The organism is Bartonella florencae (assembly GCF_000312525.1).
GTDB lineage: Bacteria > Pseudomonadota > Alphaproteobacteria > Rhizobiales > Rhizobiaceae > Bartonella > Bartonella florencae.
In genome coordinates this window covers 584,342-630,644 of sequence record NZ_HE997451.1, presented here as the reverse complement: position 1 = coordinate 630,644, position 46,303 = coordinate 584,342, and the positions used below count along the sequence as shown (strand labels likewise).

Genomic DNA, 46,303 nt, shown 5'->3' with positions numbered 1-46,303 from the left:
TTCATCAATGAGAGGTTCATAATCGAGAACGCTTCTTGGCAAATTACCACCGTAAATCCACGCTTTCACTTGCGCTTTAGTACTAAAATCCGCATTTTCTGGTATGGTGTAATATTGAGCACCATCAAACTTTTCACATTCTCTTGTACCGTTTTCATATTCGTAGAGGTTGTAAAAATACTCTGCTGCTCCATCTCCCCACGGCACATATCCAACAGCCGTTGCCACAAATTTTTTTTGCATGGGCTTTTTACTTTGTGTTAAGAAGAGATGTTGTAAAATTTGCATGTCTTCATCCTTAAATTTGCCAATAGGGTCTTTGACTCAAATTTGACTGTACAGTGCATTTTATGCCTACAATGTGGCTTGTATCAAAAAAGTTCTAAATCACTCTGTATGGTGCCTTTTTGTCGATTTAAACACATATCTAATCACAAAACCATCAGCAATTTTCACTACTTTGCTGTTTTTCACTCAATGCCCTTTAAAACTTCTTCAAGCTCTTTTGGACGCTTTTCAATGCGTTCTGATGTTATCGTCGCCTCTTGATTTTTGCCCTCGATTTCTGGCTTTTGAAGAACCTTCAAAACACGATTGGCTTGAAAACGAATATCACTTTCAAGCTTTTCGCAGTAACGATAAAAATCTGCTGTTGACGGCATAAAAGTTGCATTTAAACCCTCTGCTTTGCCTTTCAAAGCGTTCTTTATTGCTGTTTGCAATACCCAGCTGCTTATGCTTTCAAGAGTGTAAGCATACGCAAGCGCTGTCGCTTTCTCATCTGATCCAATGGGGTTTTTGAGACCATTTGAAAGGACAAGATACGCTGTTTGGATTTCCTCTTCTGTCGCTTTTCTTTCAAGCTGTTGCAACGCATCCGTAACCAATGCTGTAACTCTCTCCGCTTCTGCACTCAATGGCTTTTGCCCCGTTTTCCAAAGGAACGGTAGTTCTGTTGTCATCCTCGAATAAAAATTTGTACACACTATCTGAATTTTTGATATTGGACATGTGCTGTGCAACTCGATAACTCCAGCTACGCTGCTGTTCTGTTTGTTTAGTGCTTGTTTTTCCATAGTTTCCACCTTGTTGATTGATTTCGTATTTTTTTGAATTTCTTACCCAGTTACGCCATGTTGCTTGCCAATCGATTTTGGTTGCATTTGCACCAGCTTTTGAACGCCAGTAGTCCCGAAACTTTGCGATTTCGACTTTGATACGCTCTGGAGGCAAGCCCTCTGTGTGTGCAAAATCGTAATCGGGTTCAAAATCCACAGGCAATCGACAACCTCGATCAATGTTAACCTGCTTGGCTTTCTTAGGAACGTTTTCTTGCTCGTGAATGGGTGGTTGTTGGGTTTCTACCGTTTCGATTTGTTCTGATTGGCTCTGGAAGATATCAACTTCGATTGGCTCTTCAACCAAATCGTTTGTTTCTAAATTTTCAGAAACAATTTCTTTTTTTGCTAATACGATAGTATTAGTTTTTTTATATATATTCTTATTCTTATTCTTTATAGCTTGATTTTGCTTGTCGTTTGCTTCAGCAAAAAAAACGTTTTGCTTGTCATTTGCTTCAGCAAAATTATTAACATGTTGTTTTATCGTGTTTTTTGCTTGCGCACCTTTTTTACCAGCTTCACTACGAACTTGTGATATGTGATCTTTTTTATCCGAAAAATCTTTTAGCTCTTCTTCAACACGCGTATTCCACAATCCACCATCTGTCTCAATAAGTTTATCATTCCTGATTAAATATTCGACAATCGCTGCAAATTTTTTCTGCGAACAATGACAAACGCGTGCAAGTGTTTGAAAGTCTGTTTTAAGTGGTTCTTTTTTTTCATACATGCAAACGAGAAGGGTTATATAAACGCCCCGTTGTTCAGATGTCATTCCATTTGTACCACTTATCCAGTCATACAAATGGAATCTTATCCATGGCATACCATTAGACATGCATACCCCCTTCTTTTATTAAATATAAATTAGTGATCATAATCCCCCCTTAAAGCTGTTGTTTGTTTATGCGTGCGTCATAACAGAGCGTTTAGTCATAAGTTTTAAAAAATGAACTCTTTCAATTTAAAAATACATTGCATGCCTTATCTTGGTGCATTTATGGACTGATTATATTTCTGCAAACTATCTATGAAATGCTTTTTGAAACCGTGCGCATCACTATATGCCTTTATAGACAATGATGGTCCTAAAACACTTTGAACTCTTAAATTATCATTTTCATCAAGAGAAAAGTTCCAATCAGAATCATGAAAAATAATTGTGCTACCGTCTGGAAAATCCATTTCTTTTGTTGAATCTTCTAAAATGTGAAAAGTATAATATGGACTTTGCAAAACATTTGTAGAGCTTTGCATTTTTTTATAAGAGGTATAAAAACAAAGAAACACGATTATATTTGCAATAAAAAGCACAATAATCGTCGCAAAATTTTCCATCTTTATTCTCTCTCTTCATATTGAAGCTTCGTTATTTCATTTTGTTCGCACGGCTTTTCACTCAAACTGAAACCGTTGACAAAAGAAGGCGGTGGAGGTGATTGTTCATCCCATAACGCTTCGAGAAGATATGCAACGGCTCCCCTTGAAGGAACACCATATTTTTCCCAACGCCATACTGTTGATTTGTTGACGCCTAACCGTTCTGCCATTTCTTTCAGAGTTAAATTCAGATTTTTACGTAACTGTTTTACTGCTATTTTTCCCATAAAAAATAATATGCATTATGACTACTCAAAAGTCAAGTCGAAATGCATACCAGTTATATGCAATATGAATATATTAAGGAGATAAAAATGCTTAGTAACACGATAGACCAATCTGCTAGATTAATAAAAGCGCGTTTAGCGCGTGGTTTTAGGAGTGCAAAAGAAGCAGCTAGATATTTTGGCTGGAACTACTCTAGCTATATACAGCACGAACAAGGATTAAGAGGAATATCACGGGCATCTGCAAAATATGCAAAAGCATTTAGAATTAGTGAAGGGTGGTTATTAACCGGAGAGGGAGACGGCCCCTCCTTTCCAATCCCCGCGACAAAACAAACCGTTGATGAGCAAATTATTAATCTACTACAAAAAACAACTCAGCCAGATAAAGAAACAATTCTTCACCTTTTAAATCGCCTGCATGCAAAAGAAAAAAATAAAAGCTTTTTTTCTTTCATTACTAAATGTAGAAACCAGCTGCATAATTTTGTTATCTAATTCTATATCACTTTTTATTGTTTTCATAACCATTCACTTTCCCCTTTCATGAGAATCGTCATTTAGAAAAAATCTTCTTACAAGATTTTTATATCCTTAAAAATAAAATACACATAACGCATATTTTATTGTTGACAAGTATGCATTATGCGTATTATATATATTCCATAAACCACACACAAACAATTGCCAAGAGGCGTTAGGGAGGGGAAATTATGGAAAAGCCAATTCTTATTAATTCCAATGAAATTTTATTAGTTGTCTATGATGATCAAAACATTGCAGAGTCAGGACCACTTGATGCAAGCCAAGTTCAAGAAATTATTGATGAGGCAGATGATGCAATACAAATCCTTCGCGTAAATCCTTCTGAAAAGAGTTGTGAAGATATTTCTGAAGAGATCGCAGAAGCATATGTAGAAAAAAATATCGAACATCTCGATGAGGAGAGTGAAGTTCATTACTTTATACGCGAAAGTGATGCCTACAATAGACTTTTAGATGATTTAGCACAGCAAAAATATGAAGATGAAGTCTACGGTACTTATGAACAACAGCACCGTTTGCGTCTTAGTGATGTCATTTAAACTCTAAAAGCGCGTTTTAAAGCTCCCCCTTTAATCCATCAATTCCCTATCAATATGAGGTCCGTAATGGAAAAGCTTATTGCCATTCAGCACAACACGATTAAAAATGAAACTGTTCAAACAGTAAATGCACGTGATCTGCATGCTTTTTTAGAAGTGAAAGCCCGCTTTAATGATTGGATTGTTAACCGTATTAAAGAATGTAATTTTCGAGAAAATCAAGACTTTATAAGTTTTACTAAAAATTTAGTAAAACCCCAAGGTGGGCGCCCAAGCATAGAATATTACCTCACATTAGATATGGCTAAGCACCTTTCGATGATAGAGCGTAATGACAAAGGGCATGAAGCTAGAGAGTATTTTATAGAATGTGAACGGCGTGCAAAACAAGCAGTAACACCACAAATCGATTATTCAAGTCCAAAAGCTATGATTGGATTTTTGAATTATTTGCAAGGTCAAATAGATCAAAAAGACAGCATTATTGAAGATTTAACACCAAAAGCCATGGCACTTGAAAGTTTACAGCGCCATGATGGGCTCTTTGGTCTTACTGAAGCCGCTAAAATACTCGAGATGCAACCAAAACAATTCATTCAGTTTTTACAGCAAAAAGGTTGGGTTTATAGACGTGCAGCAGGTGGAAATTTACTCCCTTATCAAGACAAAATCCAAAAGCAACTGATGGATTGTCCAACGATCACACTTCAAACCGCTAGTGGAATAGAAAAAGTCATTCCTTGCGCAAAAATTACCACAAAAGGCATGGGGCTGCTGTCTCAAGAGCTTAAAAGACAAAGCATGCATTAAGAGGAGGTTATTATGATAAAAAAGAAATATAAACTCACTGATGAAACAATCGAAGTTTTTGGTAAAACACTTCACCGAATTAAAGCATTGAGAGACTTTGGAGATATTAAGACTGGTGATATAGGTGGTTTTATAGAAAATGAAATAAACTTATCACATGAAGGCGATTGCTGGGTATATAATGGTGCCAAGGTTTTTGATTGTGCCCAAGTTTATGAAAATGCCAAGGTTTCTGATAATGCCGAAGTTTTTGGCAAAGCCAAGATTTATGGCAATGCACGTGTTTCTGGTAACAACACCGTTTTAAGGTAGGGCGATAATCATGTATAGCTATGAAATTAAACCTACTTGGTGTGTACAGACAGTTGTGAGAAGTGATCAAAACCCCGGAGAACTTTGTATAACTATCTCTGGATATGAAGGTGACTCCTATGTAGATACCATAATTCCTAAAGACGTCATGCAGGACCTTTTAGGTGAAGATAATTTTAAGAAAATGATATCAAATCACACACCTAGATGTACATATGCATCATACGCAAGCAAAGTATTTAGATGTATTGGATTTGAAATAGAACGATTTTCTAATGCTAAAGAAAAAATCTTTATTGCACTTAAGTCTAATGACGGACGTAGATTTATATCAATATTAGAAACTGATCACATCATACCGCCTCTGAAATTCAATTTTTAACAACCAAACCAAACAATTTTTAACACATGCGTGATTCACGACACGGGGGAATTGCGCTTTAATGGAGGAAATCAAGATGAGTGAAATAAGTACTACACAAACGGCATTAGTGGAAAAAACAAACGCTTGTGAAACCAACTCTACAGCTATGGAGCTTATTTTAGAAAGAGCTTTACAAAGTGATGTCGATCTGGACCGTCTCAAGAGTCTTCTCGAATTGCGAGAAAAGGAGATAAAACGACAAGAGCGCCAAAATTTTGTCCATGATCTTTCCACTATGCAAATGGAATATAAAGAAATACAAAAAAACGCTACCAACCCCCATACAAATAGCCAATATGCTACGCTTGATAAATATCTTGATGCTATAAAGGATAGTCTTTCAAAATATCGCTTTTCCTTATTTTCTCGTATCAAAGAGCAGAATTCAAATGGCATAACCGTGGAAATGACTTTAAAGCATATATCTGGCAATGAAATATCAACACAAGGAACATTTCCCTTTGACGCTACCGGGAGCAAAAACAACATACAAGCGGTTGGCTCTACTATTACCTACGCACGCAGATATCTGTTAGGCATGCTTCTTAATGTCGCAAGCAAAGAAGACGATACAGATGGAAACCCGCCTATTAAAAAGGCATTTCCGCAGCAAATCAATGAAATCAGAAGACTCATAGTGCAAACCCAATCAGAAGAAGCAAAGGTACTTGATTATGTTAAAGTCAAAAATCTTACCGATATGTCTGAGGGACAAGCTCAAATCGTTTTGCATCTTTTGAAAGATAAACAAAACAAACAAAAGGCTCTAAAAGAACAATCTCTTCCACAACAAGAGCAAACAAACGCCTCTATACAAGATGCCGAATATATTCATATCCAAGATATTGAATATGCACCAACTCAACAAGAAAAACAGACAGCGGTGTGAAATGGAACAAAGAACAGCAGAGTGGTTTCAAGCCCGTTTAGGTAAAGTCACCGCTTCAAACGTTTATAACGTACTCAGTAAAACAGCCAAGGGAACGCCTACAAGTAAATATGAGGATTACAAATTAAAACTTATGACAGAGCGCTTAACAGAGGAAATAAGCCAATCTTATATAACGCCCGCTATGCAATGGGGCATTGACCATGAAGAGGACGCTCTAAAAGAATATGCATTCATTTATGATACAGAGGTTAGCAGGTGTGGTTTCATACAACATCCGACAATAGGAATGGCTGGTGCTAGCCCTGATGGCTTTGTTGGTGAGGATGGTTTAGTTGAGGTCAAATGCCCACAATCAGTTCATCATCTACGCTTCTTTATAGATGACAATATCAAGCCTGAATATATCGCACAAATGCAATTCCAAATGGCTTGTACGGGACGTAAATGGTGTCATTTCATGAGCTATAATCCACATTTTGTAGGCAGATCATATCACTTGCGCATGAAAATCAAACGTATCAATCGTGATGAGGAACACATTCAACAAATCAATCAAGCGGTGGAGATATTTTTGGAGGGAATAGAGCGAGATCTGAAACAGATCTTAACAAAAGCTGCTTGATGTTATGGGGGTGCTTTCCCCTTCCAGCACCCCCACCCACCCATTTACATAACATAAAAAATAGAAAGGTAATGAAATGATATTTGATGATGGTGATAGATATGTAACAACCCGTGAATGTGCAGAGCTTTTTAGCGTATCAACGACAACGATTCGCAATTGGGTACTTCAAGGGGTATTTCCAGAGCCATATAAGCTAGGTAGAGCAGTAAGGTGGAGAAAAAAAGAGATTCTAGCCTTCACTCCAAAGAAAAATACGGAGTAAATAACAACAAATTAGATAAAATTGTATAAACTACAATAGGTGGACTAAAAGGTGGTCTTAAAACAGAGGATTAAAGAGAAACTCTATATATTTCAATGCACTAAAAACAAAAAGTGGTGCCCAAAAGAGGACTCGAACCTCCACGCCTTGCGGCACAGGTACCTGAAACCTGCGCGTCTACCAATTCCGCCATCTGGGCTTAAAATCCATCTAAGCTTGTGAAGCTGCTCTGTCAATAAAATTATCTATAGTGCAATCAAACATTGTCTTTTGGTACGGATAGTAGAGCAGCCTCTCTCTATATCATGCATATTATAAAGCATAATGTTGTCGATGCCTGATTTTTGTTTTTTTATTCATCAAGTATGAAATAACAAAGTTGAACGAAATATTGAGAGCGGAATTGTTTGAAGAACTCGCCCATGAGTCATTACAAGAGAAAGTGATCTGATGACAAATGGTTGAAGTGCAGAAAAGTTGATTCTTCATGACGAGGAGGAGAAAAAACTGTTTATTTTTGAGTGGAATAGCGTTGAATTATATTCTCCCATTCCATTGCGCTTTATTTAAGGTGTGATGACAGTCTTTGAGGAAATTGTTGAATCGGAATTTAGTGTATAAATGATAGGAATAGCTGTTGCTAATTCTTGAGAAATAATTTCCTCACTGTTAAGCCCTTCAAGTGCCATCATAAGAGCACGAAGAGAGTTGCCGTGTGCTGCTACCAAAACTGTTTGAGAACGCAAAATATGGGGTTGGATATGATAGAGATAATAGGGCAAAACGCGTGCACAAGTATCGCGTAAGCTTTCTCCGTTTGGGGGGGCAATTGTATAGGAGCGGCGCCACATTTGCACTTGTTCTTCTCCCCATTGTTGGCGTACTTCATCTTTATTGAGACCTGAGAGATCACCATAATTACGTTCATTTAATGTAGGGGTTTTTATCAGTTCTAAATCTTCTTGTTCCATTTGTTCTAAGATGTGCTGCGCTGTTTTTTGCGCTCGCTGTAGGGCAGATGTATAGGCGACATCAAATTTTAAACCAGCCTCTTTAAGTTTTTTTCCTGCTGCTATTGCTTCTGTGCAACCTTTTTCTGTCAAATCTGGGTCTTTCCAACCGGTAAAAAGATTTTTGAGATTCCATTCACTCTGTCCATGACGGATGATTACAAGTGTGCGTCCCATTGTGCATTTCCTTGCGTTACATTGACTGTTTAAAATTCATCATTCAATCCCAAAACATCCAACATTGAATAAAGACCATTTTCCTGATTTTGGGCCCATAAAGCTGCTTTTAATGCTCCATTGACAAAAATAGAACGTTCTTGCGCTGCGTGTGAGAGAATAATACGCTCATTTTGGCCGGCAAAAATAACACTGTGCTCGCCAACAACTGTTCCACCCCGTGAACAGGCAAAGCCAATGGTTCCTTTTTCGCGTTTGCCTGTATGCCCACTGTGTTCACGGATGCTCATATTTTTAAGTACAATGTTGCGACCTTCAGCTGCTGCTTGCCCAAGAAGAAGTGATGTTCCAGAAGGAGCATCAACTTTGTTGGCATGATGCATCTCATAAATTTCAATATCAAAATCATCCGATTCTAATGCTTTAGCTGCTTTTTTGACAAGGTTTGCTAACAGATTTACTCCAAGACTCATATTTCCAGATTTGACAATAGTTGTATCTTTGGCAAAATTTGCAATTTGTGCTTCTTCTGTCTTGTTAAAGCCCGTTGTACCAATAATATGCACAAGGCCTTTTTGGGCGGCATAATTGGCATAAAGAATACTAGCTTGTGGTTGAGAAAAATCTAAAATACCTTCTGTATGAGAAAAGGCGCTTTCAGGATCATCCGTGATGCGAATACCAAGAGCATCTGATCCAATCAATGTACCGGCATCTTTATTGACAAAAGGGGACCCTTTACGGACAAGTACAGCACAAAGTTCTACATCTTTTCTTTGCTGGATTGCTGCAATAAGTGCACGTCCCATTCTTCCATTGGCACCAACAACTGTAAGGCGCATGTTTTTCTCCTTATGACACTTTACCTCTTATAGGCAAATTCTTGTCTTCTTTCCAACGGTTCTTTTCCTTTTGAGAAAGAAATTATGCTTCGTTAGCTCTACGAAAAGATTGTTCGTCGATAAAATCGCATGGTAAATTTTATTGTAGAGTAAATTATGTGAAAATTATGTAATAATTTTTTAAATTCATATATTGGGAAAATAACATGTGTCGCTATTATTGTCTATTTGCTCGCTTTTTGTTGCTGCTATAGTTCTCATATTAAAAAATAGGAGAACTTAAAATCTTTATCTTAAATGATTTTATCCACATGCTCGTCTCGTTAAAAATATGCAAGAAAATGTTGTTTGTTTCGTCATAAAGTAAAGCTAAAATGAAAGAGTATTTTGTATTTAGAGATCTCTTTTAAGATCTTGGAGACGAGATATTATTTTTATAAATCAATATGTTATTGAATGCTGTATAGGATTTTATGGGTGTAGAGCAACGTCTCTTTGAATAAAATATTGCTTTTACTTTTGTTTAACAGAGATACTTAGAAATCAAGATCCGTATAATGAGGACTTGCTACAATGCCTCGAATGCGATCTGTTAAAAGAGCACGGAAAGAAGGCCGCGATTTAATTCGCATATACCAGTCTTTGGCTGCCGGTGTTGGTTCCCAGTCAATTTCTCCTAGAAAATCAAGGACAGAAACAGCAGCTGCTGCTGCGAGATCCGCATAGGATAGTTCAGAGCCGACTAACCAGTCGCGAGATGCACAGAGCCAATTGAGGTAGTCCATATGGGGTGAAATATTGGCACGTGCACTGCGTAAAATTTGTGAATTGGGAGCTCCGCCGCCAATAGCTAGCGGCATTTCACGTTTATAGATTCGTTCTCGTACAATATGGCGCGTAGCCTCAGTTTCAAGTTTATTTAAAAACCAGTCATTGAGACGGCGTACTTCAGCACGACCTAAGGGATTTTCCGGAAAGAATTTATTCTCTTGTCGTAAACTCCCATGTGTTTCATCTAAATATTCATAGATAACAAGAGCTCCTGATAATGGAACTTCATGTTCATCAAGAAGAACAGGCACATGTCCAGCTGGATTGAGCGCGAGAAATTCATGTCTTCTAGCCCATTCATGTTCTTCAATAAGTTGTGGGACTATACCATATTCTCCAAGAATAAGGCGTATAAAACGAGAGGCAGAAGACAGAGGAGAGTGAAACAGTGTTAGCATAATCTTAAAATATTAAATAGAGTTGATCAGAATTCTTTCAAGTAATAGAAATTTTATAAAGGCGCTTTACTGCAAGTACAAGATTATTAGCAGAAGCTCGCAGTTATGTTTAATAAACTCTTAAAAAATAAAAATATGTTTTATACTGTGATTGCTTGTAAAATGGCGGTACGCAATTCCTCCAAACCAAATGCTTTTTCTGAAGAGGTTACAAGAAGTTCAGGGTAAGCTGCGGGACGTTTGAGAAGTTTTGTGTTTGTGGTTGTTATTAATTTTTCAAGGTCGTTTGATTTGATTTTATCACTTTTCGTGAAAACTATTTGATAAGAAACAGCCGCTCTATCAAGAAGATCGAGAACATCTGCATCATTTTTTTTGATTCCATGGCGTGAATCAATCAACACATAAACGCGTTTTAATGTTGTACGACCTCGTAAATAGCTAAAAATCAAATTTGTCCATGCATCGACCAGACTTTTAGGAGCTGCAGCAAAACCATATCCTGGCATATCTACTAGCGCTAGAGGGGGAAGATCACCTTGTTGTCCACTGAAACCATCGGGTACAAAGTAATTAAGTTCTTGCGTCCGTCCTGGTGTGTTTGAAGTCCGCGCCAAACCTTTTTGTTGGACGAGGGCGTTGATTAAAGATGATTTCCCAACATTAGAACGTCCTGCAAAAGCAATTTCTGGTGGCCCTTCAGGTGGAAGAAAGCTTATTTTCGGCACACCACGAATAAAAATCCAATTGCGAGAAAAAATTCCAGAAAGGGAAGAATCTCTTGTCATTCATTGCGCTTCTTTTTTTGGGGATTTTCCCCAAATAGCTTTAAGATTATCGAGAAGCTCAATTTTTATTCCTTGACGTTTCATCATGATCGCTTGTTGGATTATTGACAATATATTGTTCCATGCCCAATAGATGACAAGACCAACAGGAAAGGATGCAAGCATAAAAGTAAAGATAACGGGCATCCACGCAAAGATTATCGCTTGTGTTTGGTCTTGAGGGGATGGATTCATACGCATTTGTAAAAACATTGTTATCCCCATAATCAAAGGCCATGCACCAATCATAAAGAAGGTTGGTGTTGTATAAGGCAAAAAGCCAAACAGATTAAAAACAGAAGTTGGATCTGGGGCTGCTAGATCTTTGATCCAGCCAAAGAAAGGTGCATGCCGCATTTCAATAGTAATATAGAGAACTTTATAAAGAGCAAAGAAGATTGGAAATTGAACCAACATGGGCCAACAGCCGGCAAGAGGATTAATTTTTTCAGTTTTATACAATTCTATTATCGCTTGTTGTTGTTTGGTTCGGTCATCTTGGTATTTTTCTTTTATTTCCAGCAACATCGGTTGTATAATTTTCATGCGTGCCATAGATTTATAGGATTTATTCGCTAGTGGGAAAAGAAGCGTTTTCAAGAGCACTGTCACAAGAAGAATGGCGATACCGAAATTACCTGTTTGTTTGTAAAGAATATCAATGAGAGAAAACATTGGCTTGGTAATGAAATCAAACCAACCCCAATCGATCAAAAGAGCAAACTTTTTAATTTCTAGGTCATTTTGATAATGATTAATGATTTCAACTTGTTTTGCACCAGCAAAAAGACGATTTGTCACGCTCTTTGTTTCATTGGGAGCAATCGTTAAAAGTGATCCTAATAAGTCAGACTGATAATGTGTCTGCAAGCGATCAAAGTAAACAAAGCGGCTTGTATATTCTGTATCTTGGGGGGGAATAACCGCTACAGCCCAATATTTATCAGTAATACCAATCCATCCCCCAGTTACTTTGGAAAAAGCTATAGTTTTTTGGCCATTATGAGGATTTGGCTCAAGTTCAACTAAAGTTTTGTATTTTTCAGTCTTGAGTGTGTCACCGGCGATAGCTATCATGCCTTCATGAAGCAAATAGGTTGCATTTGTATGTTCTGGTGGAGCTGCACGTGCAACACGCGCATAGGATGAGAGGTATATAGGTTTATCTCCCTCATTGCTGATCGAATCCACAATGGTAAACATATAGCGCTCATCAACGGAAAGAACCCGGCGAAAGATTTGTCCCTGTCCGTTATTATAAATTAAGGTGACGGGGGTTGAAGGCGTTAGCGTTGTATTGTCTCCTTCTATTTGCCATTGTGTATCGGATTGTGGCAAGGCATCTGCTGGCAATGATGAACTGGCAAAACCAAATTCAGCAAGGTAGGTTGTTGTAAAACCTTTGGGATTGAGTAAAGCGATTTCCGGTGATTTCTTATCGACTGTTAAGCGATATTTTTTGAGAAGAAGATCATCAAACTGTGCGCCAACAAGGTTAATAGAACCTTCAAGTTCATTCGTTTTAATAGCAATACGATTTGTTTTTGCTAATACAGCATTACGGACTTCAGGAGTCATTTTATGTTCAATCATCGGTGTTGATTCGTGTACTGATGCTGTATGAGAAGAATGTGTAGCGGGGGTAGAAACTGCTGATTGCTGTTTCGACAATTGTTGTTGTGCAATGACTTGTTGTTTTTGTAATTCAGCTTGTTTGGGCGCAACGTGAAGAAATTGCCATGCAAAAAGCACGATAAAAGATAATCCAATGGCTATAAAGAAATTGCGGTTATATTCCATTCGTACACCCCTGTGGCCGTTGCTGATGTGTTATTTTTGGTTTTATTCGTCTATTTAATTCACTGATCAAAGATGTAAAAGGTACGTGAAGCACATCAGGACGCGCAACAATGACATAGTCTGTTCCTGCTTCCATGTTGTTTGTTAAACCAATCCTTACTGCTTCACGCAGACGCCTTTTAATACGATTGCGTTTGACAGCATTGCCATTCTTACGTGTAACTGTGAAGCCCACACGTGCAACAGGAGGAGATTTCATTTCTGCTGTTTGTTCACGAGATTTCACTTCAAGTAAAAACAGACGACCACGTCGCTTTTCCCCTGTGCGTGCAGCCAAAAAATCTGCTCTCTTGCGAATGCGGCATGGATGTTTTTTTTTCATAAAAAACGTTTCGCAATCTCACTCCATACCTGTTTATAGGTATTAGAAGTTCAAAACAAAAGCTTCACAACGGTAAAATGATGAGCAATACTCAACTGCTGTGAAAATTTAAACAGTTAAGCGGATAAACGCTTACGTCCACGAGCACGCCTTGCAGCGATCACTTTACGGCCACCAGCCGTTGCCATACGTGCACGAAATCCATGGCGGCGTTTGCGGACAAGTTTAGATGGTTGGTAAGTACGTTTCATTTATTTCAATACCGCGGAGTGCGGCCCTTCTTAAATTCTATGGCAATTATGCACTAGATGAACAGTCTTATCCTCTTATACAAATGCTAATCCATAAGGAAAAACATAAAAAAAGTCAATCGTAGATTATTTTCTTGCTCTGTAAAAATCTGCCGTGGGTGTGTATTATATTCGTAATGCTTTAAAGTTTGAAGAAAATAATCATTGGTTACAATGATTCAATTGGCCGTTATTTTTTAATATAGCAAAAGTGAATACTCAAGCTATTCAAAGCGGGGAAAAGAATCATAATTTGTTGTTGTATGATTATCGTAAAGTGTACTTGTTTTATAAGCATAAGAAGTTTTCTCAATTTTAGCTCTTTAGGAATTTGGTATAAAATTCGTGGTGTTATTGTAAGAAAAATCGGTTTTATGAAATTTTATAGAATTATAGAAGATTTTATGCGTGCCTTTTTTATTTGGGTTGGTTTCATGTGTTAAAAAAGATAAGCTATCAATATTTAGGCTTTAATAATATCGTTTTTTAAAAAGTATGAAATTTCAGGTGATCACGTGGATGTGTTTTGGGGCTTTATTGCTATATTTTCTGGCATTTATATAGAGAGGAAAGAGCGTGAATCCTATTACAAGTGAGGCTATTCGCCATGCGTTATATAAAGTTAAAGCGCCGGATTCTGAAAGCGATATTGTATCATTGGGGCTTCTTTCAGAGATATTAATTGCTCATGGAAAAGTTTTTTTTTCCATTACAGTTCCCGATGGGCGTGTACAAGATTGGGAATTCTTGCGCCGTACTGCTGAAGAAGTGGTATGCGCTATGGAGGGCGTTGAATCTGCTGTTGTCACGCTTACGGCAGAAAAAAAACCGAAACTCTCTTCTCAGACACATAGAAATACAGTTTTTTCTGCATCAAAACGTAGAAGTGGATTGCCTGTAAAAATGCCGATAGAAGGTGTAAGGCATGTGATTGCTGTTGCTTCTGGGAAGGGAGGGGTTGGTAAATCTACAATGGCGATCAATATCGCTTTAGCTTTGCAAGATTCTGGTTTTAAAACAGGTTTGATGGATGCAGATATCTATGGTCCATCTTTACCACGTTTAACAGGACTGGTTAATCAAAAACCACAACTCATTGATGGAAAAAAGCTTCAACCTCTTGAAAAATTTGGTCTTAAGTTAATGTCGATGGGATTTTTGGTTGAAGAAGAAAAGCCGGTGGTATGGCGTGGTCCTATGGTGATGGCAGCTGTGACACAATTGCTTAGAGATGTTTTATGGGGGCCTTTGGATGTTTTGGTGGTTGATATGCCGCCAGGTACAGGGGATGCACAATTGACACTTGCTCAGCAAGTGCAGTTGACGGGTGCATTGATTGTTTCTACTCCGCAGGATCTTGCCTTGGTTGATGCGCGTAAAGCGATAGAAATGTTCATGAAAGTCGATGTTGCTATTTTAGGGCTCATTGAGAATATGAGTTATTTTATTGCTCCTGATACGGGGAAACGCTACGATATTTTTGGTTATGGTGGTGCACGTGCAGAAGCAAAACGCCGAGGGGTTCCTTTTTTAGTAGAAATGCCGCTTGATGCGGCTTTACGGTGTTCTTCAGATGATGGCGTGCCAATTTTTGTTGCTCAGCCTGATGGGGAGTATGCTAAGCTTTATCGTGTGATTGTGGAGCAAATAAAAAACAAATTTTCTTAAAATTTGCTAAGAGATAATGATTTACAACATAAAACATTATTTTGTTGGTGATTTTCCTGTGTGAAGTTCTCATTCTTAGATCGAATCCGCTCAAGATTAAAGAAAAGCACAACCGATTAGGCAGTTGAATGATTTATTTAAGGGGCCCTAAACTATATAGATCCAGAGATAATGCACAGAGGTAGAGAAAAGGAGATATTAGTATTTTCGTCAAAGATAAAAGATGGCAAAACAGCAAACATTTAGGAAAAATTGTATAAATTGTAAAAGGTTTTCCAAAAGATGGTTTTAAAGAAACCGATGAAAGAAAATGTCACTGTATTTTAAGGTTGTGTATTCCATAACAAGGTAGTTCATTTGGGGGCAAAAAGTCCTTTTATCTATAGGATTAAGGATATTCATCATAGTATTGTAAATCTTGGGGAGAAATTTGCAAAATTTCAAAATTTTAAGAGTGCTTGTGTGCTTTTTAACGATAATGAAAGCCGTTATTAGTGGTACTAAGAGGGGTGATGTATATTTACTGGGGACTGTTTTTAAATAAGGTGGATCTTTGAAAAGTAGGTTATGGAAATGATTTGGGAAATTTTACTTTAAAAGGGTGGAAAAAAGGTGAAAAAGAGGGATGAGCAAACCGCGTTTTTTGGTTTTTGCTGGAGAGGTTTTGGGGGCATAGGGGTTGATATGGCGGATCGCACTGGTCATTTGTTGTGTGGGAAGCGGTAGTGATGATCAAAAAGGTGTTATAACGTTTGAAATAAAGCATGGAAGGTTTGAGTATTTCATCTTATTGTGGCTTGTGGCACGCGTGGTTATTAGGGCTTTTGATTTTTTCCTGTTGGCAAAGAGGCTTTGGCAAAAATGAGCGGTTTATGGATAAAAATTTTCGCTCGGATTTTGTAAAGAGGAAAGAGGGAGACTTTGAGTATGAAAGAAATTCATGGGTGAGAAAGTATATTTTATAGGTGGGCATGCTTATTCTGCACCCTTTATAGAACCAGCACTTTATCTTGTGGCAACGCCTATTGGAAATCTTGCTGATATCACTCTTCGTGCTTTGCAGGTGCTTGCGGGAGTTGATATTTTAGCTTGTGAGGATACACGGGTAACACGTGTTTTGTTGGAACGCTATGGTATTGAGAAAAAAACCTTTCTTTATCATGAACATAATGCAAAAAAGGCAGGACCAAAGTTATTAGCGGTTTTAGCAGAAAATAAAAGCGTGGCACTTGTATCCGATGCAGGGACACCGCTGATTTCTGATCCGGGATTTCGTTTGGTAGAAGAAGCACGTAAAGCCGGTTATAAAATTGTGCCAATTCCTGGTGCATCAGCTCTTTTGGCGGCTCTCATTGCAACTGGGCTTCCTACCGATAGTTTTTTCTTTGCTGGTTTTTTGAGTGCGCGCAAGATACAGCGCCAAAAGCGATTGGAACAATTAAAAGCTATTCCGGCAACGTTGGTTTTTTATGAATCACCCCATCGTCTGGTTGAGTCTTTACAGGATATGGTTTCTCTTTTTTCTGCTGATCGTCCTGCGGCAATCTGTCGTGAATTAACAAAAAAGTTTGAAACAGTGGATGTTTCCAATTTAGGAAATTTGTTGGAAAGTTATAGGAAACAGGAGCACATTCGTGGGGAAATTGTTGTGCTTGTTGGGCAAGCACTTTCCTCTGTGCAAGTGATGAGTGATCAAGAAGTGGATGATATGTTATTGGAATTGGCAGGGACGCATTCTGCTGCTCAGGCAGCAGCGTTGGTAGCAAAAAAGACCGGCTTAAAAAAACAAGAACTCTTTCAACGGTTAAATGTTTTAAAAAATGCGTGAACTTATGCAAAAAGAGCGCAGGCAAAAGTCTTTTTACCGAGGGATTCGTGCAGAAAAATGGGCTGCTTGGTGGTTGCGTTTCAAAGGGTTTCATATTGCTGAAATTCGTTTTAAAACAAAATGTGGTGAAATTGATTTAATTGCGCGGCGGGGAAATCTTGTGTTAATCGTTGAGGTAAAGGCACGACCAACATTGGTTGAAGCAATGGCTGCAGTTTCTCGGGTGAATGAGAGGCGCATTGAGGCTGCTGCCGATATTTGGTTGGCGCGACAAAAAGATCGCGCTCTTTTGTGTGTACGCTTTGATTTGATTGCAATTTTACCGTGGCGTTGGCCGCAGCATATTCCAGCATTTTTTACATCTGATAAATAAGAGTTTCTATACTGTTTCAACCATGGTAAATGAGTAATATTTCGTTTTTATGGAGCACATGAGATAAACAAACTGTGCAACAATTTAAGTGCTATGAGGAGCAAAATATGGATGATTACGAAAAATTTGCGACGGGTTTATTAATTGTTTTTGGAGCACTGATTATTGGTGGCTTAATGGCAATGCATATTGTGCTTATGAATAAACCAGGTTTTTTATTTGCATTAGCGGCAGCTATTGTTGGTTGGTTTTCTGCTTTTGCGGTTCTTTTTGATAAGCCTAAAGCTTATTTGCTCTTGATTATTCTTGCTATGCTCTGTGTTGCTTCCTCAATTGGTGTTTATGTTAGTTAAAATCTATGAACTGTTGGTTGAGCTCCCTTTAAAATTGTTAGAAATGAGGAATAGAAATGAAGATTGGCTTTTTGGGTACGGGTAAAATCAGTGCTTCAATGGTCGATGGTTTAATGAGAAGCAAATTTGATGTTTCTTCTGTTATTATTTCACCACGCAATGCACAAAGAGCAGAGCAGCTTTCACATCATTATGATAAGGTTGTAATTGCTGAAAACAATCAAGCATTGCTGGATATTAGTGATTGTGTTTTCCTTTGTTTGCCCAATCAAATTGCCGAAGAAGTTTTGTGTTCTCTTCGTTTTCGTCCAGAACAGCTTGTTGTTTCCGTGCTCGCCATGGCAAAAGTAACAGAAGTTGAAGAATGGATTAACCATAAGGTTTATCGTGCTGTGCCATTGCCGTTTGTAGCAGAATGCAAAAATTTAACGCCGATTTATCCTGATCACCCATTTTTGCGAAATTTATTTGATGCTTTGGGAGGTACATTGGTGTTAGAGGCAGAAGAGCAGTTTAATCTTTTCATGACGGCTGGTTCACTCATGGGGGTTTATTTTCATTTTATAGATACAGCGCATCAGTGGTTTATAGCGAAAGGCTTAAAGAAGCAGCAGTCGGCAGATTTTCTTGCTATGATGTTTGGAAATCTTACGGATGAAATGCGTAAAATTATAGCGGCAGAGAGTTCTGCAGCCCTTGATTTTGCAATGCTTGAGAAAGAATTTTCAACGAAGGGGGGAACGAATGAGCTTTTGTCAAATTGTTTTTCTCGCCAAGGGGGACGGGATGCTTTAATCACGGCTCTTGAGACCACTTTGCAAAAAATAAATGCTCCGAAAAAGACTTAGTCAATATTTCCTTATCTTAATCTTATAAGAGTGATATTGCGTGTTTTTTATGAGATGAACACAGATCTATGACATTGTTTGCTCTCTCTTATTTTTTAAGCGCAAGCAGATCGATAGTCAGTTTTTCTACGGTTGTCAGTTGATTTATAAAAGACAATTCATTGTTTTGGGGTTGAATAAACAGATTGAACACAGAAAGCTTCTTTCTTTTCGATCTCTCTTAAATCGTGAAGAAAAAACTATTTGTTTTTACTCTCATAAGATAGATCAATCTTTTAAGAAGTGCGTAATATGTTTCTTATAAATGCTTTCAAATACAGAGGGAGCCAATATTTCAGTTGGTAAATTGGTAAAAAAGAATGAGAGTGTTAACTTATCCTTTCATGCATGCAAAAGATCATTACGCTTGGTGGCTTTCGTCCTCGCTCTTTAAAGATATTGCGACGACTGTTTTTTCAGCTCTTAAAGCCTGAATGAAAAAAATAGTGAAGATGGGTGATGATTTGTCTTTATAGTAAAATGGCAAAAATGCCTTCGTGGTTACTTTGTTCTTGTACATAAAAGTTTTTCATAACAGCATATTATTTCGCTGATAAAAAAAGTGATGCATGGTGTGGAAACATTTTATTGTAAAATTTGCATAAAAGGTGTTTTTTTATGAAAGAACAGGTGCATTGAAGATATTGTATGGGATTTTGATTTGAGAGGAAGAGCTCTTATTGCCTCTGTTTTATAAGCTCTCATTCTATTAGAATGAATCATCATTACATATTGAGATAAAGTGGTCCCTCATTGCCTTGCGGACATGTCCAATTGATGTTTTGGTTAGGATCTTTGATGTCGCAGGTTTTACAATGTATACAGTTTGAAGCATTGATCACATAAGTTTCTTGATCATTATGCTCTAGCCATTCGTAAACAGCAGCAGGACAATAGCGCGTAGAAGGTCCGCTATAGACTGCATATTCGGAGTCTTTTTGCTTTTCTAATGAGGCTATTTTTAAATGACAAGGTTGGTTTTCTTCGTGATGTGTATTGGAAAGCGCGACACTGGAAAGGCGGTCAAAGGTTACAATACCATCTGGTTTTGGGTAGATGATGGGTTGAAATTTTGCTGCTGGTTCAAGACATGCATAATCTGCCTTTCCATGGGAGAGTGTTTTAAAGAAGGAAAATCCGAACAATTGTTGCCACCACATATCAAGCCCGGCAAGCTTCATTCCATATTTTGTGCCATATTTTACCCAAAGGGGTTTGGCATTGCGTACTTGATAAAGATCTTTGCCAATGGGACCTTGGCGCCAATGTTCTTCGATTTCTATGACTTCATCATGGGCGCGACCTTGCGCAAGAGCACTAGCGATTTTATCGGCGGCTAATATGCCAGATAAGATGGCATTGTGTGATCCTTTGATACGAGGGACATTAACAAAACCAGCAGAACAGCCGATTAATGCTCCCCCTGGAAAGGATAGTTTTGGTACAGATTGCCAACCGCCTTCGCTAATGACGCGTGCTCCATAGCAAAGGCGTTTTGCACCTTTGAAGATTTCATAGAGTTTGGGATGTGTTTTAAAACGTTGGAGCTCTTCGAAGGGAGAAAGATAAGGGTTTTTATAATCTAAGTGCACAACAAAACCGACAGAAATTAAATTGTTTTCTTGGTGATAAAGAAAACCGCCACCACCGGTATCATTGTCTAAGGGCCAACCGGCGAAATGTTGAACTAAACCACATTGGTGTTTTTGAGGATCAATTTCCCACAGCTCTTTGAGACCGAGACCAAATTTTTGTGGTTCACGGTTTTTGCTAAGATCGAATTTTTGTATCAGCTGTTTTGCTAGGGAGCCACGTGCTCCTTCGGCAATAAGAGTATATTTTGCCAATAAAGCCATACCAGGCATATAATTTTTTCCAGGCGCTCCATCTTTGTTAAGTCCCATATCAGATGTGAGAACACCAATGATAGCTCCGTGATCGTTCTCTAGGGTATCTGATACGGCAAAACCAGGATAGATCTCAACACCAAGCGCTTCGGCTTTTTTGCTAAGCCAACGGCAAACACTTCCAAGTGAAACGATATAGCATCCATCATTTGATAAGATTTTTGGGCGAAGAACATTGGGAAAGAGTGAGGCATTTTGTGGCTTTAGAAAAAAAAACTGATCCTTGGTGACAGGTGTTTTGAAGGGATGATCATGTTCGTTTCTCCATTCTGGTAAGAGTGTATCAATACCAATGGGATCAACAATTGCACCAGAGAGAATATGTGCACCAACTTCTGCGCTTTTTTCAACGATTGTGATAGAAAGGTCAGGGTTCACTTGTTTTAGGCGAATTGCAGCAGAAAGTCCTGCTGGTCCTGCTCCGACGATGACTATATCAAATTCCATGCTTTCACGCTGGTGATGCGAAGGTGCATTCATGGTTTATAAGGCTTTCTCCAACTCTGGAATAATTTGGTGAAGATCAGCAACAAGGGCATAATCAGCAATTTGCATGATGGGGGCTTCTGCATCTTTATTAATCGCAACAATAATTTGTGCGTCCATTACACCGGCTAAATGCTGGATTGCACCGGAAATGCCAACGGCGATATAGAGCTCAGGGGCAACGATTTTGCCCGTTTGTCCAATTTGCCAATCATTAGGAGCATAGCCTGCATCAACGGCTGCACGGCTGGCACCTAAAGCCGCTTTTAGTTTTTTTGCAAGGGGGAGAAGGAGTGCCATAAATTGTTCTTGTGAACCAAGACCACGTCCGCCTGAGATGATAACACGTGCTGAGGTAAGGTCAGGGCGATCAGTTTTGCTGGTTTCTGCTGTTATAAAAGTAGAGAGGTTCGGATTGGGGGCTGGTGTTATTGTTTTAAGGGGAGCTGTGTTATTTTGGAAAGGTGTTGGTGGGAAAGAGGCTGTGCGAACTGTGATCACCTTTTTATGATCATGGCTGCGTACAGTTTCAAGTGCATTGCCTGCATAAATTGGTCTTTTGAAGGTATCTGGTGCAAGGACTGCAATAATATCTGAAATTTGCATAACATCAAGAAGAGCAGCCACGCGCGGCATGACATTTTTGCCAGTGCTGGTAGAGGCAGCCATGATCACATCATAATCATTTGCTAAGTTGATAATTGTATTTGCTATAGGTTCGGCAAGTTGATGTGCTAAGTAATCTGCTTCAGCAATAAGGACTTGTCGCACACCCGCGAGTTTTGCTGTGTTTTCAGCAAATTTTTGCACCTTTGTTCCACAAATCAAAATATCGATATCATTGCTAATTTCAAGAGCAGCAGTGAGCGCTTTGGCGGTTTCCTCTGTATGAGGTTCGGCTAATAAAAGAATTGCCATAAGTTTTTGCCTTTTTACACAGTGTTGTTTTTAATCTAGATTATTGAATATTAAATGCGATTTGTTTGTTTTAGTGCATTGACCAGTTCTTCTACATTTGCCACTTTTATACCAGATTGACGCGGTTTGGGCTCTTCAACGCTCAGGATTGTTAAGCGTGCTTGTGTATCTATGCTAAGATCAGCAAGTGCCTTTTTTTCAATGTTTTTCTTTTTTGCTTTCATAATATTGGGCAGAGAAGTATAACGCGGTTCGTTTAAGCGAAGATCAGCAGTCATGATTATGGGAAGAGGGAGTGAAAGGGTTTGGGTACCATTATCGACTTCGCGGATAACAGTTGCGTGTCCATTTTCTATGTGTAAGTTTGAGGCAAAAGTTGCTTGCCCCCAACCAAGAAGAGCCGCTAACATTTGTCCAGTTTGATTGCTATCGTCATCAATAGCTTGTTTTCCCAAAAAGACCATATCTGGTTTTTCTTCATGAACAATGACTTTAAGAATTTTAGCAATTGCTAAGGGTTCAAGCGTTTGTTCTGTCGTTATAAGAAGGGCGCGATCCGCTCCCATGGCAAGTCCTGTTCGTAAAGTTTCTTGTGCGGCTTCTGGTCCAATTGAAACAAGAACAACTTCTGAAATGTTACCGGATTCTTTTTGGCGGATTGCTTCTTCCACAGCTATTTCGTCAAAAGGGTTCATAGACATTTTTACGTGGGATAGATCAACGCCTGTGCTATCGGATTTGACGCGTATCTTGATGTTATAATCAACAACACGTTTGACAGCGACAATTATCTTCATGATGATCCTCTTTGTTTGTATGATGATAAGTTTATAGTAATAATGATAAGAAACCAAATTGTTTAGAAAGCAATCCCACTTATAATTAGCTTTCTTATGATATAAGCTTTTTCAACTTTGCTTGTTTTTTATCATTGTTATTCATTTCTCTTATGTGCACTTTCATCATTGCTACCTTCTCTTGAATTAAAAGTAAAAACAAGGAACATTTATTTCAAGTGAATGTCTTGTGTTATAGTTTACAAAAACAGTTTTAAAAGAACCTAAAATAAAAGAAATACAGAATGGTAAATGATATCAGAATAAGCACAAAATATCTTTTTTCGTTCCATTGGTGAAGTTAATGAAGGCAATGGCTCTATAATGGCAAAAAGAGAAACAAAGCAAAATGGTAAAATGCTTTCTTCATTGAAATTTTGAGAATAGAAAAAATAAAGATCATTTATTGAAATGCTTTGAAAGTTCTTAAAGCTCTATTTACTAAAATAGAGCACACTTTCCTATTATTTATGCGATTCTTTGCAGAAAATTAAGAGAGCGTAACATTTATAAGCACAATGAGGGGTAGCGTTTTTGAATAGAAAGAGTCATACTGTAGAGAAGATTGAGCAAGATAAAACCCCTTTTTTTGTTGTTGAGCAAAAAGAAAAAGTGGGCACGTCTGCCGAAGTCACTATGTCAGACATTGCTAAAAAATTACGCTCTGTTTATGCACAAATGCAGATGAAACATTCACCTGGCCATGTGACTTCACAAAGTTTTGTCGAAGAGAATTTTAAATCTTATTTGGATGATATTAGTCGAGCAATTTTGGCTGAGTACTATATGCGTCGCCAAAAAGAAAAAAAGCTTTTTGAGCATTTAGAGCAAATTAAAATGCTTCTTCAGAGTTTGCATAGCGAAAAAAAGAGCTTAGAAAAAGCAATGGTAACACGGCGTATGGCTGGTTCAAAACCGCTTGATTCCGTTGTGCAGAAACTTGCTGATATGGGAAGGGAAGAGAAACAAGAATGCTCTTTGCTCCAAGAGGGATCAAACTTTTCAAAACAAAACGATATAACTTCAAGCCAAAGCAATTTGGCAAAGGTCGTGCAACAGGTGAATAAAAACTCTTTGCCAGAGGATGCTACAAAGTCTTTTTCAAAAGAGGCTGAGAAAATTGTAAAACCTTCTACAAGAGAAGAAAGTTGTTCTGATGTTCAAACATCTGGTTGTTGCGGTGAGAATGATTGCGTTTCTCCCTTAAATACAAAATCCCAGAGAAGGTTCTTTTTTTAGGTTCTCCTCTGAAAATTTTTTTCGGTGTTTTTTAATCATTGCATTTTTGGCAGTGATAACGTTATGCTTTTATAGCTTTTTAAGAGGAGCGCATTTTTTAAATTTTTGGGGTTGATTAAGTGACATGAGATATGTTGCAAATTTATAATTTTATAAAGCCTAATTTTATAAAGACCATGTCTGGCATTTAAAAATCTCTTTTCAAATATGCGCAAAAACTCTGGAGAAGGAGCTTATGAGAGAGGGCTCTCGAATTATCTTGAAGGTTTTATAAGTGAGTATTTATTTGCCAATTGCTGAAATGTCGCTCAATATGCTGATTTTGATTGGTATGGGAGTCGTTGCAGGATTTTTTTCAGGTCTTTTTGGTATTGGTGGTGGTTTTCTTATCACACCTTTATTGATTTTTTATAATATTCCTCCTGCTATTGCTGTTGGAACAGGAGCTAATCAGATGATTGCATCATCTGTGACGGGAGCAATTACACATTTTAGAAGACGCACCCTTGATATTAAACTTGGGATTTTTTTAGTGATTGGAGGGGGGATGGGCTCTTTAATCGGAATTCAGATTTTTTCTGTTCTAAAGAAATTGGGACAATTGGATCTCATGATTTCATTGCTTTATGTGATACTTCTTGGCAGCATTGGAAGCTTGATGATTATTGAAAGTTGGCGCGATATGATACGCCAGCGCAAGGCAGAAAAAGTCAATATTCGTTTTGCTGGTAGACATAATTGGATTCATCGTTTGCCTTTAAAAATGCGTTTTCGCACATCTATGATTTATGTTAGCATTGTTCCAGTTTTAGCGATTGGTCTCATTGTTGGATTGTTATCTTCTATTATGGGAATTGGTGGTGGTTTCTTTATGATACCGGCATTGATTTACCTACTGCGAGTCCCAACCAGTGTGGTAATTGGAACCTCCCTTTTTCAGATTACGTTTGTTTCTTCTTTTACCACAGTTTTGCAAAGTGTGACTCATCAGTCTGTTGATATTGTTTTGGCTTTTTTATTGATGATTGGGGGCAGTATTGGTGCGCAATATGGAACACGGGCTGGACGAAAGTTAAAGGCTGAACAATTGCGTATGGCTCTTGCGTTTTTAGTGTTGATTGTCTGTATGCGTCTTGCTTTTCAATTATTTATACGCCCTGATAATCTTTTCTCTCTGAATATTTTTATGAGATAAAAATGGGTAGATTATTTTCTTTATGCGTCATTGTAGGCTGCTTTTGTATCGTTTCTTTTTCTGCTTTAGCACATGTTGGCGCGAAAGCCGCATTCATTGATCCTGTTCATCATGAAACCATCCAAGTTATTGTAACAACAAATAGAATTACGGTTGATGCGCATTTCGATGGTCGTGATCTTTATATTGCTGGTGTTTTAGAAAATATTGATCCGTTATATTCTCGACAAAATCCCTATGATGTTGTTGTAAGCTTGGAGGGACAAGCGCGCCCAATGGTTATGCGGGAAAAAAAACGCAATGCTGGTGTTTGGGTGAATGCAGATTCCCTTATTTTTAAAAATGTTCCTCTTTTTTATTCTATGGTCACAACACGTGCGATTGATGAGATTGCACGTGTTGAAGAGTATAAACGCTTGGGTCTAGGATTATCCTATTTGTTCCTGCAGACGGATGAACAAGATCAGAAGAAGGTACAAATCTTTCGTAATGAATTGATAAAATTGCAAACCGCAAAAGATTTGTATCATGAGGAAGTAGGTGGCGTTCGTTTTGGCTCTGGGGCGCTTTTTACAGCATATTTTCGTTTGCCAGCAAATATCCCTGTTGGGCATTATCAGGTTCGTGCTTATCTTTTTCGCAATGGACAGTTTATTGATAGCACAACCACAACTCTTGAAATCGTTAAAGCACATATTGCTTATACAATTTTTCATGCAGCTCAAAAGCATAGTTTCTTATATGGTGTTTTTGCAGTGATTGTGGCTATGAGTACAGGCTTCTTATGCCGTTTGATTTTTCGAAAAGATTAGTGAGAAAGAAACGTTAAGACTTTTATTTTTTATGAAGGATGCGTAAAATAATAAAAATAGGTACAACAATGATAGCTCCCATCATGGTGAGATAGTAGAGGTCTGCAAGAGTTATAAATCCTGTTTCCCAGAGAGATTTAAAAAATTTTATTATTCTGTGCATAAGCCCTCTAGGTGTCCAACCAAAAAAGTTCATTATGATGCCAACGAGGAATGAGAGGGCAAGCAATTTTAGAGTAACATGCCTTGATGTTCCTCCAAGAAATCTATGAAGAGAAGTGGACAATTTTTTCTTTTGGTTCATTTTTTATACTTTGGAATATTTTGTGCTCTTGTTGCATAATATACATTAAAAAGAAAAAATAGCATTTTTTTTATTGTTTTTTCTTACTTCTCTTTCCAGTTTACCACCTTGTAATACTGGGGTGACTTCTGCACTGGTTGCTGAAACGCGTTCATGTTCTGTTGGCATTTTTCGAGATTCTTTCATAGTATTCCTTTTATGAATTTATGGGGAATTTTATAAAATTTCGACGTCTTGTATAACGGTGAAAGTTTTTTAATACGTCGAATATGCTATTATAAATTAATTATGTTGTGTATAGAATGTAACTTCAAGACATCCTATTTGGGAGAAAAATATTCGCCCTGACAAAATATATATAGATATTAAACGTAGATATTTCAATCTACAAAGAAATAATAAATTTGTTTGTTAGAAAAACAGATGCAATAAAGAGAGCAGAATTTAGTCTTTTTAGAAAGAGCGGGGGATTTTAAAATGTGTTGTTGAAGAAAATTTAGTTATATGCAGATACATGGAATATGAGTTTCTTGTGTTGCTAGTGTTTCACATTATATCTCCTTTGCTTAAAAGATGTGAGGTGCTAGGATTTATCTTTTGGTTTGACTTTAGGAAAATGCTTAAATTTCCTTATGAGCAAGGATACAAGTGGCCATTATTAGAAACTATGCTTATGAGGATTATCAAAATATTGAATTATGATTAAGGCTTTTAAACCAACCGAAGTTGATTCTTTGAAGACTCTTTTTAGAAAGTTGTAAACAGATTTTTAAAGAAAAAAGTCCTGTTTGATGAAAAAAAGAAAACTTTTGCCTTAGTCTTATATGTCCCAACTTATAGGTGTTATGACATTATCAATAAAAAGCTGTCACTTAATGGTATTATTCATCGTCTATTAGATCATTTTTCGTTGTATATTTTGCTTTATTTTACAGGTGCCGTTAGAAAGGGGACTGTTGTTCGAAGTCTTTGGTATTTTATCTTTAGGAGGTGTTTTTAAAAAGCCTGATCTTTATTTATCTTGCATGTTATTGTTGCATGAGAAATTTACACAATAAACTTTAAAGGGAAAAATTTATGAATTTAAAAAGAAAAATATTAAGAGCGGGTAGTTCTTTTACTTCTGCTGTTCTTGCTCTGGGGATGTTTGTGCAACAAGTTGCAGCAAAAACACCTGCCGATACCCTTGTGATGGCTTTAAATCTTGATTCAATTGAGACTTTTGATCCTGCGCAGATCAATGAACGTTATGGAAATGAAATTGTTGCCAATATTTGTGATAACCTCATCGATTCAGCTAGAGATGATGCAGCTAAAATCGTTCCTTCTTTAGCGAAGAGTTGGGATGTTTCAAATGAGGGTGGGGGAACGGTGATTACTTTTCATTTGCGTGATGGTTTAAAGTTTCATGATGGCCGCCCTGCAAATGCCCATGATCTTGTTTGGGGGATGAGGCGGATTGTTACATTAAAGTTGTCTGCAGCGGCAATATTTAATGAATATGGAATTACAGAACAAAATGTTGATTCTACTCTTCAAGCACCCGATGAGAAGACAGTGGTGATGAAATTTGATAAGCTTTATCCAGCAGAGATAATCCTTGGGCATATTCTTACTACTCGTGTTGCTGCCTTGCTTGATCGTGAGACAATTATGAAAAACGAAAAAGATGGTGATATGGGAAATCGTTATTTGGCAAGTCACGCTGCTTGTGTTGGTCCTTATCAATTAGTGAACTGGCGTTCTGGCGAGGCGATTTTGTTGCGTGCAAGTTCCCATTATTGGGGAGAGGTACCAAAATTGCAGCAGATCCTCATTCGTCATATTGCTGAACCTGGCACACAACGTTTATTATTGGAAAAACATGATATCGATGTGGCTCGTAATTTGATGCCAGAAGATATAGCAGATCTCCAAGCAACAACAAATATTAAGATTGAAAAAGTATTGGCGCCATCTGTGATCATGTGGGGGTTCAATATGACAAATCCCATTTTTGCCAATGAAAAAGTGCGTTTGGCAATGCGCTATCTTATTGATTATGAAACTCTTGGAAAGACTCTTCTGAAAGATGTTGGTATTCCACGGGCAAGCTTTATTCCCATTGGGAATCTTGGTGCTTTGGATGAAAAAGAAGGACAGCCCTTTAAACTTGATCTTCAAAAAGCTAAGCAACTTTTAACAGAAGCAGGTTATCCGGATGGTTTTGAGGCCAATATTTTTGCAGGAAAATCTCCTTATCCTTTTGCTTTGCCCATTGCTCAGTCCATACAAGACAATGCAAAAAAGATAGGTGTGCGTTTTAAAATTGAACATTTTGTAGGGACGCAATTGTTTTCAAAACTTTACGCACGGGGATTTGATACAATTTTTATGGGATGGAATAACGATTCTGCAGATCCTTATACAATGGCTTCACGCCTTGTTTATAACCCTGATAATCGATTTGAGGCTAAAAACACAGGTTATCCTAGTTGGTGTCATGGCTATTTTGATGAAGATATGAATAAAAAGGTAAGAGACGCTTTGTTTGAAAAAGATCCACAGAAACGGGCACAAATCTATGCTGACTTACAGCGCGATTTTATGCAAAAGGGACCTTATGCTTTTATCTATCAGACATATAGTATTATTGCTATGACATCTGATGTTAAGAAATGGGTGTGGAATAGTGCACCACGTATTTTTTATAATGCAATTGAAAAATAAGTATGCCTTAAATGTTGTCATATACAACAATGAATGTGATGATAATAGCTTCGATGTTTTGCATAAGGCTTAAAAACTTTGCAAAATATCGAAGCTTATCGATAAAGTGCATTATAGAATAACTCCAAGAATAGTTTTTTTTTGAGAGAAGGGCTATCTATTTTGATAAAACGAATATAAATAGATATTAAGATTGAATATTTCAATATTAAATGAACTAAAAAAATAATAAATTTGTTTGTTAAAGAAACAGATGCAATAAAGAGAGCAAAATTTAGTGTTTTTAGAAAAAGCGGGGGACTTTAAAATGTGTTGTTGAAAAAATTTGGTTATATGCAGCTATGCGTGGGAATATTAGCTTATTGTGGAGCTAATGCTTCAGATTATATCATCTTTTTTAAAAGATGATAAGACGCGGTTAAGGATGTTCTTTGGTATGGGGGCATGGAAACACTCAAATTTCCTTGTGACCAAGGATGGAAGTGACCATTGTTAACAATAGCGCTTATGAGCATCATCGAAATATTGCCTTATGATTAAGGCGTTTAAACCAACCGAAGTTGGTGCTTTGAAGACTCTTTTTAGAAAATCGCAAAAAGATGTTTGAAGAAGAAGTTTTTTATGAAGTAAAAAAGACCTTCGCTTTGGATATTCAAAGTTATAGGTGTTGTAACATCACCAACAGATAATCATTCACGATGTATTCATCGTTTATCAGGTCGTTTTCCGTTGTATGTTTTGCTTTAGTTTACAGATGTGGTTAGAGGAAGCGCTGTGACTGTTCGAAGGCTTTGAGATTTTATCTCGAGGAGGTGTATTTTCTAAGCCTTATCTTATGATTTCTTGCATGTGGTTGTTGCATGGGAAATTTACGCAATAAACTTTAAAAGGAAGAAATCTATGAATTTAAAAAGAAAAATATTGAAAGGGAGTAGTCCTTTTATTTCTGGTGCTATTGCATTGGGAATGTTTGTGCAACAAGTTGCAGCAAAAACACCTGCCGATACGCTCGTGATGGCTTGGGACATTGATGCGATCAGTAATTTTGATCCTGCGCAGCTCAATGATCGGTATGGTGCTGAAATCGTTGTCAATGTTTGTGACAATTTGATTGATACGGCTAAGAATGATGGAACTAAAATCGTTCCTTCTTTGGCAAAGAGTTGGGATGTTGCAAGCGATGACCAGAGTACGGTGATTACTTTTCATTTGCGCGATGATTTGAAATTTAATGATGGCCGGTCTGCCGATGCCCATGATCTTGTTTGGGGGATGAGGCGGGTTGTTAAATTGAAGCTGTCTAACGCAGCAACATTTAATGAATATGGTATCACAGAACAAAATGTTGATGAGGCTTTTCAAGCACCCGATGAGAAGACAGTGGTGATGAAATTTGATAAACCTTATCCAGCAGAGCTTATTTTGAGCAATATTTCCACTAATCGCACTGCCGCTTTGCTTGATCGTGAAACACTTATGAAAAACGAAAAAGATGGTGATATGGGAAACCGCTATTTGGCAAGCCATGCCGCCTGTGTTGGTCCTTATCAGTTAGCAAGTTGGCACCCTAGAGAAGCGATTTTGTTGCGCGCAAGTTCCCATTATTGGGGAGAGGCACCCAAATTGAAGCAGATCCTCATTCGTCATATTGCTGAGCCTGGAACACAACGTTTATTATTGGAAAAACATGATATCGATGTGGCACGTAATTTGATGCCAGAGGATATAGCAGATCTCCAAGCAACAACAGATATTAAGATTGAAAAAATATTGGCGCCATCGATGATCTTATGGGGGTTTAATATGACAAACCCTATTTTTGCCAATGAAAAAGTGCGTTTGGCGATGCGCTATCTTATCGATTATGACGCTCTTGGAAAGACTCTTCTGAAAGATGTTGGTATTCCACGGGCAAGCTTTATTCCCATTGGTAATTTTGGTGCTTTGGATGAAAAAGAAGGTCAGCCCTTTAAACTTGATCTTCAAAAAGCTAAGCAACTTTTAACGGAAGCAGGTTATCCGGATGGTTTTGAGGCCAATATTTTTGCGGGAAAATCTCCTTATCCTTTTGCTTTGCCCATTGCCCAGTCTATCCAAAACAATGCAAAAAAAATAGGTGTGCGTTTTAAAATTGAACATTTTATCGGTACGCAATTGTTTTCAAAACTTTATGCACGTAGCTTTGATACAATTTTTATAGGATGGAATAATTCTTCTGCCGATCCTCATACGATGGCTTCACGTTTTATTTTAAACCCTGATAATCGATTTGAAGCTAAATACACTGGTTATCCTAGTTGGTGCCATGGCTATTTTGATGAAGATATGAATAAAAAGGTAAGAGACGCTCTGTTTGAAAAAGATCCACAGAAACGGGCACAAATCTATGCTGATTTACAACGTGAGTTTATGCAAAAGGGACCTTATGCTTTTATCTATCAGGTCTATAATGTTGTCGCTATGACACCTTATGTTAAGAAATGGGCGTGGAATAATGCACCACGTATTTTTTATGCTTCTGTTGAGAAATAAATTTTCTTTGTAAAGCATAAAAAAGTATAGTCATGATATCTTCAACGTTTTACATAAGTTTTCAAGCTTTGCAATACGTCGAAGGTTGTGAATAAAAGGGGAATATGTTGCTGAATGCTTTTTCAAGATCTCCATCTTAAAAGAGATTTTTCACTTTCATTAAAGAAGTATTTTTATGGGGGGGAAGACTAAATATTTCAAATCTTCTGAATTGAAAATAGATCAATTTATTTGCTGAAAAAATTAATGCAACAACTGTCGCCGAATTTAACCTTGCTAAAGGAACAGAGACTTTGCAATGTTGAAGAAAAGTTTTGTCTGGGGGGCGAGGAATATTAGGTTTTTATGGTTCTCATGTTTTCTTTTGCTTTCAAAGCCGCTACGATGCATATTGGAGGAGGTTATTTTGCGGTAAGTAATGAAAAAAATCAAAATCCCTCTTGAAGAAGGGATAAAAGTTGTTGCACTTGCCAAGTTGATGAATTTTTCTGTTTTATTGAAATGTCAAATTATTATGAAGATTGTTTACTGTTAGGCACTTGAGCCAACAGGGAGAGTGCTTTGATGACATTAAAAAAAACGTCAAAAGAGAAGAAACACCAGAAATAAAGAAAAGACAAACTTGTTCAAAAAGAGAGAGAAAAAATCTTGTTTTTATTGATGAATATCCATTGTTTATTAGAGTATTTCTCTTTGTACGTTTGGGGGATAACCTAGAGGTGAGAGGAGAAGAAATGGTTGGCAAATTATATTGTCCTTAAGAATTTTAAAACTTTGTCTTTTAAAGCCTGTGGTTTGCTTTGTTTTATTATTTTGCGTGATTTTGCTGCATGGGAAATTTATACAATAAACGTTAAAAGGAGAAGTCGATGAATTTGAAAAGAAAAATATTGAAAAGGAGCAGTTTTCTTGTCTCTGCTCTTATGGCACTTGGAATGGTTGCGCAACAGGTTTTAGCAAAAACACCGGCTAATATCCTTGTAATGGCTTGGAATCTCGATGCCGTCAGTACTTTTGATCCTGCGCAAATCAATGATATTTATGCAAGTGAAATTATTGAAAATATTTGTGATAACTTGGTCAGTACAGCGACAGATGATCCAACGAAAATAGTTCCGGCATTAGCAAAACATTGGGATGTTTCTGGGGATGATCACAGTACGGTGATTACCTTTCATTTGCGTGATGGTTTGAAGTTTAATGATGGTAGACTAGCCAACGCCAATGATCTTGTTTGGGGGATGAAGCGGGCTATCAAATTGAAGATGGGTAATGCTGCAATTTTTAATGAATATGGAATTACAGAACAAAATGTTGATGATGCTTTGCAAGCTCTTGATGAGAAAACGGTGGTGATGAAATTTGATAAGCCTTATTCAGCAGAGTTTATTCTTAATAATATTGTTGCAAGTCGTGCGACTGCTTTGCTTGATCGTAAGACAATTATGAAGCACGCAAAAGATGGCGATATGGGCAATCAGTATTTGAAAACGCATGCTGCTTGTGTTGGTCCTTATCAGTTAAAAAGTTGGCACCCTGGGGAATCTCTTTTGTTGCATGCAAGTTCTCATTATTGGGGACCAGCACCGAAACTGAAAAAGATTCTCATTCGTCATGTTGCAGAGCTTGGAAGACAACGTTTGTTGTTGCAGAAGCACGATATTGATGTTGCTCGTGATTTGACCCCTGAAGATCTCGCAGATTTGCAAAAAACAACAAATGTTAAAGTCGAAAAGGTGTTGGTGCCAACCATGATGTACTGGGGATTTAATACAACAAATCCCATTTTTGCGAAGGAAAAAGTACGCTTGGCGATGCGCTATCTCATAGACTATGAAGGTCTTAACACAAAACTTCTTAAAGATGTTGGTATGCCGCGGGCAAGTTTTGTCCCTCTTGGCAACTTTGGGGCTTTAGATGAAAAAGAAGGGCAACCCTTTAAGCTTGATATTCAAAAAGCCAAGAAACTTTTAACTGAAGCGGGTTATCCGAATGGATTTGAGGCAAATTTGCTCGTCCCTAATACTCTTTATACTTTAGTTCTTGCTCAATCGCTTCAAGATAGTGCAGCACAGGCAGGGGTACGTCTTAAAATTGAACGTATGGCAGGGATGCAGTTGTTTTCAAAGGTGAATGCTCGAGCTTTTGATACGACTTTTATCGGATGGAACAGCGAGTCTACGGATCCTCATACAATAGCTTCACGTCTTGTTTATAACCCAGATAATCGGTTTGAGGCAAAAAACACTGCTTATCCTAGTTGGCAGCATGGGTATTTTGATACAGAGATGAATCAAAAAGTTGAAGAAGCGTTGTTTCAAAAAGATCCACAAAAACGGGCACAACTCTATGCTGATTTACAACGTGATTTTATGCAAAAAGGACCTTATGCGTTTATCTTTCAGCAATATGACGTTGTTGCGATGACACCTAATGTCAAAAAGTGGGTTTGGAGTAGTGCACCCCGTGTTTTTTATAGTAAAATTGAAAAATAAGTAGGCTTTAAATGTTGTAATATACAACAATGAATTGTGTTGTTGATATCTTTAATGTTTTGCGTATGGTTTAAAAACTTTGCAAAACGTTGAAGCTTATCGCTAACAGCTCTCTATGTTGTATAGAGAAGGCGTTTTCAAAATATAGCTCTTTTAGAGAGATAAGTTTTTATGGATGTTAAGATTGAATATTTTCACTGTCGTTGATAGGATTTCGGATGAAATAATAAGCGGATCTCCATAGAGTGATTTTAAGCCTTTATGGTTTTAGTCCTTGGTGATTTTGATCCTTGGTTTGAGGTTAAGGATAAAGGCTGTTCTCTCGTTGATGTCATCGGTATTGGGTGAATAAGTTAAAAATTAAAGATCGCGTTGTTTTAAAACATCCAAAAAAATGGGCGTAAAGAGTTGAAAAATGATAGGTTTGTTTAGTGAAAAGCCAGTTGCAACGAATGTCGCAGAATTTAGTGTTTCCGAAATAGCAGGGGCTTTAAAGCGTGTTGTTGAAGAGAAGTTTGGTTATGTGCGGGTACGTGGGGAGATCTCAGGTTACCGTGGTGCTCATGCTTCGGGTCACGCTTATTTTGCCTTAAAAGATGATAAGGCGCGGTTAGAGGCCGTTATTTGGCGTGGCTTTATGGAAAAGCTCAAATTTCCTCCTGAAGAAGGGATGGAAGTTGTTGCTGTGGGAAAACTAACAACTTATCCAGGATCTTCAAAATATCAAATTGTCATTGAAGCACTTGAACCAACAGGGGTTGGTGCTTTGATGGCTCTTCTAGAAAATCGCAAAAAAAAGCTTGCCGATGAAGGTTTATTTGATGAAACAAAGAAAAAGCCTTTGCCTTACATGCCTCGAATTATAGGTGTTGTAACATCACCAACAGGGGCCGTTATTCGTGATATCATTCATCGTATATCTGATCGATTTCCGCTGCATGTTTTGGTTTGGCCTGTGCGTGTTCAAGGAGAAACAAGTGGGAGCGAAGTGGCTAGTGCTGTTGAAGGTTTTAATGCACTTGCCTCAGAAGGGCTTATTCCAAAACCTGATCTCCTTATTGTTGCGCGGGGAGGAGGAAGTTTAGAAGATTTGTGGGGGTTTAATGATGAAGCTGTTGTTCGTGCTGTTTATGCATCTGCCTTACCGGTTATCTCTGCAGTTGGACATGAAACGGATTGGACTTTAATTGACTATGTTTCTGATTGGCGTGCTCCAACGCCTACAGCAGCAGCAGAAAAGGCTGTGCCGGTCAAGATTGATCTTGAAGTGTATGTGGCCTCGCTTGGTGCACGTTTACGCAAAGGACTTGCACGTTCTTTTGATTTTCATCAACAAAAATTGCGTGCTCTTGTCCGCGCTCTCCCCACTGTTGACCAACTTTTTGCTCTACCACGGCGTGGTTTTGATGAAATTTCCAGCCGGTTACAGCGTGCTCTTCGTGTGAGTTATGATAAAAAACGTTTTTATTTTCATGCGCTAAGTGTTCGTTTGGCACCGCGTTTGTTGAATACTGAAAAAGCTCAACGCAATACCAAGGAATATACGACACGTTTTCATCGTGCTTTTGTGCGCAATGTAGAAAAACAACGTGCGGCGTTAGAGTTGGCATGTAGGCTTTTAAAAAGCACTTCGTATCAGAATATTTTAGAGCGTGGCTTTGTTTTGGCTTTGGGGCAAGACAATAAGCCCATTAAGCGGTTGGTACAGTTTCCTGAAAGTAGACAAATAAATTTGCGCTTTTTTGATGGGGATATCAGTGTTGTGGCACAGGAAACTGCTTCTCGTACACGTTCAAAAAACAAACAGACAAAGCAGTCGAGCGATGATCAAGGAACACTCTTTTGAGATGGTAAATGTGGTGCTTAATGAAGGGCTTCTTAGGGGGAAGGATGGGAAAGTTCGTTGTTCATGGGCGGGAACGGATCCACTTTATTGCGCTTATCATGATAATGAATGGGGTATACCTGTTTTTGAAGATATCCCTTTGTTTGAAAAAATATGCCTTGAAGGTTTTCAGGCAGGGCTTTCTTGGCTGATAATTTTAAAAAAGCGCTCTTCTTTTCGAAATGCATTTGATCATTTTGATTTTGAAAAAATTAGTCATTATGATGAAATAAGGGTGCAAATGTTGATGCAGAATAAAGACATTGTTCGTCATCAAGGAAAAATTCGTTCAGTGCTTAATAATGCATTGAGAGCACAGGAAATTATAACAGAGTGGGGAAGTCTGTCTCATTATTTTTGGTCTTTTCAACCACCACAATCGGAGCGTTATGAAAAGATAGATTTTCAAACCTTGTTGGCGAATCCCATCACTCCTGCTTCTCTTCGTCTTTCTAAAGATTTGAAAAAACGTGGCTGGACATTTGTTGGTCCAACAATTTGTTATGCTTTTATGCAGTCTGTAGGAATTGTTAATGACCATCTTGAAGGATGTTTTTGTCGATAATTGTGTTTTTTCATAAAGAAATGTCGTTTTTATGAGGATTGCAAAAGATTATGCAATGGTATTTTAATCGTTTAAGGTGCTTGTCTATCATTCAATCATTGCTAGTGGGGTGTATAATGGAGAATCTCTGTTAGCGGGGGCAGCAATGTGATTTTTAAAAAGGGGAGGAAAAATCAAAAAGTAATTTTTCAGGAATAGTTTCTAAAATTTTTCACTTGTACAATTATTGCTGAATAGAATCTATACATTGCTTTGAGCCATCATTGATAGGGCTAGCTATATTATATAAGATAAATGACAGGCATTTTATTTATCTTATTCATGCCTATTTATACGGTGTTCGATTATCAAATACTTGTGTTACATTTTATTATCTGATAGCTTTCTTACCAAGAGAGTAATTTCGCTGCGTGTGAGCTTCAATTTTTGTGAGGGTGCTTAAGCTCAGATAGATTTGTTTCCGCTACATTGCTTAGTTAAATCTCTAGAATTTGCCGTTTGGAACGTGAATTACTGCAGTGTGTCGTTTAGTATTTGTTATTGCAAAGTGATGCTGGACGTTGAAATAGGGATCTCTGTCTGTCTTTTGGGGAGCAAATATGATGAATTTTGTTTTGCCAATGAAAGTGCATTTTATTGTGTATTCTTTTATTGGTAAAAGTATTTTTAGAAAGGTAAAATTTAGAGGGGCTGGTATTTTTCATGACAATTTTACCCCTGCCGATTTGTTTGGTGTTGTTGATAACAAGAAAGATTTTTTGCTTAACTTTCAAAAGATTAAATGATTTTTTATGAGCAGAAAAGTTTCAGAAAATATATTTTCTTGCGTTTTTCTGCTTGTTCATTGCGGTTTTGATGGTGTGGTAAAGATGTTTCTTGAAACTCAGTATCTTGGTGGGAGATTGTTTTAAAAGTTTGCACATTGTTATTGTCCTTTTAAATGTAGTTTATAAGGAAGAGAATGGTGAACCCGTGAATTTTCGCGTTATGATTGTTCAACAAGGCTTATAGTTTGGTCAATCGATGTGGGGAATGCCTATCGCTTCATGGAAGTGTGAAGAAGTATTGGGATGCAGGTGGAATGCTGGTTGGTGGGAGTTATGTGGCATGTTGCTCTATTTTCGTTGAGATTAAGCGAGTGACTTTAAAAGTAAATGCCTTTGTATAGATGATGAATACGCGTTTATGCAATCTTTGGGTGTTATAAATAGGCCGTATTGTTTCAGAATAATGAATTGATACAAATAAATTTTAAAAGGAAAAGGCTATGAATATAAAAAGAAAAATATTGGAAAGCAGTACTTCTTTTGTTTCTGCTGTTTTTGCACTGGGGATGTTTGCGCAACAAGTTTCAGCAAAAACACCTGCCGATACGCTTGTGATGGGTTGGAATATTGATTCCATTAGTAGTTTTGATCCTGCTCAAACGGTTGAGGTTGTCACGAGTGAATTGTTGACGAATATTTGTAGTGCACTTGTGCAATATGATAAGCATGATCCCACAAAAATTCGTCCGGCTATGGCACGATCTTGGGATGTTTTAGATAATGGTAAAAGAATTGTTTTTCATCTTCGCGATGATTTAAAGTTTGATGAAGGAAGGGCGGCGACGGCACAAGATCTGGCATGGTCGATGCAACGGATTATTAAGTTGGGATTGAGCTATGCTCAATCTTTAATGGATTACGGGTTTACCAAAAATAATGTCGAAACAAATATCCAAGCTCTTGATGATAAAACTTTACAACTCAAATTAGATAAACCCTATCCTATCCAACTTATATTGACTGTTATTGGACAATCCTATGCTTCTGCTTTGCTTGATAGGCAAACAATTGAAGCAAAGAGCATTGATGGTGATATGGGCAATAAATATTTAGCAACGCATTCGGCTTGTGTTGGGCCTTATAAATTGGCACGCTGGTCTCCTGGAGAGAAGGTCATATTAGAGGCAACCCAAAATTATTGGGGAGATATCCCTAAAATTAAGCGAATTGTTGTGCAGCATGTTGCAGATTCAGCAAGTCAGAGATTTCTTTTAGAAAAAGGTGATGTGGATATAGCCCGTGATCTCTCTTCAGAGGATGTTTTAGATATTGAAAAACAGGGAGGACCGGTCAAAATTAGCCGTGTTTTGCGTCCGCAGATCGTTTATCTATCGCTGAACAATAAGAATAGAATTTTTGCTGACGAAAAAGTGCGTTTGGCGCTTCGTTATTTGGTTGATTACAAAGGTCTTGGTGAAACTGTTTTAAAGGGCATTGGAATTCCGCGTGCAACTTATATGTCTTTAGGTGTTCCTGGCGCTTTGGATGAAAAAGAAGGATTGCCCTTTAAATTGGATTTGAAAAAAGCACAACAGTTGATGAGTGAGGCTGGTTATCCTAACGGTTTTAAGGCTAATCTTTTAGTGGGTAGCCTTAGTTATATGTCTTCTGTTGCACAGTCTATTCAAGCTAATGCGCGTAAAATTGGTGTTGAACTTACCATTGAAAAAATGGCACAAAATCAATTGTTGAGCCGTGTACGTGGTGGAAATTATGATACTGCACTTATGGGGTGGGGGAGTGCTGATCCTGACGGGCACCCTGCTTCATTAAATCATGTTTTTAATCCTGATCCAACATTTACAAAAAAGCATAATATGTATCTGGCTTGGCGCGCTGGATATTATGATGAAAATATCAATAAAATGGTGATGAATGCTTTGTTTGAAAAAGATCAAAATAAGCGTCTTTTGCAGTATCGTACTTTACAGAATTATGTGCTTGAACATGGTCCTATGGTTTACTTATTTCAGACATATTATACTGTTGGTATAGGACCTGCAGTAAAAAAATGGGTTTGGAATAGTTTTAGACTTTACTACAACGATACTGAAAAATAAAAACAGGCATTTTGTTGAGAAAGTTTAGAGAACGTGCTTGATTAGTATTTTCTTAATTCTATAAAAAGGTGTTAGCTTTATGTTTGGTAGCTATGGAGGGGGACATTATAATGGTTTTGCCATTTTCAGACGCTGAAAGAGCGGTCTCACAGAAGCAGAAAAAAATGTTCGTATGGGACTTTTTTTTCAAGGTGTTAAAGTTGCTTATTTCAGTTTTTTTCACGCTGCTTGGTTTGGTGACGATTACTTTTTTTATTGGTCATCTTCTCCCTTTAGATCCCGTTCTTGCTATTCTTGGTGATAATATCAGTCAGGAGGCTTATGATGCAATGTTTCATAGGTTGGGTCTTGATAAGCCATTGATTGTCCAGTATTGGAACTACCTTCGTAATGTATTTTTGTTTGACTTTGGAGATGCTTTAACGTCTGGGCGTCCTGTCTTGGAAGATATTAGACGCGTATTTCCTGCTACGTTAGAGCTTGCTACCGTTGCTATTGTGATTGGCACGAGCCTTGGGATTCCATTTGGTGTTTTTGCGGCAATGTATCGCGATTCATTTATTGATTACTTTGTTCGTGTTTTTACACTTGTGAGTTATTCTACTCCAACATTTTGGCTTGGACTCATGGCGTTATTAGTATTTTATGCTAAACTTAGCTGGGTTGGTGGCCCAGGACGACTTGATTTTCTTTATGAATATTCTTTTGAGCCCAAAACAGGATTTTTTCTTTGGGATACTATTCGTCAGGGACAGTGGGAAGCTTTTAGAAATGTCTTTGGTCATATTATTATGCCTGCTTTAATCCTAGCTTTTGGCGCTATGGCTTATATTAGTCGTATGACTCGTGGATTTATGATTGATCAACTCAATCAGGAATATATCATTACGGCACGTGTCAAAGGATTGTCGTGGGCAAGAACTGTTTGGGGGCATGCCTTTCGAAATGCTGCTGTTCAGATTATTACTGTTGTTGCGCTTTCTTATGCTTTCTTGTTAGAAGGCGCTGTGTTAACAGAAACTGTTTTTGCTTGGCCTGGCTTTGGACATTATTTGACGAATGCTCTTTTAGCCGGAGATATGAATGCAGTTGTTGGATGTACACTGCTGGTGGGGTTTATTTTTGTCGCTATTAATTTATTTTCTGATTTTCTTTATCGAATCTTTGATTCAAGGACACGTTGAATATGACAACAATTCATCATCATAAATCGCAGTCGTCATTTTCTTTGGGGCGTTGGTTAAATGCAGCTGTTCCAAGGTCAGCATTTCAGGCAAGCGTACAGAGAATTTATCATGCATTGATCAAGTTTTCGGGTAATTTTTCAGCTGTACTCGGTCTGATTATTATTTTTCTTATTGTCTTATGTGCAATTTTTGCTCCTTGGATTGCTACCGATGATTTTGTTAGCAATAATCTTGCGCATCGATTGCAGCCACCCTCTCTGGCGCATTATTTCGGGACAGATGAATTGGGACGTGATATTTTTAGTCGTATCATTTTTGGTGCGCGTATTACACTTTATGTTGTTTTTCTCACAACAATTATTGTAGGACCAATAGGACTCATTGTTGGCACTGTCTCTGGATATATAGGGGGATGGGTTGATACTGCTCTTATGCGTATTGTTGATATTTTTCTCGCTTTTCCAGCGTTGATTTTAGCTCTTGCTTTTTCAGCGGCTTTGGGACCAGGTATTGAAAATGCATCGATTGCTATTTCAATTGCAGCATGGCCACCAATAGCACGTTTAGCACGTGCTGAAACTTTGACAATACGTTCATCTGATTATGTCTCTGCCGTTCGTTTACAAGGGGCATCTTCTTTGCGGATTATTTTGTTTCATGTTGCACCTATGTGTATTCCTTCAGTGGTCGTACGGTTAACATTAGATATGTCTGGAATTATTTTAACGGCTGCTGGTCTTGGTTTTTTAGGTTTGGGAGCTCAACTCCCAAGTCCTGAATGGGGGGCAATGCTTTCATCCGGTCGTGAATTTATGATGACAAATTGGTGGTTAGCAGCGATACCAGGTTGTGCAATATTGCTAGCAAGTCTTGCCTTTAATCTTTTAGGTGATGGGCTTCGTGATATATTGGATCCGCGCAATGGATAAAAAATTATTAGAGATAGAAGATTTACGTATTGCTTTTCCTACAAGGCATGGCATTGCAGAAGTTGTCCGCGGTGTTAGCTTTTCTGTGGGAAACGAAAAAATTGGAATTGTTGGCGAATCTGGCTCTGGAAAATCGATGACTGGGCGCGCAATACTCAAATTGAGCCCCAAAGTGGCTATTGTTAAAGCTAAAAAAATGCGCTTTGATAATATCGATTTATTGCATGCAAGTGAACCTCAAATGCGAACTATTCGAGGTAAACGTATTTCAATGATTTTACAGGATCCTAAATATTCACTTAATCCACTCATACGGATTGGGGAACAGATTATGGAAGCTTATCGTATCCATTACCGTGTTTCAAAAGCTGATGCACGGGAGCGGACAATTTCTATGTTGGAATCTGTTCATATTCGTGATCCAGAGCATGTGATGCGCCTCTTTCCTCATGAAATATCAGGTGGTATGGGACAGCGTGTGATGATTGCGATGATGCTTATTCCAAAACCTGATTTAATTATTGCTGACGAACCAACTTCTGCACTTGATATCACAGTAAGACGTCAGGTTTTATCAGTGTTGGATGAGCTTGTTACCAAATCTGGAACCGGACTGATTTTCATTAGTCATGATTTAAATATGATTGCTGATTTTTGTGATCGTGTTTTGGTTATGTATGCAGGTCGTGTGTTAGAAGAATTGCCTGCATCTGATTTATCGCGCGCGTGTCATCCTTATACTAAAGCTCTGTTAGCGAGTTTGCCACGGCTTGATAATCCTGTTGATGTTTTGGCAGTTCCTGAACGCGATCCTGATTGGTTGCATAATCCTACGATTGTTAATGGTGTTGAGGAGGTTCCTCATGGCAAATTGTGAGAATATTATTGATGTTTCTAATTTATCTGTAACGTTTGGGCATAGGCACAAGGCAGTAACGGTTGTTAAAAATGTCAACTTTCATATTAAGCGTGGTGAAGCTTACGGTTTGATTGGTGAATCAGGATGTGGAAAATCGACTATTTTGAATACACTGGTTGGGCTTATTCCAGATTATAGTGGGCGTTTTATTTTTGATGGAGAAGAGGTCGCAAAAAAAAGAGATAAGAATTTTCTACGCCGTATTCAAATGGTTTTTCAAGATCCTTATGCATCCCTTCATCCAAGAAAAATGGTCCATACTGTTCTTTCTGAATCTCTCAAAATCCATGGAATGGATAATCAAAAAGAAAGGGTAGAGGATGCTTTAGATTCCGTTGGCTTAAATTCTTCATTTCTTTATCGTTATCCCCATGAGTTATCTGGAGGGCAACGCCAGCGTATTGCTCTTGCACGTGCTTTAATTATTGAGCCAGAGGTTTTGCTGCTTGATGAACCAACATCGGCATTGGATGTGTCAGTCCAGGCGGAAATTTTAAATTTGTTAAAATCTTTGCGAGAAGAAAAAAAGCTTACCTATTTGATGGTTTCGCACGATCTTGCTGTTGTTGCTCATATCTGTGAACGGGTGGGAATTATGCATAAAGGGATTATTCTTGAAGAGCTTAGCAATGATGAGCTGCGTAATTTACATGCACAACATGACTATACAAGGGAGTTTTTTGAAGCCAGTATTGAGCCTATTGTCCATAGAGAACAAAGGGTGTGATCCATTTTCCAAAAGAAAAAACACAATTTTTTGTTTTGAAACTTCTGGAAATATTTGGCGATATTGGTAAAAGGGGAGTGAGACAATAGGATTTTTTACTATGAATTTACTGAGCAGTTTTAAAGTTATAATATTTAAAATCCTATAAGAACTTCTGTTGTGAAATATATAACTGACTTATAGCATGCATTCTTTGTCTGATATTATTCTACTGTTTTTTGCTTATCATTTTATGTTCAGGATTTTTGTTTTGGGATTTTGAGCATTAAAATAACAGAAGAGAATAATGGCAGTATTTTCTGGAAAAGATTTTCACTATTTTACAATGTGTCTTATTGTTAGTTGTTCTCTTTTTACAGTTTTAGGCATTATTCATTGAAAATATGCTCAGCTTTATTTTTTATAAAAGAAGAATTTTTTGTAAAAAAAATTTCAATGGTCAATGAGAGTTTTCAAATATTTTGTTGTTTTCTATTTTTAAAAGCGCTTAAAAAAACAGGCTTATCATAAGCCAAAAAGGCAACACGTTGTGCTGCCTTTTTTAATGAAGTATACAGAATAACAATACATCTGTTGTTAAAGTTTTGCCTCAAAACTGATAGCGTAGCCCGCCTGAAAAACTTGCACCACTTATCCCCGTTTTCTGAAGTTTTTGTTGATAACTGACATCACCATGAAGGGAGAGGTTCGTGGACAATTGTGCATTGATGCCAACACCGCCTTCAATTGCAGGTCCCATAGGATTAAGGTCAAAATCTCTTCCAATATGAATGCTCCCATCATCACCAAAAGTTTTGATCAAGTTGACTTTTCCATAGAAAGACATAGGATGATTGTTTTCAGTGGCAATGGTTTTGGTCAAACGTCCGCCAATACGGATCATCCATTGATGAGGATTTTACATGTCAATGGTAAAGTGATCGGCATCTGAAATTGTATCAAACATCAAATGTTGATAGGCAAATTGTGCTTGAGGTTCGAATATTATGCCTTCCATTCCGGTGGCAAATTGTTTGCCAACAGTTGTGGAGATTGTGAATATCTTGGCATTTTTCAATTTTGCGGTTTTGCCAATGAGAGCATTGGCGATTTCTCCTTTTAGGATGCCATAGGATAACAGTGTATCAAGATAGAAACCATTGTCATGTTGTAGGGTGCCATAGGCTGTGAGTGACCACTTATCAATGGTGCTCTTGGCTGCGTCTTTCATATCCTTTGGAGTGAAAGAGAGCTGTCCGTAGGTTCCTACAAGACCGAAATGTGTTGTGGTATTGTGTCCTTCTATCGCGGTGAAGTTGACACCTCCTTGAAGAGCAGCGTAGCGAAGATCAGCTCCATACCCATATTTAAGAGGTCCCCGCGCAGATGATAATGTTCCTGTGCTTCCATAGGTGTATAAGAAGAAGCTGTTCTGTTTTCCTTGTTGTTTTCTCAACACAGATGTTCTGAGATTAGCTAACAATGCGCTTTGCTCAGACATATCGGTCAATCCACTATAAAAGAGAGCATTTGGCATAACCAAATACTTTGTATTTATGGCACGACAGTTTTTACTTTTGAGTTATTATCAAGAAGTACTGGCTGTAAGCGAAAATCCCAAAACTTTTTATTTTCTCCTGAAAGATTTTGTTTACCATTGTTTTTACTATGGTTTGACATTGTTTCATAAGCTTTCAGTATATATTTATAAGGTGAACCATTTATTGTGATATAGCCATTTGCCAGTTTAAAAGAGTTCAGATTTGCTTTTCCAAAAACTTGAATCAGTGAAAAATCGTGCATATTGCTAGGAGTAGAAGTATTTGCTTCAATATTGTTCTTTTTTAAATGTCCAGTGACATAAACCAATGTAGTGCCTGAAACATCACCATGAATCAGAAGACGATCGGTTTTTTGCTCTGTTATTGGCTTGCTATCATTCCACAAAGTATTGAAAGAAATCTGTGCATTGCCTGTTGCATTATAGACCGCTTTGGTAACTGGTTTTCCAGAACCTATATGCAATGTGTGGTAATGTCCTTCTATTGGTTCTGCAAAAACAATAGAGCTGTTATTGAGATTAAGAACAGAAACATCAGAACGTGCTCTTTGAGCAATATCGAGCAGCTTGCCATCAGCATCTTTTTCTTGTGTACTGGTTTTCAATGTCCATTTTGTATTGTTTTGCAGATCAAAAACTGTTTTGAAATTTTTTTCAAAGTCTACTCTACCCTTTAAAACAGAATGATCGGCATTGAGTGTAAAGGCAGAATTATTTTTTTTAGCTGAAGCTTTGGTTATCAATAAAACATCAGCATGGATTTCTGAATTTCTGAGATTCACTTTACCAGTTGATTCATTTGCATTCATTCCAGTACCATTTTTGATACGAAGTTTTGTATTGGTCAAATTAACTTCTGCTGTTTTATTGTTGTTAGATTTTTCAAAAGCTATCCCCCTGTTTTCTGCTGTTGCAGAAACATCTCTCACATCAATATGTCCATTATTACTTACAACAAATGCATCTTTTTTCGCAATGACTGTTCCTCCTATCATGGTGATGGTGGATTTTGAGTCTTTTGCATAGAGCCCACTGTTATCAGATGATGTAATTTGAGCATTGTCAGTTAAAGTAATAGTGCTGCCTTTTAGGGCATATATTGCTGCACCTTTTGCGCTAAATGATCCTCCAGAAACGGTTATTTGAGAATCATTATTTGAAACTATGCTATTGTTTGTTTGCTTAACCGTTACATCTTCTAAAGTAATCTTACTTCTTCTTGCAATTATTCCATTGATTAGTAGTGCATTGTCCTTACTATTTAGTATTGTTACATCTTTCAGTTTGTTATTGCTCTTATTTTTTAAAAGGTGAACGCCAGCTTCGGAACTCTTAATGGTTCCTCCGATCATTTTGATTGTGCTATCGTTTTGCGCATCAATTCCGATTTTAACATTACTAATTGTTGTATTTCCAAGCAATTCAAT

Annotated in this window: 42 protein-coding genes, 1 tRNA gene and 3 pseudogenes (1 of these 46 only partly in view); 27 read left to right on the top strand and 19 right to left on the bottom strand. The window is 37.7% G+C overall.

Annotated elements, in window-relative coordinates:
* The 5 genes from BN202_RS02855 to BN202_RS02835 all read right to left on the bottom strand — a co-directional run.
* Positions 1-288: hypothetical protein (locus BN202_RS02855; protein ID WP_019219023.1), on the bottom strand; the 288-nt coding region annotated here is incomplete at its 3' end.
* Positions 289-470: 182 nt separating this feature from the next.
* Positions 471-917, bottom strand: coding sequence for a hypothetical protein (locus BN202_RS02850; RefSeq protein WP_198005536.1), 447 nt, complete (start codon positions 915-917; stop codon positions 471-473).
* Positions 859-1,959, bottom strand: a complete 1,101-nt coding sequence (locus BN202_RS02845) for a YdaU family protein (protein WP_019219021.1) — start codon at positions 1,957-1,959, stop codon at positions 859-861. The genes BN202_RS02850 and BN202_RS02845 overlap by 59 nt, the downstream gene beginning before the upstream one ends.
* Positions 1,960-2,105: 146 nt before the next feature.
* On the bottom strand, positions 2,106-2,459 hold the full coding sequence (locus BN202_RS02840; protein ID WP_019219020.1) for a hypothetical protein: 354 nt from the start codon (positions 2,457-2,459) through the stop codon (positions 2,106-2,108).
* Positions 2,460-2,461: 2 nt separating this feature from the next.
* Positions 2,462-2,728 (bottom strand): helix-turn-helix domain-containing protein, encoded by a 267-nt coding sequence (locus tag BN202_RS02835; RefSeq protein ID WP_019219019.1) that lies wholly within the window; start codon positions 2,726-2,728, stop codon positions 2,462-2,464.
* A 42-nt stretch (positions 2,729-2,770) separates the two neighbouring features.
* On the opposite strand from BN202_RS02835, the gene BN202_RS02830 reads away from it, so the two are divergent.
* The 8 genes from BN202_RS02830 to BN202_RS02795 all read left to right on the top strand — a co-directional run bounded on the left by BN202_RS02830 (position 2,771) and on the right by BN202_RS02795 (position 7,138).
* Positions 2,771-3,226 carry a helix-turn-helix domain-containing protein gene (locus tag BN202_RS02830; protein WP_244426388.1) on the top strand — a complete coding sequence of 152 codons (456 nt, stop codon included), beginning with the start codon at positions 2,771-2,773 and terminating at the stop codon, positions 3,224-3,226.
* A 215-nt stretch (positions 3,227-3,441) separates the two neighbouring features.
* Positions 3,442-3,813 (top strand): hypothetical protein, encoded by a 372-nt coding sequence (locus BN202_RS02825; protein WP_019219017.1) that lies wholly within the window; start codon positions 3,442-3,444, stop codon positions 3,811-3,813.
* Positions 3,814-3,879: 66 nt separating this feature from the next.
* A complete protein-coding gene (locus BN202_RS02820) occupies positions 3,880-4,623 on the top strand; it encodes an antA/AntB antirepressor family protein (RefSeq protein ID WP_019219016.1) in 744 nt (247 codons plus the stop codon).
* Positions 4,624-4,635: 12 nt separating this feature from the next.
* Positions 4,636-4,935, top strand: coding sequence for a hypothetical protein (locus BN202_RS02815; protein ID WP_019219015.1), 300 nt, complete (start codon positions 4,636-4,638; stop codon positions 4,933-4,935).
* A gap of 10 nt (positions 4,936-4,945) precedes the next feature.
* Positions 4,946-5,317: a hypothetical protein gene (locus BN202_RS02810; RefSeq protein WP_019219014.1), complete on the top strand. Its 372-nt coding sequence runs from the start codon at positions 4,946-4,948 to the stop codon at positions 5,315-5,317.
* A gap of 76 nt (positions 5,318-5,393) precedes the next feature.
* The gene (locus BN202_RS02805; RefSeq protein WP_019219013.1) at positions 5,394-6,248 is read left to right on the top strand and encodes an ERF family protein; all 855 of its coding nucleotides are present in this window, start codon (positions 5,394-5,396) and stop codon (positions 6,246-6,248) included.
* A 1-nt stretch (position 6,249) separates the two neighbouring features.
* On the top strand, positions 6,250-6,873 hold the full coding sequence (locus BN202_RS02800) for a lambda exonuclease family protein (RefSeq protein WP_019219012.1): 624 nt from the start codon (positions 6,250-6,252) through the stop codon (positions 6,871-6,873).
* A gap of 76 nt (positions 6,874-6,949) precedes the next feature.
* Complete coding sequence (locus BN202_RS02795; protein ID WP_005775014.1) at positions 6,950-7,138, top strand: helix-turn-helix transcriptional regulator; 189 nt, start codon at positions 6,950-6,952, stop codon at positions 7,136-7,138.
* A gap of 114 nt (positions 7,139-7,252) precedes the next feature.
* Here the strand turns inward: BN202_RS02795 and BN202_RS02790 are convergent.
* The 8 genes from BN202_RS02790 to rpmH form a co-directional block, all read right to left on the bottom strand.
* A tRNA-Leu gene (locus tag BN202_RS02790) sits at positions 7,253-7,337 on the bottom strand.
* Positions 7,338-7,704: 367 nt separating this feature from the next.
* Positions 7,705-8,325, bottom strand: a complete 621-nt coding sequence (locus BN202_RS02785; RefSeq protein WP_019219011.1) for a 2,3-bisphosphoglycerate-dependent phosphoglycerate mutase — start codon at positions 8,323-8,325, stop codon at positions 7,705-7,707.
* Positions 8,326-8,354: 29 nt separating this feature from the next.
* Positions 8,355-9,167 (bottom strand): 4-hydroxy-tetrahydrodipicolinate reductase, encoded by an 813-nt coding sequence (dapB, locus tag BN202_RS02780; RefSeq protein ID WP_019219010.1) that lies wholly within the window; start codon positions 9,165-9,167, stop codon positions 8,355-8,357.
* A gap of 536 nt (positions 9,168-9,703) precedes the next feature.
* Positions 9,704-10,396: a glutathione S-transferase family protein gene (locus tag BN202_RS02775; protein WP_019219009.1), complete on the bottom strand. Its 693-nt coding sequence runs from the start codon at positions 10,394-10,396 to the stop codon at positions 9,704-9,706.
* A 140-nt stretch (positions 10,397-10,536) separates the two neighbouring features.
* Positions 10,537-11,184: a ribosome biogenesis GTP-binding protein YihA/YsxC gene (gene yihA, locus BN202_RS02770; RefSeq protein WP_019219008.1), complete on the bottom strand. Its 648-nt coding sequence runs from the start codon at positions 11,182-11,184 to the stop codon at positions 10,537-10,539.
* On the bottom strand, positions 11,185-13,023 hold the full coding sequence (gene yidC, locus BN202_RS02765; protein ID WP_019219007.1) for a membrane protein insertase YidC: 1,839 nt from the start codon (positions 13,021-13,023) through the stop codon (positions 11,185-11,187).
* Positions 13,013-13,405: a ribonuclease P protein component gene (gene rnpA, locus BN202_RS02760; RefSeq protein WP_019219006.1), complete on the bottom strand. Its 393-nt coding sequence runs from the start codon at positions 13,403-13,405 to the stop codon at positions 13,013-13,015. Before rnpA ends, yidC begins: the two co-directional genes overlap by 11 nt.
* 116 nt (positions 13,406-13,521) lie before the next feature.
* Entirely contained in the window at positions 13,522-13,656 is a 135-nt protein-coding gene (rpmH, locus tag BN202_RS02755) for a 50S ribosomal protein L34 (RefSeq protein WP_005864709.1), read from the bottom strand.
* A gap of 615 nt (positions 13,657-14,271) precedes the next feature.
* Here rpmH and BN202_RS02750 point away from each other — a divergent pair.
* From BN202_RS02750 to BN202_RS02725, 5 genes are all read left to right on the top strand, one after another.
* Positions 14,272-15,363, top strand: a complete 1,092-nt coding sequence (locus BN202_RS02750; RefSeq protein WP_019219005.1) for an Mrp/NBP35 family ATP-binding protein — start codon at positions 14,272-14,274, stop codon at positions 15,361-15,363.
* A gap of 940 nt (positions 15,364-16,303) precedes the next feature.
* Positions 16,304-17,191, top strand: coding sequence for a 16S rRNA (cytidine(1402)-2'-O)-methyltransferase (rsmI, locus tag BN202_RS02740; RefSeq protein WP_019219002.1), 888 nt, complete (start codon positions 16,304-16,306; stop codon positions 17,189-17,191).
* A gap of 4 nt (positions 17,192-17,195) precedes the next feature.
* Positions 17,196-17,564, top strand: a complete 369-nt coding sequence (locus tag BN202_RS02735) for a YraN family protein (protein ID WP_034987084.1) — start codon at positions 17,196-17,198, stop codon at positions 17,562-17,564.
* Positions 17,565-17,671: 107 nt separating this feature from the next.
* A complete protein-coding gene (locus tag BN202_RS02730; RefSeq protein WP_019219000.1) occupies positions 17,672-17,917 on the top strand; it encodes a hypothetical protein in 246 nt (81 codons plus the stop codon).
* Between the two features lie 56 nt (positions 17,918-17,973).
* Positions 17,974-18,765: a pyrroline-5-carboxylate reductase gene (locus BN202_RS02725; protein ID WP_019218999.1), complete on the top strand. Its 792-nt coding sequence runs from the start codon at positions 17,974-17,976 to the stop codon at positions 18,763-18,765.
* Between the two features lie 764 nt (positions 18,766-19,529).
* On the opposite strand, the gene BN202_RS02720 is transcribed toward BN202_RS02725, so the two are convergent.
* Genes BN202_RS02720 through BN202_RS02710 form a run of 3 tightly spaced genes read right to left on the bottom strand, consistent with a single transcriptional unit; the run spans position 19,530 to position 22,912 of the window.
* Positions 19,530-21,191, bottom strand: coding sequence for an electron transfer flavoprotein-ubiquinone oxidoreductase (locus BN202_RS02720; protein WP_019218996.1), 1,662 nt, complete (start codon positions 21,189-21,191; stop codon positions 19,530-19,532).
* Positions 21,192-21,194: 3 nt separating this feature from the next.
* Positions 21,195-22,115, bottom strand: a complete 921-nt coding sequence (locus BN202_RS02715) for an electron transfer flavoprotein subunit alpha/FixB family protein (protein ID WP_019218995.1) — start codon at positions 22,113-22,115, stop codon at positions 21,195-21,197.
* A gap of 50 nt (positions 22,116-22,165) precedes the next feature.
* Complete coding sequence (locus BN202_RS02710) at positions 22,166-22,912, bottom strand: electron transfer flavoprotein subunit beta/FixA family protein (protein ID WP_019218994.1); 747 nt, start codon at positions 22,910-22,912, stop codon at positions 22,166-22,168.
* 573 nt (positions 22,913-23,485) lie between these two features.
* Between BN202_RS02710 and BN202_RS02705 the strand changes: the two are divergent.
* From BN202_RS02705 to BN202_RS02695, 3 genes and pseudogenes are all read left to right on the top strand, one after another.
* Positions 23,486-24,305: pseudogene (locus tag BN202_RS02705) on the top strand (hypothetical protein).
* 159 nt (positions 24,306-24,464) lie between these two features.
* Complete coding sequence (locus BN202_RS02700) at positions 24,465-25,385, top strand: sulfite exporter TauE/SafE family protein (RefSeq protein ID WP_019218992.1); 921 nt, start codon at positions 24,465-24,467, stop codon at positions 25,383-25,385.
* 2 nt (positions 25,386-25,387) lie between these two features.
* Positions 25,388-26,197: a TIGR02186 family protein gene (locus BN202_RS02695; protein WP_019218991.1), complete on the top strand. Its 810-nt coding sequence runs from the start codon at positions 25,388-25,390 to the stop codon at positions 26,195-26,197.
* Between the two features lie 22 nt (positions 26,198-26,219).
* Here the strand turns inward: BN202_RS02695 and BN202_RS10240 are convergent, their stop codons facing one another.
* Together BN202_RS10240 and BN202_RS09890 are read right to left on the bottom strand one after the other, a co-directional pair.
* A complete protein-coding gene (locus BN202_RS10240) occupies positions 26,220-26,501 on the bottom strand; it encodes a DUF6460 domain-containing protein (RefSeq protein ID WP_019218990.1) in 282 nt (93 codons plus the stop codon).
* Between the two features lie 45 nt (positions 26,502-26,546).
* Entirely contained in the window at positions 26,547-26,687 is a 141-nt protein-coding gene (locus BN202_RS09890; RefSeq protein WP_019218989.1) for a hypothetical protein, read from the bottom strand.
* 891 nt (positions 26,688-27,578) lie between these two features.
* On the opposite strand from BN202_RS09890, the gene BN202_RS02680 reads away from it, so the two are divergent.
* The 11 genes and pseudogenes from BN202_RS02680 (at position 27,579) to BN202_RS02625 (ending at position 43,336) form a co-directional block, all read left to right on the top strand.
* On the top strand, positions 27,579-29,210 hold the full coding sequence (locus tag BN202_RS02680) for an ABC transporter substrate-binding protein (RefSeq protein WP_019218987.1): 1,632 nt from the start codon (positions 27,579-27,581) through the stop codon (positions 29,208-29,210).
* Between the two features lie 900 nt (positions 29,211-30,110).
* Positions 30,111-31,742 carry an ABC transporter substrate-binding protein gene (locus tag BN202_RS02675; protein WP_019218986.1) on the top strand — a complete coding sequence of 544 codons (1,632 nt, stop codon included), beginning with the start codon at positions 30,111-30,113 and terminating at the stop codon, positions 31,740-31,742.
* A gap of 869 nt (positions 31,743-32,611) precedes the next feature.
* Complete coding sequence (locus tag BN202_RS02665; protein WP_019218982.1) at positions 32,612-34,237, top strand: ABC transporter substrate-binding protein; 1,626 nt, start codon at positions 32,612-32,614, stop codon at positions 34,235-34,237.
* 418 nt (positions 34,238-34,655) lie between these two features.
* Entirely contained in the window at positions 34,656-36,083 is a 1,428-nt protein-coding gene (gene xseA / locus BN202_RS02660) for an exodeoxyribonuclease VII large subunit (RefSeq protein ID WP_198005538.1), read from the top strand.
* Complete coding sequence (locus BN202_RS02655) at positions 36,061-36,687, top strand: DNA-3-methyladenine glycosylase I (protein ID WP_019218980.1); 627 nt, start codon at positions 36,061-36,063, stop codon at positions 36,685-36,687. Before xseA ends, BN202_RS02655 begins: the two co-directional genes overlap by 23 nt.
* Before the next feature lie 599 nt (positions 36,688-37,286).
* A complete protein-coding gene (locus tag BN202_RS02650; protein WP_019218979.1) occupies positions 37,287-37,472 on the top strand; it encodes a hypothetical protein in 186 nt (61 codons plus the stop codon).
* 548 nt (positions 37,473-38,020) lie between these two features.
* Positions 38,021-39,574, top strand: a complete 1,554-nt coding sequence (locus tag BN202_RS02645; protein ID WP_244426400.1) for an ABC transporter substrate-binding protein — start codon at positions 38,021-38,023, stop codon at positions 39,572-39,574.
* Positions 39,575-39,684: 110 nt separating this feature from the next.
* Positions 39,685-40,758: an ABC transporter permease gene (locus BN202_RS02640; RefSeq protein ID WP_019218976.1), complete on the top strand. Its 1,074-nt coding sequence runs from the start codon at positions 39,685-39,687 to the stop codon at positions 40,756-40,758.
* A gap of 2 nt (positions 40,759-40,760) precedes the next feature.
* Positions 40,761-41,690, top strand: a complete 930-nt coding sequence (locus tag BN202_RS02635) for an ABC transporter permease (RefSeq protein ID WP_019218975.1) — start codon at positions 40,761-40,763, stop codon at positions 41,688-41,690.
* A 79-nt stretch (positions 41,691-41,769) separates the two neighbouring features.
* Positions 41,770-42,567 (top strand): annotated as a pseudogene (locus tag BN202_RS02630) (ABC transporter ATP-binding protein); the annotation flags it as partial.
* A complete protein-coding gene (locus BN202_RS02625) occupies positions 42,554-43,336 on the top strand; it encodes an ABC transporter ATP-binding protein (protein ID WP_019218973.1) in 783 nt (260 codons plus the stop codon). The pseudogene BN202_RS02630 and the gene BN202_RS02625, both read left to right, overlap by 14 nt.
* A 589-nt stretch (positions 43,337-43,925) precedes the next feature.
* Here the strand turns inward: BN202_RS02625 and BN202_RS02620 are convergent.
* Positions 43,926-46,303, bottom strand: a pseudogene (locus BN202_RS02620) (autotransporter outer membrane beta-barrel domain-containing protein); it runs 1,389 nt beyond the window's last position.

Excerpts from the sequence above, each read along its gene's own strand:
- BN202_RS02825 (WP_019219017.1), top strand. The coding sequence starts at position 3,442 with ATGGAAAAGCCAATTCTTATTAATTCCAATGAAATTTTATTAGTTGTC.
- BN202_RS02635 (WP_019218975.1), top strand. The coding sequence starts at position 40,761 with ATGACAACAATTCATCATCATAAATCGCAGTCGTCATTTTCTTTGGGG.
- BN202_RS10240 (WP_019218990.1), bottom strand. The coding sequence starts at position 26,501 with ATGAACCAAAAGAAAAAATTGTCCACTTCTCTTCATAGATTTCTTGGA.
- BN202_RS02795 (WP_005775014.1), top strand. The coding sequence starts at position 6,950 with ATGATATTTGATGATGGTGATAGATATGTAACAACCCGTGAATGTGCA.
- BN202_RS02730 (WP_019219000.1), top strand. The coding sequence starts at position 17,672 with ATGGATGATTACGAAAAATTTGCGACGGGTTTATTAATTGTTTTTGGA.
- rpmH (WP_005864709.1), bottom strand. The coding sequence starts at position 13,656 with ATGAAACGTACTTACCAACCATCTAAACTTGTCCGCAAACGCCGCCAT.
- BN202_RS02810 (WP_019219014.1), top strand. The coding sequence starts at position 4,946 with ATGTATAGCTATGAAATTAAACCTACTTGGTGTGTACAGACAGTTGTG.
- BN202_RS02625 (WP_019218973.1), top strand. The coding sequence starts at position 42,554 with ATGGCAAATTGTGAGAATATTATTGATGTTTCTAATTTATCTGTAACG.
- BN202_RS02640 (WP_019218976.1), top strand. The coding sequence starts at position 39,685 with ATGGTTTTGCCATTTTCAGACGCTGAAAGAGCGGTCTCACAGAAGCAG.
- BN202_RS02785 (WP_019219011.1), bottom strand. The coding sequence starts at position 8,325 with ATGGGACGCACACTTGTAATCATCCGTCATGGACAGAGTGAATGGAAT.
- BN202_RS02840 (WP_019219020.1), bottom strand. The coding sequence starts at position 2,459 with ATGGAAAATTTTGCGACGATTATTGTGCTTTTTATTGCAAATATAATC.
- dapB (WP_019219010.1), bottom strand. The coding sequence starts at position 9,167 with ATGCGCCTTACAGTTGTTGGTGCCAATGGAAGAATGGGACGTGCACTT.
- BN202_RS02800 (WP_019219012.1), top strand. The coding sequence starts at position 6,250 with ATGGAACAAAGAACAGCAGAGTGGTTTCAAGCCCGTTTAGGTAAAGTC.
- BN202_RS09890 (WP_019218989.1), bottom strand. The coding sequence starts at position 26,687 with ATGAAAGAATCTCGAAAAATGCCAACAGAACATGAACGCGTTTCAGCA.
- BN202_RS02725 (WP_019218999.1), top strand. The coding sequence starts at position 17,974 with ATGAAGATTGGCTTTTTGGGTACGGGTAAAATCAGTGCTTCAATGGTC.
- BN202_RS02820 (WP_019219016.1), top strand. The coding sequence starts at position 3,880 with ATGGAAAAGCTTATTGCCATTCAGCACAACACGATTAAAAATGAAACT.
- BN202_RS02845 (WP_019219021.1), bottom strand. The coding sequence starts at position 1,959 with ATGTCTAATGGTATGCCATGGATAAGATTCCATTTGTATGACTGGATA.
- BN202_RS02655 (WP_019218980.1), top strand. The coding sequence starts at position 36,061 with ATGATCAAGGAACACTCTTTTGAGATGGTAAATGTGGTGCTTAATGAA.
- yidC (WP_019219007.1), bottom strand. The coding sequence starts at position 13,023 with ATGGAATATAACCGCAATTTCTTTATAGCCATTGGATTATCTTTTATC.
- BN202_RS02675 (WP_019218986.1), top strand. The coding sequence starts at position 30,111 with ATGAATTTAAAAAGAAAAATATTGAAAGGGAGTAGTCCTTTTATTTCT.
- BN202_RS02775 (WP_019219009.1), bottom strand. The coding sequence starts at position 10,396 with ATGCTAACACTGTTTCACTCTCCTCTGTCTTCTGCCTCTCGTTTTATA.
- BN202_RS02715 (WP_019218995.1), bottom strand. The coding sequence starts at position 22,115 with ATGGCAATTCTTTTATTAGCCGAACCTCATACAGAGGAAACCGCCAAA.
- BN202_RS02645 (WP_244426400.1), top strand. The coding sequence starts at position 38,021 with ATGTTTGCGCAACAAGTTTCAGCAAAAACACCTGCCGATACGCTTGTG.
- BN202_RS02665 (WP_019218982.1), top strand. The coding sequence starts at position 32,612 with ATGAATTTGAAAAGAAAAATATTGAAAAGGAGCAGTTTTCTTGTCTCT.
- BN202_RS02650 (WP_019218979.1), top strand. The coding sequence starts at position 37,287 with ATGATGAATTTTGTTTTGCCAATGAAAGTGCATTTTATTGTGTATTCT.
- BN202_RS02735 (WP_034987084.1), top strand. The coding sequence starts at position 17,196 with ATGCAAAAAGAGCGCAGGCAAAAGTCTTTTTACCGAGGGATTCGTGCA.
- BN202_RS02830 (WP_244426388.1), top strand. The coding sequence starts at position 2,771 with ATGCATACCAGTTATATGCAATATGAATATATTAAGGAGATAAAAATG.
- BN202_RS02695 (WP_019218991.1), top strand. The coding sequence starts at position 25,388 with ATGGGTAGATTATTTTCTTTATGCGTCATTGTAGGCTGCTTTTGTATC.
- rsmI (WP_019219002.1), top strand. The coding sequence starts at position 16,304 with ATGGGTGAGAAAGTATATTTTATAGGTGGGCATGCTTATTCTGCACCC.
- BN202_RS02805 (WP_019219013.1), top strand. The coding sequence starts at position 5,394 with ATGAGTGAAATAAGTACTACACAAACGGCATTAGTGGAAAAAACAAAC.
- yihA (WP_019219008.1), bottom strand. The coding sequence starts at position 11,184 with ATGACAAGAGATTCTTCCCTTTCTGGAATTTTTTCTCGCAATTGGATT.
- BN202_RS02815 (WP_019219015.1), top strand. The coding sequence starts at position 4,636 with ATGATAAAAAAGAAATATAAACTCACTGATGAAACAATCGAAGTTTTT.
- BN202_RS02720 (WP_019218996.1), bottom strand. The coding sequence starts at position 21,191 with ATGAATGCACCTTCGCATCACCAGCGTGAAAGCATGGAATTTGATATA.
- BN202_RS02835 (WP_019219019.1), bottom strand. The coding sequence starts at position 2,728 with ATGGGAAAAATAGCAGTAAAACAGTTACGTAAAAATCTGAATTTAACT.
- BN202_RS02710 (WP_019218994.1), bottom strand. The coding sequence starts at position 22,912 with ATGAAGATAATTGTCGCTGTCAAACGTGTTGTTGATTATAACATCAAG.
- rnpA (WP_019219006.1), bottom strand. The coding sequence starts at position 13,405 with ATGAAAAAAAAACATCCATGCCGCATTCGCAAGAGAGCAGATTTTTTG.
- BN202_RS02680 (WP_019218987.1), top strand. The coding sequence starts at position 27,579 with ATGAATTTAAAAAGAAAAATATTAAGAGCGGGTAGTTCTTTTACTTCT.